Consider the following 54,845-nt stretch of genomic DNA (forward strand, 5'->3'; position numbering starts at 1 on the left):
GAGCTGCTCGCACAGGGCGCGCAGCGCGCTGCCGTCGCGGTCGGCGAACAGGTACAGCCGCCAGGCGCCGTCGGCCCGGGCCGCGTGGCCCAGCTGCACCGGCCGGGCGTCGGCCAGCCGGACGACGGGGGCGGAGTGGAACCGGGTGCCCACCCCGAACCCGGTGGCCAGCTCCTGGTGGGCGTCGGCACTGGTGATCGGCGACGGCCGGTACCGGGTGGCGACCCCGGCGGTGAACCGGCCCTGCTGCACGAAGTAGCGCTCGAACTCCCCGGGGTCGGACTCCTCCGGCGGCCGGCTGAAGAGCGCGGCGAAGCGGCGGTCGAAGTCGATGAGCTCCTGCGCCACGACCTGCCGCTCGGCGGTGTAGGTGTGCAGCAGTTCGGGCGGGGCGACGCCCCGTAGCACGGCGGCCAGCTTCCAGCCCAGGTTCCAGGCGTCGTGCATCGACACGTTCATTCCCTGGCCGGCCTTGGCGCTGTGCGTGTGGCAGGCGTCGCCGGCGATGAACACCCGGGGGGCACGGGAGCCGTCGTCCGGTGCGTCGTCGAACCGGTCGCACAGCCGCTGGCCGATCTTGTACACCGACCACCAGCCGACGTCGCGGACCTCGACGGTGTAGGGGTGCAGGATGCGGTTGGCGATCTCGGTGAGCCGGACCGGGTCCACCTCGCCGGCGTCCCGGACCTGGTCCAGCTCGATGTAGAAGCGGACGAGGTAGCCGCCCTCGCGCGGGATGACGAGGACGTTGCCCTCGGCGTGCGAGTGCACGGTCGCCTTGAGCCGGATGTCCGGGAAGTCGGTCACCGGCAGCACGTCCATCACACCCCACCGCTGGTCGGTGCGGTCACCGCGCAGTTCGCGGCCGATCGCGGTGCGGACGGCGCTGCGGGACCCGTCGCAGCCCACCACGTAGCGCGCGCGCACGCGGGCGGTGCCGGCCGGCCCGGTCAGCTCGACGGTCACCGGGTAGCCGTCCGGGTCGCCGTCGTCGACGGCCAGTCCTGCGACGGTCCAGCCGTGCCGGACAGCGGGCCGGCCGGGCTGCCGGTCCAGGTCCTCGCGCAGCCAGGCCAGCATCCGGGCCTGGTTGACGATGACGTGCGGGAACTCCGACAGGCCCTCCTCGGTGTCGGGGACCCGCCCGGTCCGCACGATCCGCGACGGGTCGGCCGGGTCGGGGCGCCAGAACGCGACCTCGTTGACCCAGTAGGCCTCGGCCAGCAACCGGTCCGCCAGACCCAGGGCCTCGAACACCTCCACGGTGCGGCACGCGACGCCGTCGGCCTGGCCGACGGCGAGGGGACCTCCCCGGCGGTCGACGACCAGCAGGTCGAGCTCGGGGAAGCGGGCGAGCTGGGCGGCCAGCACCATCCCCGCCGGACCGGCCCCGACCACCAGGACGTCGGTGTGGTCGGGCAGCTCCGCGCCGCGGTCGGCCACCCCGGGTGCTGGCGGGGCGACGAGGGGGTCTCCGGGGCGGTAGCCGTCGAGGTAGAACTGCACGCCCCACGGTGCGTCGGGCGGTCCGGGCTGGCACAGTCATTTCTGCCATGCGGAACGAACCGTCCTACCGGGTCAGCTCCGTCGACACCGCGCTGCTCCTGGCGACGGTGCTGCGCGACGAGGGCCCGCTGCGGCTGACCGACGCCGCGGCGCGGCTCGGGACCGCCCCCTCGACGGCGCACCGCCTGCTGGCCGCCCTGGTGCACCGCGACTTCGCCGTCCAGCTGCCCGATCGTCGCTACGCGGCCGGCCCGCAGCTCGGTACACCGGCCGCACCGGCCGCACCGGTATCCCGGCTGCATGCGGTGGCGCTGCCGCACCTGCGGGAGCTGGTGGCGGCGCAGGGGGAGAGCGCGCACCTCGTCGTGCGCGCCGGGGTCGATGTCCGGTTCGTGGCAACGGTCGAGTGCGACGCCGTGCTGAGGGTGGGCGACCGCGCCGGCCGGTCGCTGCCGGCGCACCGCAGCGCGGCGGGGAAGGCGCTGCTGGCCACGCTGGACGCCGATGTGCTGGCCGGGGTGCTGTCCCGGCTCGCCCCGGAGGACGCCGAGCGGGCGCACCGGGGGCTGAGGTCGGTTCGCCGCCGCGGGTTCGCGCTGAACGACCAGGCCACCGAGGCCGGGCTGACGGCGGTCGGCGTGGCCGTGCCCGGTGGTGCCGCGGCCATCTCGCTGGCCATGCCGCGCGTCCGGTTCTCCCGCGAGGGGCTGCCCGGCTGGGTGTCGGCACTGACCTCGACCGCCGACGCCGTCGCCACCGGTCTCACCGATGAGTCCGGCGGGCCCGGCCGGTCCCCGTCGCCATGAGGACCCACGAACTGTTCACCCTCGTCGACGACCAGGTCACCGCGGGCCGCTACCCGGGCGCCGTCGTCGCCGTCCGGCACGCGGGGACGACGGCGGTGCACGCGACCGGCACCCTCGCCGTCGGCGGCGGCGACCCGGTGACCCCGGCGACGCCGTTCCGGCTGGCGTCGGTGACCAAGCCGTTCGGCGGGGTGCTCGCGCTGTCGCTGGTCGCCGACGGCACCGTCGGCCTCGACGACGACGTCGCCCGGTGGCTGCCCGAGCTCGCCGCGCCCCGCGTGCTGCGGCACCCCGGCGCCGAGCTGACCGACACCGTCGCGGCCGAGCAGCCGGTCACCGTGCGGGACCTGCTGCGGATGACCTGCGGCGCCGGCCTGCTGATGGACGAGTCACCGCTGGCGCACGCGATGTGGGAGCGGGGCGTCAGCCCGGGCCCGCTGCCGCCCCGGCACGACCCGGACACCTGGGTCGCGAGGCTGGCAGCGCTGCCGCTGGCCGACCAGCCCGGGCAGGGGTGGCGGTACCACACCGGCAGCGACCTGCTCGGCGTCCTGCTCGCCCGCGCCGCCGGCCGGCCGCTGCCGGAGCTGCTGGCCGAGCGGGTCACCGGGCCGCTCGGGCTCACCGGCACCGGTTTCCGCACCGGCCGCCCGCTGCCGGTGCAGTACGCGCCTACCGACGCCGGTCTCGACGTGCTCGACCCGGCCGACGGCGTGTGGTCCGCAGCCCCGGTCTTCCCCTCCCTCGGCGGCGGGCTGGTCGGCACCGCGGCCGACGTCTGCGCCTTCCTGGGCGCGGTCGCCGACGACGCCCTGCCCGCCGGGGTGCGCGCCGCGGACGTGCTGCACGACGGGCTCACCGGTCCGCAGCGCGCGGCCGCGCAGGCCTTCCTCGGCCCCGGTCGCACCTGGGCCACCGGCAACCTGGAGCTCACCCTCGAGGTCACCGACCCCTGGACGACGCCCGGCCGGTTCGGCTGGACCGGCGGCACCGGCACCACCGCCTACTGCGACCCGTCGCTGGACCTGGTCGCCGTGCTGCTCACCCAGCGGATGATGACCGGCCCGCACGACGGCCCGGAGGAGTTCTGGCAGGCCGCCCACGACGCGGTCAGCTGAGGGCGGCCCGGCGACGGCGGAGGTCGGCCTGCTCGGCGGTGTTCCGGGTGCGGGCCAGCGCTGCGTCGTAGGCCGCCCGCGCGTCCTCGACGCGGTCCAACCGGCGCAGCAGGCCCGCGCGGACGGCGTGCAGCACGGGGGACGCGTCCAGGTCGAGCCGGTCGACCAGCGCCAGCCCGACCGACGGGCCGTCCAGCTCGGCGACCGCGACCGCCCGGTTGAGCAGCACCACCGGGGTCGGCGGCAGCTGGTCGTAGAGGGCCACCACCTGCGACCAGTCGGTAGACGCCCAGGTCGGGGCGTCGGCGTGCACCGCGGCGATGGCGGCCTGCACCTGGTAGGGCCCTGGCCGGCCGGTCCGGAGGCACGCCCGCACCAGGGCCTGGCCCTCGGCGACGAGCGCGCGGTCCCACCGCGAGCGGTCCTGCCGGTCCAGCGGCACCAGCGCCCCGGCGTCGTCGACGCGGGCCGGACGGCGGGACGCGGTGAGCAGCAGCAGGGCCAGCAGGCCCCGGCACTCGGGCTCGCCGGGCACCAGCTCGACCAGCAGCCGGGCCAGCCGGACGGCGTCCGCGGTCAGGTCGTCCCGCACCCCGAGGTCACCGGTGGCGGGGGAGTGCGCCTCGGTGCCGACCAGGTGCACCACCGCCAGCGCCGAGGCCAGCCGCTGCGGCAGGTCGGCCTCCGACGGCACCCGGTACGGGATCCGCGCCCGGGCGATCTTGTGCTTGGCGCGGGTGATCCGGGCGGCCATCGTCGGCTCGGGCACCAGGAACCCGCGGGCGATCTCCGCGGTGGTCAGCCCGCCCACCATCCGCAGGGTCAAAGCCACCCGGGCCTCCGGGGCCAGCGCGGGGTGGCAGCAGGTGAACAGCAGCCGCAGCTGGTCGTCGCGCACCGCACCCACCTCCACCACCTCGGGTTCCGCCGTCAGCCGGGCCAGCTCGGCGAGCTTCGCCGTCCCGACGGCCTCCCGGCGCAGCCGGTCGACCGCGCGGTTGCGGGCCGTCGTGATGACCCAGCCGGCCGGGGACGGCGGCACACCGCGCTCCGGCCAGGTGGCGGCCGCCGTGGCGTAGGCCTCGGCGACCGCCTCCTCGGCGAGGTCGAGGTCCCCGAGCTGCCGGGTGAGGACGGCGACCGCCCGGCCGTGCACCTCACGGAAGACCTCCTCGAGCGGGCTCACCAGCTGAACGGGCGGACCTCGATCGGCAGCCCGATCGCGGCGACGGTCCGCCGTCCCCAGTCCAGCGCGTCGTCGAGGTCGGGGACGTCGACGACGGTGAACCCGCCCAGGTACTCCTTGCCCTCGGCGAACGGGCCGTCGACCAGCAGCACGTCGTCGCCGGAGGGCCGCAGCACCGTCGCGGTGGATGGCGCCTCCAGCCCACCGGCGAACACCCACACCCCGGCCTCCTGCATGTCGGATCGCAGCTGGGCGACCCGGGCCATGATCGGCTCGAGCTCCTCGGGGGGGGGCTGGACGTGCTCGCCGGTGCCGCCGGACGGGGTGACGACGGACAGCAGGTACTGGGTCATGACGGTTCCTCCTGGGGTGTGGACTGCTTCCACTCCCCGTACGAACGGCGCGGGCCGGGATCGACAGGTCAGGGCCGGCCGGCGTGCGGCACCTCGACCTGCGCGGTGAGCAGCACGGCCTCGCGGGCGGCGCGCCGGTTGTGCTCCAGGAAGTCCGGCGCGCAGCACAGCAGGAGGGTGCGGCCGTCCTCACCGCCCAGCGCGCAGGCGTAGACGCCCAGGCCGTCGGGCGCGCGCACCTCGTCGACCACCGCGCCGCCCTCGGCCACCCGCACCGCCCGGCCGCCGACCGCGTCGGCCACCCACAGGTGCCCCTCGGCGTCGCCGGTGCAGCCGTCGGGGGCGACGACCAGCTGGCCGAGCACCTCCTCCAGCGTCACGCCGGTGGGCACCGGGCCGAACTCCGCCCACACCCGGCGGTTCGACAGCGAGCCGTCGGGGGCCAGGTCGAAAGCGGTGTACCGGTTGCCGAAGGTCTCGCCCACCAGCAGGGTGCCGCCGTCGTCGGTGATGACCATGCCGTTGGGGAAGAGCAGGTCCTCGGCGACGACGGTGGTCGTGCCGTCGGGGTCGACCCGCTTGAGCGACGCCGGGCCGGGCGCCCCGCCGCCCATCAGGTCGAAGCCGAAGTCGCCGACGAACACGTGCCCGGCGGCGTCGACCACCAGGTCGTTGAGCAGCCCGCCGCAGTACGGGGCGAGGGTGGCGTAGGTGGCCAGGGTGCTGCCGTCCCAGCGCAGCAGCCGGTGGTCGGTCATCGACACGACGACCAGCGACCCGTCGGGCAGCCGGCCCGAGCCCGAGGGCTGGGTGGCGACCTCCAGGACGACGGTCTCCTCGCCCGACGGCGCCACCCGGCTGACCGTGCCGCGGTAGAAGTCCGACACCCACCAGTGGCCCTGGTGCCAGCGCGGGCCCTCGAAGAACGCTCCACCGGTCAGCAACGTCGTCGTCATGGCCGGACCCTAGGGTCGGGGTGTGACACGCGCCTCGGAGACCTTCGACACCGACGTCGCGGCCGCCATGGCCGCCAGCGCCTTCACCGCCCGCGGCGCGGTCGACATGACCGACCGCGGGTTCATCACCGCCGCCCGCGCCCGTGGGCCGGTGCCCGACTCCGTCGAGGGCGTGGACATCAGCGAGACCACGCTGCCGGCCTCGGACGGCCACCAGGTCACCGTGCGGGTCTACCGCCCGACCACGCCGCACCCGAACCGTCCGGCGTACGTGCTGTTCCACGGCGGTGGCTGGTCGTTCGGGTCGTTGGAGACCGAGCACCCGCGCTGCGTGGAGCTCACCCGCCGCTGCGGCGCGGTGGGGGTCGGCGTCGACTTCCGAATGGCCCCCGACGTCCCGGCCGAGACCATCCTCGACGACTGCTGGTCCGCCGTGCGCTGGACCGCCGCCCGCGAGGACGTCGACCCCACCCGGGTGGTGGTGACCGGCAGCAGCGCAGGGGGAGCGCTGGCCCTGTCGATGGCCCAGATCGGCCGCGACCGGGGCGACGTCGTCCCCGCGCTGGCGCTGGCGCTCTACCCGAACACCGACGACCGCGAGCACCCCTCGCGGATCGCGCCGGCCTTCCCGGTCATCACCGGCGCGCAGGTCGCCCAGGTGGTCGCGAACGTGCGGCAGGGCCGCACCGACGACCCCGCCTACGTCTTCCCGAACCGGACGGCGGACCTCGCCGGTCTCTGCCCGACCTTCCTCGTGGTCGCCGGCAACGACCCGCTGCGGGACGAGGCGCTGGAGTACGCCCGCCGGCTGGTCGACGCCGACGTGCCGGTCGAGCTGCACCTGCTGCCCGGTGTCCCGCACGCCTTCGACGGCATCGCCCCGCAGGGCCGGATGACCCGGACCGCCTACGACCTGATGTGCGCCGCGGTCGACCGGGCGGTCGGCTGAACGGTTGCCGTGTGCACCTGGTGCGGGCGGGGCACTGACCCACCTCATCACCGACACGACCTCAGGAGGCACCCGATGGGAATGCTCAGTGGACTGCTCAAGGGTGCCGCGGCCCAGAAGGTCATCGCCGCGGCCCGCAAGCCGGAGAACCAGGCGAAGGCCAAGAAGTTCGTCGCCGACGCCCGTGCGAAGCGGGCACGCAAGCACTGACCCCGTGCGCTAGCTGAACCGCTCGCGCAGGCGCAGCAGGGTGCCGTCGATGCCCTGCTGCGCCTTCGCGGGGAACCCCAGCGCCCGCACCGGCAGGAAGGTCACCGCGTTGTAGCGGGAGGCGTCCCAGGTCTCGGTGACCCGGGTCCCGCCCTCGACCGGCTCCAGCTCGTAGCGCCAGCGGTGCGGCGCGAAGTGCTTCCAGGCGATCCTCCGGTCGGGCTCGAACTCCACCACCTTGTTCGTCGTCCGGTACTTCGCGCCCATCTGCATGGCGACCGAGAACGTCGAGCCCAGCTCGAGGCGCTCGGGTGCGTCCACGATGCTCTGCACGGTGCCCGACCCGTCGATCTCGGCGTGCCGCCGCGGGTCGGCCAGCAGGGCGAACACCTCGGACGGCGGGGCGGGGACGACGACGGATCCGGACGCGGTGCGGGCAGCCATGCGGGCAGGCTACGAGTGGGAGAAGCTGTCGGCATGACCATCAGCCCCCGGGACCTCGAGGACGAGGTCACCCTGCAGGTCGCCGCCAACCGCATCGACTTCCTCTCCCGGCGCGACGCCGGCGTGGTCGAGGCGACCGCCCCCGACGACGCCGACGACTTCCTCGCCGACCTGCGCAACACCGGCACCTCGCTGGACCGGCACGAGGCCCTCGAGCTGCTCGCGCTCGGCGAGGTCGTCTACCGCAAGGCGCACGACAGCCGGCACCTGGGCATGCACGCCGCCCTGCGCGAGGGCGCCAGCTGGGCCGACATCGCCACCGCGCTCGACGGCGACCCCGGCCTGGCCTGGGACGCCCACCAGCAGTGGATCCGCGACCAGTTCGAGCTGCACCGCCGCGGCGGCCCCGGCGGCCTGGACACCGGCGCGGCCGACACCGCCCGCCAGCTCGCCGGCCCGCGACCGGCCTGAGGTGCGGCACGAGTCCGGTCTCGTCGTCGAGACCCGCGACCACACCCGACTGCTGACCCTCGACCGGCCCGAGCGGCGCAACGCGCTGTCCTCCGCGCTGCAGGCCGACCTGGTCGAGGAGCTGCTCACCGTGGGCAGCGACGGCACCCGGGTGGTCGTGCTCGCCGGCAACGGCCCGGCGTTCTGCGCCGGCTTCGACCTCAAGGAGATCCGCGCGGCCGACGACCGCGGCGAGCCCTTCCGCCCGCCGATGGAGCGGCCCGGCCGGTCGCTGTTCGAGGTGGTCACCGAGTGCCCGGTGCCGGTCGTCGCGGCGATCACCGGCGCCGCGGTCGCCGGCGGGTTCGAGCTGGCGCTGGCCTGCGACCTGCGGGTGGCCGCACCCGGCGTCCCGATGGGCCTGCCCGAGGCGAAGACCGGCATGGGCGCCAACTTCGGCTCGGTCGTGCTGCCCAAGCGCATCCCGATGGGCATCGCGCTGGAGATGCTCTACACCGGTGCCTACGTGGACAGCGACGTCCTGGAGCGGTGGGGCCTGGTCAACCGGCTGGTCCCGCGCGAGGAGGTCCTCGACACCGCGCTCGCGTTGGCCGCGACCGTCGCGGCCAACGCGCCGGTCTCGGTGCGGCGGATGAAGCAGACCGCGGTCAAGGGCCTGGAGCTGCCGCTGTGGCAGGCGCTGCGGCTGGACGTCGGCCCGAACCCCTACACCTCCGAGGACCGCAAGGAGGGCATCGCGGCGCAGCTGGACAAGCGGGCGCCGCGCTGGTCGGGCCGCTGAGGGAACAACGCGGCGGGGTGCTGCGCTGCCCCTGGTGATCCACCCCCGTCGAGAGGTCGCACCATGTCGTTCCCGCTCTCCGTCCTGGACCTCGCCCCCGTCGCCCGCGGGGAGACCGTGGGCCAGTCGATCGCGCACAGCGTCGCGCTGGCGCAGGCCGCGGAGCAGCACGGCTACACCCGCGTCTGGTACGCCGAGCACCACAACATGGAGTCCATCGCCTCCTCGGCGACCAGCGTGCTCATCAGCCACGTCGGGGCGCACACCTCGACGATCCGGCTGGGCTCGGGCGGGGTCATGCTGCCCAACCACTCGCCGCTGGTCATCGCCGAGCAGTTCGGCACCCTCGACGCGATGTACCCCGGCCGGATCGACCTCGGCCTGGGCCGCGCGCCGGGCTCGGACCAGAACACGATGTACGCGATGCGCACCGACCCGCGCTCGTCGGACCGCTTCCCGCAGGACGTGCTCGAGCTGCAGGCCTACCTGGCCGGCGAGACGCGGGTGCCCGGCGTCGACGCCGTCCCGGGCAAGGGCTCGCGGGTCCCGCTGTACATCCTGGGCTCCTCCACCTTCGGCGCGCAGCTCGCCGCCGCGCTCGGCCTGCCCTACGGGCACGCCTCCCACTTCGCGCCGCAGGCGCTGCAGGCCGCCGTCGAGATCTACCGGCGCGACTTCCAGCCCTCGGAGCAGCTCGCGGCCCCGCACGTCATCGCCGGTGTCAACGTGGTCGCCGCCGACGACGAGGACGACGCCCGCGCCCAGTTCGCCGTCATGCGCCGGGACCGGGCCACCCGCCTGTTCGGCCGGGGCAAGGAGTTCACCGAGGCCGAGACCGACCTGCTCATGGAGTCCGGCGCGGGCCGGCAGGTCGACTCGATGCTCACCCACTCCGCCGTCGGCACGCCCGCCCAGGTGCGCGAGCAGCTGGTGGAGTTCCGCCGCTTCGCCGACGCCGACGAGCTGATCGTCGGGCACGCCTCTTCGCAGGTGGAGCAGCGGCTGCGCTCGGTGCAGCTGCTCGCCGAGGCGATGGAGACCGTCAGCGCCTGAGGGTCACCAGTAGGACAGCTCGTCGCAGGTCGGGCACAGCGTCCCGACCTCGGCGGGGTCCGGCGGCCACGGCAGGTCGTCGTCGTGGGTCACCCACGCCCCGCACAGGGCGTTGCGGCGCCCGCCGGCGGCGCTGCCGATGGTGGCGTGCGCCGGCCCGATGAGGGTGGGGCGCGCACCGGCGCCCACCAGCGAGCCGACCATCACCTCGGCCCGCGCGGTGCCGTAGACGAACCCCATGCGCCCAGGGTGCCGCCGGGTGGCGCGCCGTCCGGGGAGGCGACCCGTGTCCGCTGGTCCCGTCGTCCCACCGGCCCCGCTGGTCACACGACGGGGTGACGGAGAACACCGCTAGCTGCGTGCTTGCTATCGCTAGCAGGGGGCATGACCGGGGTGGCCCACCGAGTCCACACCCCAGGGAGACGTCATGGCCGACACCACTGTCCTCACCGCCCAGCTGCGCGCCCTCCTCCTGCTCACGCAGACCGAGGAGCAGGTCGCGCGCACCCGCACCGCGCAGGCCCGCACCGACGCCGTACGCCGCGAGCTGCAGCAGAACGCCGACAACGCCGCCTCGCGCACCGAGGCCATCACCCGCACCCTCCGCGAGCTCGGCGGCGTCCCGGACGTCGTCACCCCGGCCCTCGGCCGGCTGGGTGCCGTCGTCAAGGCCACCGTCGAGCAGGCCGGCCCGCTGGACGAGGCCCTGCTGTCGGACCTCTCGCTGGAGCACCAGCTGCTCGACCGCGCCACCTACCTGAAGGTGCTGGCCGAGACCGCCGAGCTGCCCCGCGTCGTCCGGCTGGCCGAGCGGCTGGTCACCGCGCACACCGCCACCGTCGAGTGGCTGACCGTCGTGCTGGCCGAGACCGCCCTCGGCGGCCCCGCCGCGCTGCGGGCCACCCCGCTGCAGCGCGTCGCCGGCGGCGCCACCCGCCTGGCCTCGATGCCGGCCCGCTACGTGGCCGACTCGGTGAACAAGGTCATCGACACCACCCAGCAGGCCGCCGACGCCGCGCAGTCCAAGATCGACGCCGCGGCGGCCCGGGCCACCACCATCGCCGGCGCGGTCCGGGAATCCCTGTCCGTCGGCCGCAACGCCTCGCTCAAGGAGGCCGAGCAGCAGGCCCGCCAGCAGGGCTCCCGCGACACCGCCGAGGCGCTGCACGAGACCCGTCGGGAGCTCGGCGCCCTCGACGCGGCCGAGCTGCCGATCCCGAAGTACGACGAGCTGACCGTCGGCAAGGCGGTCGAGGCCGTCAAGAAGCTCGACGACGCCGCTGACCTCGAGGCCGTCATCCGGTACGAGGAGGAGCACAAGGACCGCGCGTCGGTCGTCTCGGCAGCGCAGACCCAGCTCGCCGCGCTGGCCAAGGAGGCCGTCGGCGTCAGCTGACCCGGACCCCGCACGACGACGAGGCCCGCACCCTTCCGGGGGTGCGGGCCTCGCCTGTTCTGTGCTGCGCGGTCAGTTGCCCTTGACGTTCACGACCTGGCGCAGCGTGTGCCGGACCTCGACGAGGTCGGCGGCGTCGGCCATCACCTGGTCGATCGGCTTGTACGCGTCGGGGTGCTCGTCGAGGAACGCGTCCGAGTGCCCCCAGGCGACACCGGCCATCCGGGCGTCGAGGTCGGCCCGGTCGAACAGCTTGCGGGCCGCCGTCCGGCTGTGGCTCCGCCCGGCCCCGTGCGGGGCCGAGTGCAGCGAGCGGGGGTCGCCCTTGCCGACCACGACGTAGGAGGCCGCACCCATCGAGCCCGGGATCAACCCCGGCTCACCGGCCCGCGCGGAGATCGCGCCCTTGCGGGACAGCCAGACCTCGCGGCCGAAGTGCCGCTCCCGCGCGGTGTAGTTGTGGTGGCACCGCACGGACTCGGCCCGCTCGACGTCGGCCTGCAGGAACCGGCCGAGCTGGTCGAGGACCCGGTCGACCATCTCCTCCCGGTTCAGGTGGGCGAACCGCTGCGCCCACAGCAGGGCCTCGAGGTAGGCGTCGAACTCCGGCTCGCCCTCCACCAGGTAGGCGAGGTCCCGGTCGGGCAGCTCGACGAACCGCCGGCGGCACTGCTCCCGGGCGACCGCGATGTGCTTCTGGGCGAGCTTGTTGCCCACACCGCGGGAGCCCGAGTGCAGGAACGCCCAGACCCGGTCGGACTCGTCGAGGCTGATCTCGATGAAGTGGTTGCCCGAGCCCAGCGAGCCCAGCTGCTGCGGCCAGTGCTTCGCCACGGCGTCGGCCTGCGCGGCGCCGGGCATGCCGCGGAGCTCCTCGATCCGCGGCTCGGCGGACGCGCGGACCTTCTGGTTCCGGCCGCCGGCGGACAGCGGGACCGACCGGCTGATCTGCGCGTGCAGCGGCGCCAGGTCGCGCCCGTCGAGGTCGGCCCGGGTGAACTGCGTGCGGACGGCGGCCATGCCGCAGCCGATGTCGACCCCGACCGCGGCCGGGATGATCGCGCCGTCGGTGGGGATGACGGAGCCGACCGTCGCGCCGAGCCCGAGGTGGGCGTCGGGCATGAGGGCGACGTGCGGGTGGATGAACGGCATCCGGGCGGTGAGCAGCGCCTGCTCCCGGGTGCTGTCCTCCAGGATGGACGCCCAGCTGAGCAGGCGTCCGTTGATGGTGTGCATGGTCCTTCCCTGGTCGGTGGGGTGGGGGCCGGTGGAGTCAACCTGCTCCTCACGCTGCGCGCGCGTGGTTTTCCCGCCGTCCCCCCGATGGCTGGCCTCCGTCACCCGTGGGGGTCGGTTCGGCTTGAGGAACCGGCGTGTCGGCCGACAACGCAGAGGTGAGCTGGGGAACACGACGCGCGCCGACACGGCTGGTGTCCGCGCTGGCCGACGGCGAGTCCGTGCTGGCCGTCACCGACTGCGTGCCGCTCACCGAGTCGCTCGACGCCCCCGCCGAGGACGTCGCCCGCACCGCGGTCCTGACCGACCGCGCGCTGTACTGCTGCACGGTCGGCGGCGACGTCGTCCCGCTGCCGTTCTCCCGGATGCGCGAGCTCAACCGGCGCGGGTTCGCCCTGCTGTTCTTCCGCTTCGACGACAGCCACGCCACCTGGGAGCTGCGCGACCAGCGGTTCGCCGCCAAGGCCGAGCGCCGCTTCGCCCAGCACGGCCTGGCCGCGCACCGGGCGTGGGTGGGCACCAAGCGGGAGCCCGGCCGCGAGCCCGCCGGGTTCCGGCACCAGGCCCACCTCGACCTGCTCAACCGCCTGGCCGGCGGTACCGACTTCGCCGACGCCGTCGCCGACCAGCGGGCACTGGTGGACCAGCTGGTCTGGACCGAGACCGGCGACCGCGCCTCCTGCCGCGCCGCGCTGCGCCGGCTGGGCACGGTGCACAAGCAGCTGCACGGCGACCTGCAGGTCATCGCCGACGCGGCCCCGAGCCTGGTCACCGCGCAGCACGCGCTGCTGCTGCTCGAGCAGCCCTCGCCGTGGCAGGGCGAGGTCGCCGAGCCCGTCGACGACGGCCCGACGGCGGCCGAGCTGGCCGGCCTCACGCCCGACGCCGCCCCGGTGTGGGTCGCCGCCGAGCGCGAGACCGTCAGCTGATCGCCCTCAGCTGACCTCGACGCCCTTCCAGAACGCGACGCGGTCGGTGATCTCCTTCGCGGCCTCCTTGGGCTCGCGGTAGGTCCACGCGGCGTCGGTGTTGGTCTGCCCGCCGGCCTCGACCGAGAAGTAGCTGGCGTCGCCCTTCCAGGGGCAGTGGCTGGTGGTGTCGGTCGGGGTGAGCACGCCCTCGCGCACGGAGCTGAGCGGGAAGTAGGCGTTGCCCTCGACGGTGACGATGTCGTCGGACTCGGCGATGACGGTGCCGTTCCAGGTAGCGGTGGTCATGCCTCCATCGTCCGCCGGTCGGCCCGTCCGCGCAGCCGGTCACCGCGCCCGGCGCCTTGTCCACAGCTGGCTGGCCAGGTGTCGATCGCTGCAGTAGAATCGAACATGTGTTCGAACGAAGTGATTCGGTGCTCGAGGCGGACCTGCGGTCCCGCCTCGGCATCGCGCCGCCGGGGTTCGTGGTGCGGCGGAGCTGGCCGGTGCCCGTCGTCCTGGTCCCGCCGCCGGGCGGCTGGCGGCCCGTGCGCGTACGAGTCCTTCCCGGTGCGGATGACGGCCTGGCGGCGTTCCGGGCGGGGTTGGATGCCGATGCCGCCCTGCTCGACGTCGCGCGGGCTGCCCAGCGCACCGTCGGGGCGGCGCAGGCGGAGCAGGCGCGCGCCCTCGCCGCGTTCGCCGCCCGCCGACCGGCCGCCCTCGACCTCCCCGACGACGCGGTGGGGTCCCAGGCCCGCGACTCCCGTGCCCGTCGGCCCGACGCGCTGACCACCGTCAGCGAGTTCTGCGTCGACGAGGTGGCTGCCGGGTTGACCCTCACCACGCGGCGGGCCGAGCAGCTGCTCACCGAGTGCGTGCTCCTCGTCGAGCGGCTGCCACTCGTGCTGGCGGCGCTGGACGACGGGCGCATCACCTGGGACCACGTGCGGGTGGCTTGCGACCTGCTCGGCGGGCTGTCGCCCGAGCTCCGCGACCGCGCCCAGGCCGGCCTGGTCGGGCGGGCCGGTGGGCGCACCGCATCCGACTGGCGCCCGGTCGTGCGGCGGTGGGTGATGAAGGCCGACGCCGAGGCGATCACCCGCCGGGTGGCGCAGGCGGTGCGCGACCGTTCCGTGGCCGTGCACCCTGGTGCCGACGGCATGGCCACGCTCGCCGCGACGCTGCCGCTCCCGGTGGCCCGGGCCGTGGAGGACTGCCTGCGGGGCTACGCGAGGGGGGCGCGGACGCCCGACGACGACCGCTCGGCCGGCGAGCGGATGGCCGACTGCCTGGTGGCGCTGGTGCTCGACCCGGGTGCGCACGGTGTGACCGCGGTCCAGGCCGAGGTCACCGTGGTCGTGGCTCTGCAGACGCTGCTGGGTGGCGACGAGCCGGGTGAGGTGTCCGGCGACGTGGTGCCGGCGGCGATGGTCCGGGACCTGCTCCGGTCGCTCGGCCTGCTGCGCGACGGCGCGGCCGTCGATGGCGAGGCCATCGACGCCGGCCTCGCCGAGGCGCGTGGGAAGGGGGCCGACGCTGGTCCGCCCGCGCGGTTGCTCGCGGCACGGAGGACTGGCGGCATCGGCCTGGCCGGTGTCCCGCGGATCGCGGTCGCCGACGAGCAGACCGGGGAGCTCGCCGCGCTGACCGACGTCGCGGGCCTGCGGCGGGCGGCCCGGGACGGCAGCGGTCTGGGGCCACCGCCATCGGCCGAGGCATACCGGCCGTGTGCACTCCTCGACGTCTTCGTCCGGCTGCGCGACCGACGCTGCCGCTTCCCGGGGTGTCGGGTGCGCGCCAGGGTCTGCGACGTCGACCACCAGCAACCCCGGTCGCAGGGCGGGGAGACCGCCGAGTGCAACCTCGCGTGCCTGTGCACCCACCACCACCGCCTGTCGCACCAGGCGCCGGGGTGGACGCTGTCCCGGGAGCGCGACGGCACCGGGCTGACCTGGGTCACCCCGACCGGCCAGACCATCAGCACCCGCCCGCCACCGGTGCTCGGGTGGGTCGACGAGCACGAGCCGGCCCGGCCCGGTGGGGCGGCACCGGCGGCGGCCTCCGCGGCGACGCGGCACCGACGCGATGCCGTGCGTGGGCTGGCCCGGGGCCAGGTCGCCGACGGCCCGCCACCCTTCTGACGCCGGCGCGCTGCCGGGTCGGCTGCTGCTCGGCGCAGCCGCGTTCGCCCTCGCGTAGATCGGGCGGCGCGGTCGGCCACCGGACCCACGACGAGGCCAGCGCCTAACGGGCGACGGCCTGGCCCGCGCCGAACCAGGAGCTGGGCGCCCGGGTCTCGACCACCTGCTTGCCCAGCGGGAACAGCCCGACCGCGGCCAGCTTGAACGACGCGACGCCGAACGGGATGCCGATGACCGTGAGGCAGAACGCGATGCCGGCCAGCACGTGCAGCAACGCCAGCCACCACCCGGCCAGGACGAACCACACCAGGTTGCCCAGGGCCGAGGCGACGCCCGCTCCGGGAGCGGGCACCGTCGTCCGGCCGAAGGGCAGGACGACGAAGAACGCCAGCCGGAACGCCGCGATGCCGAAGGGGATGCCGACGACCGTGAGGCACGCCAGCGCACCGGCGACGAGGTAGGCCACTGCCAGCATCCACCCGTGCAGCACCAGCCAGACCAGGTTGAGCACGAGCCGCAGACCGTCCATGCCCTGGTCCACGAGCCGGGCCGCGGGTCGGTTCCCACCGGTGGGTGACCCTGTGCGCACCCGGTGTGCGGACCAAGCAGTCCGACGGGGATGATCTCCTGGCCCGTCGAACCCCTTGGAGGACATTCCGTGACCACTCCCGGCTCAGGCGACCAGCCGCAGAACCCCGGCCAGCAGGGGTGGGGCCAGCAGCCGCCGTCCGGCCAGCAGGGTCCCGGCGCCCCGCAGCCCGGCGCGCAGGGCAGCCCGCAGTCCGGCACCCCGGGCGAGCAGGGCCAGCAGTGGGCACCCCCCGGCGGTCAGCAGCAGCCCGGCCAGCAGGGCTGGGGCCAGCCCGGTCAGCCTGGCCAGCCGCAGCAGTTCGGCCAGCCGGGTCAGCCCGGTCAGGCGCAGCAGTTCGGTCAGCCGGGCCAGCCGGGGCAGCAGCCCTGGGGCGGTCAGCAGTTCTCCGGCGAGGCGCCGAAGAAGGAGCGCCCGGCGTGGCAGAAGCGGCTGCCCCTGGTGGCCGGCGCCGTGGTGGTCGCGATCGTGATCGCGCTGTTCCGCAACGGCATCTTCGGCGGCGGGCTGCCCGAGGCCGGTGACTGCACCGACAACAGCATCACCAACCTGCAGGTCGTGGACTGCGACTCCGACGAGGCCGCCTACCGGGTGGCCGGCACCGTCGACGACGTGAGCGGCAACGAGCTGCAGAACAACCCGAACCTGTGCCTGGACCAGTGGCCGGACTCCGCGGCCTACGCCGTGTCGGAGACCGACCCGGACGAGAAGGGCACCGGCATCTGCCTGGAGCCCGTCTCCTGAGCTGAGCCACCTCCCCACCACCCCGGCGCCGCGCGGCGCCGGGGTGGTGGCGTCTCCGGGGCCGGACGGGCACGATGCCCCCGGCGGCCACCCGGCACCGAGCAGCACGGCACGACGGAGGACCCATGAGCACCCCCGGCCCCGGCTGGCAGCAGCCCGGCCAGCCCCAGCCCGGGTGGCAGCAGCCCGGGTGGCAGCAGCAGTACCCGCAGCAACCTTGGGGGCAACCGCCGGCCAGGCCCGGCTCCGGCCGGCTGATCGGGCTGGTCGCCGGGGTGGTGGCCCTGGTCGCGGTCGCCGTCCTGGTCCTCGTGTTCACCGGCCGCGGGCCCAGCTCGGGGGAGTGCGTCTCGGTGGACGCCGACAACGCGATCGAGACGGTGGACTGCGACAGCTCGGCGGCCGCCTACCGGCTGCTGGGCACCGACGACGAGCGGGACGACCTGTCCTACCCGGAGTTCCTCTCCGACGACAGCACCTGCTCCCAGTACCGCGGGGTGGTCCGCCAGATCTGGTACGGCGACACCGGGAGCACGTCGAGCTCGGGCACCGTCTACTGCCTGGGCCCGCTCTGACCGGCGGCGTCCCCGGCCGGGCCGGGGACGCCGCGGCAGGTCAGTCGGTGGGGATGGCACCGACCAGGTCGTCGGCGGTGTAGCCGCGCTCGGCGGCGAGCAGCTCGCGGGCGGCGTCGGTGCTGTCCCACACGTTCCACAGCAGCACCCCGCGCAGCCGGTCGCCCTCGAGGTAGTAGACGACACCTTGCGCGGTCTCCCCGGTGCCCGGCGGCACCTTCCAGTCGGTGACCAGGTCCAGGTCGGCCGACAGCGTGCCGACCGCCTCGTACCCGGCGTCGAACAGGTCGGAGTAGAAGCTCGGCGTGTGCGTGTAGGGCTCGGCCTGCGCGCCGGTGGCGTCGGCGGCCATCACCTTGCCGACCGCGGTGCCCATGTCGGTGGCGTTCTCCACGTGCTCCACCCGGGTGCGGCCCAGGATCGGGTCCGGCCAGCTCGCCACGTCGCCGGCGGCGTAGACGTCGGGGTCCTCGGTGCGGCCGTACGCGTCGACCACGACGCCGTCCTCGACCGGCAGGCCGGCGTCCTCGGCGAGCTGCACGGCGGGCTGGATGCCGAGGCCCACGGCGACGCCGTCGACGTCCAGGGTGCTGCCGTCGGACAGCTCCAGGTGGACGCCGTCCGCGTCGGCCGACCCGCCGGTCACCCGGGTCCCCGGGCGCAGCTGGACGCCGTGCGCGGCGTACTCCTCGGACAGCTGCTCGGCGAGCTCCTGCGGGTAGGAGGAACCGCCGACGAACTCCTGCGGGAACACGAAGGTGACCCGGGTGTCGTTCTGCACCAGCGCCGCGGCGAGCTCGGTGCCGATGTAGCCACCGCCCACGACGGCGACGTGCCGGCCCTCGCCGGACAGGCCGCGCAGCCGGCGGTAGTCCTCCATCGTGCGGAAGTGCACGACCCGGTCGTCGGCGGGCAGGTCCAGCTGCTTCGGGTGACCGCCGGTGGCCAGCAGCAGCCGGCGGTAGCCGAAGACGTCGCCGTCCTCGGTGGTGGCGGTGCGGGCGGCGCGGTCGACCGACCGGATGCGGGTGGCGGTGTGCAGCGCTGCGCCCGTCTCGTCGGTGCCGAGCCAGGACTTCTCGAGGGTGAACTCGGGGTCGGTCCAGAGCTTCTTGGACAGCGAGGGCCGGGCGACCGGCGGGTCGACCTCCTCGCCGACGATCCCGATGCTGCCGTCGGGGTCGAGCTCGCGGATGCCGCGGGCTGCGCTGTCGGCCGCCATGCCGGCGCCGATGATCAGGTAGTCGTAGTCGCGTTGCACGGCCCGGTTGTGCCCGTCCGAGGCGCCGGTAACCCCGGGTTGCGCAGGTCAGAACACCTTGCCGGGGTTGAGGATGCCGTGCGGGTCCAAGGCGGCCTTGACCGCGCGGTGCATGTCCAGCACGGCGGGCGAGACCTCGGCGGCCAGGCCGTCGCGCTTGAGCAGCCCGACGCCGTGCTCCCCGGTGACCGTGCCGCCCATCTCCAGCGCCGCGGCGATGATCTCGTGGAAGGCCCGCAGGGCGCGGTCGCGGGCGGCGTCGTCGCCGGGCGGGGTGGACAGCAGCGGGTGCAGGTTGCCGTCCCCGGCGTGCGCGATGTTGGCGATGCGCACGTCGTGCGCGGCGCCGATGGCCTCGATGCGGGCCAGCATCGCGGGGACGGCGGCCTTGGGCACGCAGACGTCCTCGGTCAGCAGGGGGCCCAGCCGCTCCAGGGCGGGGTAGGCCAGCCGGCGGGCGGCGAACAGCGCGTCGGCCTCCTCGGCGTCGGTGCTCACCGCCGCCCAGGACGCGCCGCCGGCCTCGAAGGCGGCCAGCAGCGCCTGCGCCTCGTCGTCCCCGGCGGCTCCGGGGGTGTCCACCCGGCCCAGCAGCACCACCTCGGCGTCGGCGGACAGGCCCATGTTCTTCCAGGCGTCGACGGCGGCCAGGCAGTGCCGGTCGACCAGCTCCAGCGCGGACGGCGTGAGGCCGGCGGCGGCGACGGCGGTGACGGCCTCGCCGGCGGCGACCACGGAGTCGAAGTAGCCGGCGACGGTGCGCTCGGGGTCGCGCAGCGGCCGCAGCCTGACGGTGACCTCGGTGACGATGCCGAGCGTGCCCTCGCTGCCCACCACCAGCCCGGTGAGGTCGTAGCCGGCCACGCCCTTCGCCGTCCGGCGGCCCAGGCGCACCAGCTCGCCGGTGCCGGTGACCACCTGCAGACCCAGGACGTAGTCGCGGGTGACGCCGTACTTCACGCAGCACACGCCGCCGGCGTTCGTGGCTACGTTGCCGCCGATGGTCGACCAGGGGGAGGACGCCGGGTCCGGCGGGTACCAGAGGCCGTGCTCGGCGACCTTCGCGCGCAGGTCGTCGTTGACCACGCCGGGCTGGACGACGGCGAAGCGCTCCAGCTCGTCGACCTCGAGCACGGCGTCCATGGCCTCCAGCGAGACCACGACGGCGCCGGCGGTGGCGTTGGCCCCGCCGGACAGCCCGGTGCCGGCGCCGCGGGCGATGACCGGGACCCGGTGCTCGATGCAGGCCCGGACGACGGCCTGCACCTCCTCCGCGGTGCGCGCCCGGACCACCGCGGCGGGCAGCTCCCACGGCGCCCACTCGGCCTCGTCGTGGGCGTAGGAGGCCAGCACGTCGGGATCGGTGACCAACCGGTCGGCCGGGACCGCGCCCCGCAGGGTGTCGACGACGTCGGTGGTGAGGGTCATCAGGTGTGCTCCTCCAGCGTGATGGCTGCGTTGACCAGCGCGAGGTGGGACAGCGCCTGCGGCAGGTTGCCCAGGAACGCCCCGTCGGCGGGGTCCAGCATCTCCGCCAGCATGCCGACGTCGTTCGCCGTCCCCTCCAGCTCCTCCATCAGCATGCGCGCCTCGCGGCCCCGCCCGCACAGCTGCAGCGCCGAGACCATCCAGTACGAGCACGCGAGGAACACGCCCTCCTCGCGGTCCATCCCGGTGTAGCGGTACAGGTGCGGGCCGGCGCCGAGCTCGCGGCGCAGCGCGTCGAGGGTGGAGCTCATCCGCTCGCCGCGGTCGAAGCCGCTGATGGCGTGCAGCAGGATCGAGCAGTCCAGGCCGTCGCTGCCGGGGTACCAGAGGTAGGCGCCGCGGTCGTCGTCCCAGGCGTTCTCCTCGACCCAGGTGCGGATCCGGGCGGCCTCGGCCCGCCAGCGCGACGGGTCGCCGGGGATCTGGCCGGCCTCGGCGAGCTCGACGGCCTTGGTCAGCGCCTGCCAGCAGCCCAGCTTGGACGTCGTGTAGTGCTGCGGCTCGTGCAGCTCCCACATGCCGGCGTCCTTCTGCCGCCAGCGGTCGCAGGCGGTGTCGGCGATCGAGGCCAGCGAGCGGCCGGTCTCGGCGTCCAGGACGTTGCCGTGCTCGACGTAGAGCGACACGATCGAGAACAGGTCGCCGTACACACCCAGCTGCAGCTGCTGCGCCGCGGCGTTGCCCGACTGCACGGGCCCGATGCCGCGCCAGCCCGGGACGTCGGGCTCGTGCACGCCGTCGGTCAGCTCGCCGTCCAGGGTGTAGCAGACCCGCGGCTCCGGGCCGTGCCGGCGGATGGTGCCCAGCAGCCAGCTCATGGCGCCGTGCGTCTCCTCGCGCAGGCCGAACCGGAACAGCGCGGTCAGGGCGTAGGCGGAGTCGCGCACCCAGGCGAAGCGGTAGTCCCAGTTCTTGCCGCCGGTGAGGTCCTCGGGCAGCGAGGTGGTGCCGGCCGCGACCATGGAGCCGCTCGGGGCGTGGATCATCAGCTTCAGCGCGAGCGCGCTGCGCCGCACCGACCGGTCGAAGTCGCCCTCCCACCGGAACTCCTCGCCCCACGCGGCCCAGTTCTCGACCGTCCGGTCGATGCCGACGTCGACCAGGGCCGGGTCGGGCAGGAACAGCGGCTCCCGCTCGGTAGCCACCAGGCCCAGCAGCGCACGGGAGCCCGGCGTCGCCGTGTACTCCACGTCGATGCGCTGGTCGCCGGTGACCACCCGGTCCTCGCCGAGGGTGCGCACGGCCATGGTCAGGCCGTCGACCCGCAGCACCGCGCCGTGCACGGTCTGCTGCACCCACGGGGAGGCGGTGCCCAGGCACGTGCCGGGCCGGACGGCGGCCCGCAGGCGCACCGTGCCGGACAGCCCCTCGACGCGGCGCGCCAGCTCCGACCAGGGCAGCCGGCCGGCCACCCCGGTGTTGAGCGCGTCGGTGACCCGCACGCTGCCCGACGCCGTCCGGAAAGTCGTGGCCAGCACGTTGGTGCCGGGCACGTACTCGCGCTCGGCGGTGAACTCCTCGACCGGCCGCAGCTCGACGCAGCCGCCGTGCTCGGCGTCCAGCAGGGCACCGAAGACCGGTGGGGCGTCGATGGCGGGCAGCGGCAGCCAGTCGATGCTGCCGTCGCGGGCGACCAGGGCCAGCGCACGGCCGTCGCCGATGGCCGCGTAGGTGCGGAGGTCGGCGTAGCCGTCGTCGTCGCGCTCGTCCACCGGCCCGGGACCGGTGGCGCCCCAGCGCAGGTGCGCCGGGGCGGGGCGGGCGCCTCGCGTCTGGACGCCCGCCTCGTCCGGGGAGGTGCTCACGGGGTGGGCATGCCCCCGTTCACGTTCAGCGTCTCGCCGACGGTGTAGCCCGACTCGGCCGAGGCGAGGTACACGTAGGCGCCGGCCAGCTCGGCGGGCTGACCCGCGCGGCCCAGCGGGGTCTCCTTGCCGAACTCGGGCAGGTTCTGCGGCGGCTGGCCGCCGGAGGCCTGCAGCGGGGTCCAGAACGGGCCGGGGGCGACCACGTTGACCCGGATGCCCTTGGGCGCCAGCTGCTGCGCCAGGGCCTTGGAGATGGTGTTGATCGCGGCCTTGGTGGTGGCGTAGTCGACCAGCCCGGGTGCGGGGGAGTAGGCCTGGATCGAGGACGTCGTGACGATCGTCGAACCCGGCGGCAGGTGCGGCACGGCCTCCTGCACCACCCAGAACACCGAGTACACGTTGGTCTTGAAGGTGGCGTCGAACTGCTCGCTGGTCAGGTCGGCGAGGTCGTCGACCCACACCTGCTTGCCGGCGACGAGCACGAGCGCGTCCAGGCCGCCCAGCTCCTCGACCGCGGTGCGCACGAGCTGGCGGGCCTCGCTCTCCACCGACAGGTCGGCGGGGGCGAGCACGGCCTTGCGGCCGGCGTCCTCCACCAGCTTCGCCACGGCCTCGGCGTCGGACTGCTCCTCGGGCAGGTAGTTCAGCACCACGTCGGCGCCCTCGCGGGCGTAGGCGATCGCGGCGGCGCGGCCGATGCCGGAGTCGGCGCCGGTGACCAGCGCCTTGCGGCCGGTCAGCCGGCCGGTCCCGCGGTAGGTGTCCTCGCCGTGGTCGGCGCGCACCTGCAGCTCGGACTCCAGGCCCGGCTCGTCGATGCCCTGCTCGGGGTAGCCGTCGGTGCGGTACTGGTCGACGGGGTTGGTGAAGGTGTACTGGTCGGTCACGAGGGGGTTGCCTCCAGGGCGGGACGGTCGGGGATCGGGCCGCTGGTGGCTGAACGACCACGCTGGCCTTGCCCGGGCCGACCCGGGCTCAACCGGGTGTCGCACGTCCTACCGTCGGGGTGTGACGGTGCGGACCAGGACCCTGCTCGCCGCGGCCGTGGTCGTGCTGGCCGTCGTCGGGGTGCTGCTGGTGCGCGGCGGCCCGTCCCCCGGGGTGGGCGACTGCGTGGCGGCCGGCCCGGACCAGACGGTCGTGGTGGTCGGCTGCGACGACCCGGCGGCGGCGTTCCGGGTCATCGGCGTGCTGGACGACGTCCCGCCCGTGCAGTCCCAGCCGGCGTGCACGGCGGTCTTCCCGCGCAGCACCGCCAGCTACTCCGCCGGCGGCCTGTCCAGAACCCCCGCCGAGGTGCTCTGCCTCGTCGCCGCGTGAGGAGTGGCAGGGTGGCGTCGTGGACACCGACGTCGTCATCTGCTCGCCCCTGCGCACCCCCGTCGGCCGGTTCGGCGGCGTCTTCGCCGGGCTGACCGCCGCCTCGCTCGCCGCCACCGTGCTGCGCGAGCTGGCCGCACGCCACGGCCTGGGCGAGGGCGACGTGGACGACGTCGTGCTGGGCCAGTGCTACCCCAACGGCGAGGCCCCGGCGATCGGCCGCATCGCGGCGCTGGACGCGGGGCTGGGCACCGGCGTGCCCGGCCTGCAGATCGACCGGCGCTGCGGGTCGGGCCTGCAGGCGGTGCTCTACGCCAGCATGCAGGTGGCCACCGGCGCGGCGACCACCGTCGTGGCCGGCGGCGTGGAGTCGATGAGCCAGGTCGAGCACTACGCGCTGGGCCTGCGCACCGGCGTCCGCGGCGACGGCACCATGCTGCACGACCGGCTGGCCCGGGCCCGGGAGACCGCCGGCGGCATCCACCACCCGGTGCCCGGCGGCATGCTCGAGACCGCGGAGAACGTCCGCCGCGACCACGACGTGGACCGGCTGTCCCAGGACGCCTGGGCGCTGCGCTCCCAGCAGCGGGCCGGTGCGGCCATCGCCGAGGGCCGGTTCGCCGACGAGGTGGTCGGCGTCGAGGTGCCCGGCACCCGCGGGGCCCCGGCCCGCACGGTCACCGAGGACGAGCACCCGCGGCCGCGGACCACGATGGAGGACCTCGCCGCGCTGCGCCCGGTGATGGCCCGGGTGGACCCCGCGGCCACGGTCACCGCCGGCAACGCGTCGGGGCAGAACGACGGCGCCGCGATGTGCCTGGTCACCACCCGCGCCGAGGCCGACCGCCGCGGCTGGGACCCCTTCCTGACCCTCCGCGGCTGGGCCGTGGCCGGGGTGGCGCCGGAGACCATGGGCATCGGCCCGGTGCCCGCCGTCGCCGCCGCGCTGGCCCGCACCGGGCTGACCCTGGCCGACATGGACCTCATCGAGCTCAACGAGGCCTTCGCCAGCCAGGTGCTGGCCTGCCTGGCCACGTGGGAGTCGTCGGGGCAGCTCTCCGACGGCGACCGGGAGCGGGTCAACGTCAACGGGTCGGGCATCTCGCTGGGCCACCCGGTCGGCGCCACCGGCGCCCGGATCCTGGCCACCATGGCCCACGAGCTGCGCCGGCGGGAGGGCCGCTACGCGCTGGAGACGATGTGCATCGGCGGCGGGCAGGGCCTGGCCGCGGTGTTCGAGCGGGTCAGCTGACCGGCGGCGGGGCGGTCGAGCCCCGCACCACCAGCTCCGGGGCCACCTGCTCGGCGGCCGGCTCCGGTGGGCCGGCGTCGTCGTCGAGCTGGGCCAGCAGCAGGTCCGCGGCCCGCTCGGCGAGCACGGCGGCCCGGTTGTCGACCACGGTCAGCGGCGGGGTCCAGAACCCCCAGAACGGCTCGTCCTCGGTGCACACCACCGACAGCTCCGCCGGGACGGCGACCGCGCGGCGGGACAGCTCGGCCAGCACCCCGAAGGAGGCCTCGTGGTTGCTCACCAGCAGCGCCGTCGGCCGGTGCGGGGCGTCCAGCAGCTCGCGGGCGGCGTCGCGGCCGAACCCGGCGCGGAAGGGGCCGCGGCGGACCAGGGCGGGGTCCAGCGGCACCCCGGCGGTGTCCAGCGCGGCGGCGAACCCGGCGTGGTGCAGCCGCCCCGACGTCACCTCCGGCGGGCCCTCGACCGCGCCGATGCGGGTGTGGCCCAGCGCCAGCAGGTGCTCGGCGGCCAGCCGGGCGGCCGTGGCGTAGTCGCTCATCACCGACGGCGCCCGCGCCCCGCCGACCTCGCGGTTCATCGTCACCACCGCGCGGCCCTCGGCGACGAGGGTGTTCACCAGCTCGCCGTTGGCGCCCGACCCGGCCACCACGACGCCGTCCAGGCCCTGGGCGCGCACGGTGTCCAGGAACGCGGCCTCCCGGGCCGGGTCGCCGCCGGTGGTGCAGACCAGCACCTGCAGCCCGTGCGCGGCCGCGCGGGCCTGCAGTGTCTCGGCGATCACGTGGAAGGTGGCGGTGCGCAGGTTGTTCACCACCAGGCCGACCAGCCCGGAGCGACGGGTGCGCAGCGCGGTGGCGATCCGGTTGGGGTGGTAGCGCAGCTCGGCGGCCGCCGCCTCGACCCGTTGCCGGGTGTGCGGCAGCACCGAGGGGTGGCCGGTCAGCGCGCGGCTGGCGGTGCTGGTGCTGACCCCGGCGCGTCGGGCGACGGTGGTGAGGGTGACCGGCACGGTGCCCATCCTCCGTGGTCGACGGGGCGGCGGCCACGCCGGCCGGGGTTGTCGGACCCCCGTCGTAGCGTCCGCGCCGAGCGGTCCGAGGGTGCCGCGCCGAGGAGGCCCAGGTGTACGAGACCGACGGCGGGCTGGTGGTCAGCGCCGGCGACCTGACCGGCTTCCTGGCCTGCGAGCACCTGACCCGGCTCTCCCGCGAGGTGGCCCGCGGCGAGCGCGGCCGGCCCCCGGCGGCCGACCCGATGACCGAGCTGGTCGCCGCGCACGGCATCGCGCACGAGGAGCGGCACGTGCAGCGGCTGCGCGACCGCGGCCTGTCGGTGGTGGAGATCCCCGCGCCCGGCCGCGCGGCGGCCGACCTGGTGCGTGCCCAGGAGCAGACCGTCGAGGCGATGCGCGCGGGCGTGGACGTGGTCTACCAGGCCACCTTCTTCGGCACCCGCGAGGCCGGGGTCACCTGGCGCGGCCACGCCGACTTCCTGCTCAGGCGCAGCGACCGCTCCAGCGACCTCGGCCCGTGGGCCTACGACGTCGCCGACACCAAGCTCGCCCGCCGGGTCAAGGTGCCCGCCGTGCTGCAGATGGCCCTGTACGGCCGGCTGCTCGAGGGCCTGCAGGGCGTGCCACCCGAGCTGCTCACCGTGGTCACCGGCGACCAGCAGGAACTGGTCTTCCCCTACGCCGACGCCGCGGCCTACACCCGCGCGGCGGTGGGCCGCTTCCTGGCCCGGCTCGCCGACGAGCGGTTCGCCCCGGCCTACCCGGTGGCGCACTGCGGCGTCTGCCCCTGGCGGGCCACCTGCACCGAGGCCTGGCGCGCCGCCGACCACCTGTCGCGGGTGGCCTTCCTGCGCCGCGACCACGCCGTCGCGCTCACCGGGGCCGGCATCACCACCACCGCGGCCCTGGCCGCCCGCGCCCCCGGCGAGCTGCCCGACACGATCGGCCGCACCTCGCGGGAGCGGATCACCCGGCAGGCCGCCCTGCAGCGCGCCGAGGTCGAGACGGGGGTGCCGGGCTACGCGTTCCTGCCCCGCGTGCCGGGCTCGGGGTTCGAGCTGCTGCCCCCGGCCAGCCGCGGCGACCTGTTCTTCGACATCGAGGGCGACCCGTTCACCGGCGACCACGGCCTGGAGTACCTGTGGGGCCTGCTCGACCGGGACGAGCGGTACACCGCCTACTGGGGCCGCACCGTCGAGACCGAGCAGGAGGGGTTCGAGCAGCTCGTCGACCACCTCACCGCGGCGCTCGCCGCCGACCCCGACGCGCACGTCTACCACTACGCGCCCTACGAGCCGGCCCGGCTCAAGGCCCTGTCCGCCCGCTACGGCACCCGGCAGGCCGAGGTCGACCGGCTGCTGCGCGGCGGCGCACTGGTCGACCTGTACGCCGTGGTCCGGCAGGGCCTGCAGATCAGCAAGGAGTCCTACTCGATCAAGCAGGTCGAGGACTTCTACCGCGGGCACACCCGCCCGCACGGGGCGGCGGTCTCCGACGCCGGCGCCTCGATCCTGGCGTTCGAGGAGTGGCAGCGCACCGGGGAGCAGCGGCTGCTCGACGAGATCCGCGACTACAACCGCGACGACTGCCTGTCCACGCTGCAGCTGCTGGCCTGGCTCGAGGAGCGCCGCGCCGAGCTCGTCGCCTCCGGGGTGCCGCTGGGCCGCCCGGTCGACGCCGACCCCGACCCCAGCCCCACCGCGGTCGCGGCCGACGCGGCCCGGGCGGCGCTGGAGGCGCGGTTGCTGGCCGGGCTGCCCGACCGGGCCGCCGAGCGCACACCCGACGAGCAGGCGGTGTGGCTGCTGGCCCGGCAGCTGGGCTGGCACGCCCGCGAGGCCCGGTCGGAGTGGTGGGAGCACTTCCGGCTGCGGGCCCTCACCCCCGCCGAGCTGGAGCGCGAGACCGCCGCGCTGGGCCCGCTGGACGCGCCGGTCGTGCTGGGCACGGTCGGTACCCGGGTGCACGTGGCCCACCGCTTCCCGCCGCAGGAGACCAAGCTGGCGCCCGGGGCGACGGTCGACGAGGTCCCGGCCGGCGACCGCGGCCGCGCCGTGCGCGCCGAGGTGGTGTCGGTGGACGGCGCGACCGGGGAGCTGGTGCTGTCCCGCCCGGTCGACCGGGTCGGTGACCACGCGGAGGGCCTGCTGCCCCCGGGCCCGCTGGAGGCCCGCCACCACCGGGCCGCGCTGCTGGAGCTCGGCGGAGCGGTGGCCGACGGGGGGCTCGACGGTCCCGGGGTGCGCACCGCGGCCGCCGACCTGCTCGCCCGCCGGCCCCCGCGGCTGCGGCCCGGCACACCGCTGGCCGTCGCGGGCGAGACCGCGGCCGACCGCACCCGCCGGCTGGTCGCCGCGCTGGACGGCGGCGTGCTGGCCGTGCAGGGCCCGCCGGGCGCGGGCAAGACCCACGCCGGCGCCCGCGCGGTGCTCGACCTGGTCCGGGCCGGGCGGCGGGTGGCGGTCACCGCGAACAGCCACAAGGTGGTCGGCAACCTGCTCGACGGCGTGCTGCGGGCCGCCCGCGAGGCCGGCACGACCGTGCGGGCGGTGCAGAAGGCCCCGGCCGGGCAGCGCTGCTCCGCCCCCGAGGTGATCGGCACCGACGACAACGGCACGGTCGTCGACCTGCTCGACGGCGGCGACGTCGACGTGGTGGCCGGCAGCACCTGGCTGTTCACCCGGCCCGACCTGGCCGGCCGGCTCGACGTGCTGGTCGTCGACGAGGCCGGGCAGCTGTCGCTGGCCGACACCCTCGCCGTCTCCCGGTGCGCCCGGGACCTGGTGCTGCTCGGCGACCCGCAGCAGCTGCGCCAGCCCGGCCGCGGCATCCACCCCGACGGCGCCGACGTCTCGGCGCTGCAGCACGTCATCGGCGAGGACGACGTGCTGCCCGCCGGCCGGGGCGTCTTCCTGGACCGGTCCTGGCGGATGGCGCCGGCGCTGTGCCGGGTGGTGTCCGAGCTGTCCTACCGCGGCCGGCTGCAGCCCTCGCCGACCACCGCGGGCAACCGCATCGACCTGCCCGGGCGCTGGGCCGCGCCGGCCGGCATCGGCTGGGTGCCGGTGGTGCACGAGGGCAACGGGTCGGCATCGGGGGAGGAGGCCGCCGTCGTCGTGCAGCTGGTCGGCGACCTGCTGGGGCGGTCCTGGTCGGGGCCGGAGGGCGAGCGGCGGGTGGGGGTCGCCGACGTGCTGGTGGTGACGCCCTACAACGCCCAGGTCAACCGCATCCGGTCCGCGCTCGCCGAGGCCGGGCTGGCTGGCGTCGAGGTCGGCACGGTGGACAGGTTCCAGGGCCGGGAGGCGGCGGTGTCGGTCTTCTCGCTGGCTGCCTCCAGCGGTGCCCACGTGCCCCGCCGGCTGGACTTCCTGCTCGACCGGCACCGGCTGAACGTGGCGCTGTCGCGGGCGCGCACGGTGGCCTACGTGGTGGGCAGCCCGGCCCTGCTGACCTCGCCGGTGCACACCCCCGAGCAGCTGCGGCTGGTCAACGGGTTGTGCCGGCTGGTCGAGCACGCCACCGCGTCCGGCGGAGGCGCGCACGAACCCCTGGTGCCCGCACGCTCCGTACCGATACGGTGACGTCGCGGTTCGGCGACACCGGGGGACGCGCCGCACCGGGCAGGAGGACCAGGATGAACGCGCACGAGCCGGCCTCGGTGGTCGCCGCCCGCCAGCTGGCGGCCGAGGCCCACGAGACGAGGTCGACCGGGGTGCCCCGCGGCCTGGCCGAGCGGCTGGCCCACCGGCGGGCGCAGCAGCAGCGGCACGAGGCCGTCGCCGGGTCCGCCGCGCAGGCCTGACCCCGCACGCGGAGCCGGCGGCCGGGGCAGGGGCCGCCGCGCTCCCCGGCGGGACGGCCGGTGGCCGGGGGAGAGACCTCCCGGCCACCGGCCGTCGGACCTCCCACAGAGGTCCAGCCGCCGTGCCCGGCCGGGTGGCGGCTCGTCCGGGGTTCGGGTCGGGCGACCCGACCGGTTCAGGCGACCCGCTCGCTGTCGGACAGCCAGCCGGCCAGCCGCTCCATGTAGGCGGCCTGGGCCGGGTAGTCCATGCCGATGTACTCCCACGGGTACACCTGGCCGGCCTGGGCGGCGGGCAGCAGGCCGTAGGTGGGCTGGGTGGCCATCTCCTCGGGGGTCATGGCGCCGCGCAGGGAGTAGAGGATCACGTCGCTGCGGTAGTCGGTCACCGACTCCCAGCCGGCGGTCTGCCAGTAGTAGTCCTCGCCGCCCGGGTCGAGGAACTGCACGCCGAGGTCTGCGTACAGGCGCAGCGACGGGTCGTCGGGGGCCTTGGCCATGTAGAAGCCCTCGCCGGCGTACGCGGCGACCGGCAGCACGGTGACCCCGGACGACGCCGCCTCGGTCAGCTGCGCCGCGGCGGTGTCGAAGTCGGCCCGCTCGGCGGCGATGGCGTCCTCGTCGGCGCCCACCGCGACGGCGAGCTCGGCGGTGCGCTCGATGACGTCGGCGGCCGACCCGGTCCAGCCGATGACGACGACCGGTGCGATCTGCTCGACCTGCTCCAGCTGCGCCAGGTCCTGGAAGCCGTAGGGGACGCCCTCGGGGTCGATCTCCCCGCCGCTGGTGGTCGGGTAGACGGTGGTCACCACCAGGTCGGGGTCGGCGGCGGCCAGCGCCTCCAGGTCGATCTCGCCGTAGGTGGTGCCGACGAGGGCGACGTCGGAGAGGTCCTTGCCCTCGAACGCCACGTCGTCGGCGGCGGAGGTCTGGCCGAACGTGGCCACCGGCGCGACGCCGTAGTTCCACAGCGAGGAGACGACGTCGTTGAGGCCGGCGACCCGGTCGGGCGCCTCGTCGAGGGTCACGGTGACCCCGCGGTCGTCGGTGAACTCCCAGCCCTCGGTGGGGGCGGCGGCGTCCTCGGTGGTCCCGGTGCCGCAGCCGGCGACGGCGGCGGCCGTCCCGAGGGCCATCAGGCCGCCGACGAGGCGACGGTGGGTGCGGAGCACGGGTCCTCCTGCTGGTGGGCGGGGGTGGTTCCCCCGGATGGCCGGTTAGGCTAGCCTCACCTCTGCACCGCACCAACCGCCGACCCGGGAGCGCGCATGAGCACCGCCACCGAGACCCTCCAGCCGACCTGGCGGTGCTTCGCGACCACCGTGGCGCGCACCGAGCGGCTGTCCCCGGGCTTCCTCCGGCTCACCTTCACCGGCCCCGACCTGCACCTGTTCGGCGCGGGCGGTGACGACCAGCGGTTCAAGCTGCTCATCCCGGCCGACGGTGCCACCGACGTCGACCTGACCTCGGTCACCGGGGCCGACTGGTACGAGGCCTGGTCCGCACTGCCCGACGAGGTCCGGCCGGCGATGCGCACCTACACCGTCCGCGCGGCGCGGCCCGAGGTGGCCGAGCTCGACGTCGACGTGGTGCTGCACGGCATCCGGCCCGACGGCACCGCCGCGCCCGACGCCGGCCCGGCCGCGCTGTGGGCCTCCCGCGCCGTGCCCGGTGATCCGATGGTGCTGCTCGGCCCCGACCGCCCCGGCTCCGGCCGGATGTGGGGCGTGGAGTGGGCCCCGCCCGCCGACGCCGGCACGCTGTTCCTGGCCGGCGACGAGACCGCCGTCCCCGCGATCGCGGCGATCCTGGAGTCGCTGACCCCGGGCCCGCGGGTGGTCGCGGTGCTCGAGGTGCCCGAGGCAGCCGACTTCCTCTCCCTGCGGCTGCCGGCCGGCGTCGACGTCCGCTGGCTGGCCCGCGGGTCCCGCGCCCGCGGCGAGCTGCTCGAGCCGGCGGTGCACACCGCACTGTGCGAGCTCGGCATCGCCCGCGGCGTCCCCGGCACCGACCCGGGCGAGCCGCTCGGGGACGGCATCCTCTGGGAGGTGCCCGAGGCCGGCGCGCACACCGGTTGCTACGCCTGGCTGGCCGGCGAGGCCGGGATGGTCAAGGGCCTGCGCCGCCGGCTGGTGCGCGACCTCGGCGTGCCCCGCGACGCGGTGGCGTTCATGGGCTACTGGAAGGTCGGGTCCCGCGGCTGAGCCGACGGTCGGCGGCCCGGTCCTCGTCGACGTCGCCAACGTCGTCGGGTCCCGGCCCGACGGCTGGTGGCGGGACCGGGCCGGGGCGACCACCCGGCTGCTGACCCGCCTCGCCGGCCTGGACCGCGACGTGGTCGCGGTGGTCGAGGGCCGGGCGCGCGACGTGCCCGAGGTGCCCGGCGTCCGGCTGCTCCGCGCACCCGGCAGCGGCGACGACACCCTGGCCGACGAGGCCGCACGGCTGGGCACCCCGCTGGTGGTGGTGACGGCCGACCGCGGGCTGCGCGCCCGGCTGCCGGCGGGCACGACGGTGCACGGGCCGGGCTGGCTGCACGACCTGCTGGACCGGGGCTGACCCCGGCCCAGCAGGCGCGGGGTCAGGCCGGGACGAGCACGGCCCGGCGGCGGCGCCGGCCCGGGAGCGACGCGGCCAGCGCCAGGGCCAGGGCGACGCCGTCCTCGAGCACGGCGGCCTGCCAGTCGGGCAGGCCGGCCCGCTCGGCCCAGCGGCGCCAGCCCAGCCCGCCCCAGGAGCCGGCGGCGGCCCCGACGAGCCCGGCCAGGACGGGGACGGCGGCGTTCGCGTCCTCGCGTGCGGCCAGCGCCCCGGCGCCACCCGCGGCGGAGGCGAAGCGCACCGGCAGGCCCTGCGGGTCGGTCCGCGGCGGGGTGGCCTCGAGCTTGTCGGCGTAGAGCTCCCCGCCGACGGCGGCCACCGAGGCGACCTTGCGCAGCGCACCGCCGTCGGGGTTGGTCAGCGCGGGCGCGGCCAGGCCGAGCGAGCTGCGGCAGCCGGTGGCCACGCCCAGCAGCAGCGAACGGACGGTCAGCCCGCCCGACGCCTTGCGCCTGGGCTTCTCGCCGGAGGCGGGGACGGCCTCGACGACGGCCTGCACGGCGGCGCCGTAGGCCAGGTGCGGGACGGCGTCGGACACCCAGTCCCGGCGGGACCACGAGCGGGGGTCGCTGACGCCGAGCGCGGCGATGGTGCCGTCGGTGAGCGCCATCGCGGCGGCGCCGGTGGTGACCGCGCCGACGGGGGAGGGCAGCCGGACGCCGGCGGAGCGGACCAGGCTGGCCAGCACGCCCACGGCCACGCCGTTGCCGATGCCCGACAGCGCGCCGAGGGCGGTGCGGCGGTTGGCCCGCTCGCTCCGCCCCCCGGGCACCTTGGTGCCGGCGACGCCGGCGAGGGCGTCGACGGTCTGCTCGGGGACGTTGCTGGCGTCGCGGCCGCGCACCGCCATGTCGAGGTAGGTGACGGCGTTGAGGACGGTGGTGCCGGCCGCGCCCGCGGCCAGCCCCCGTGCGAAGGACCCGGTCATGGGCCGACCCTGCGGCCTCACCCGGTGGGCGGCAACCCGGTGGGCCCCGTCACGTAAGGGCAATCACGGCTCTGAGCAGGGCGTTTCGCAGGCATCGGACAGCTTCGGCTGGCACGGTGGAACCAGCGCCCGAGGTCGTGTGCCCACTCCCGCCACCCGCGCCCCCACTCTTCCCTCTGCGAGGTCCCGTCGTGTCCGCACCCTTCTCCCTGCGCGCCCGCGTACCGGTCGGCCGGTTCGTCCGCGGCGCCGCCGGCCGCGCCCCCGCGCCGTCCCTGCCCCGGCTGCGCGCCGCGGTCGCCGCCCTGTTCGCGCTGGACGGGTTCGTCTTCGGCACCTGGGCCGCCCGGGTCCCCGACGTCGCCACCCGGGTCGGCGCCGACCACAGCACCCTCGGCCTGGCGCTGCTGTGCCTGTCGCTGGGCGCGCTGGCCTGCATGCAGCTCACCGGCGCGCTGGCCGCCCGGCTGGGCCCCGGCCTGGTCGCCGCGCTGGCCGCGGTCGCCGTCTGCGCGACCGCCGTGCTGCCCGGGCTCGCGGCGTCGGTGCCCGCGCTGTGCGCCGCGCTGCTGGCCTTCGGCGCGGCCACCGGCGCGGTGAACGTGGCCGCCAACAGCGTCGGCGTGCAGGTCGAGGCCCGCGCCGGCCGGCCGGTGCTCAGCGGGCTGCACGCCGCGTTCAGCTTCGGCGGGCTGGGCGGCGCCCTGCTCGGCGGGGTGGCCGCGACCGTGCTCGCCGTCCCGGCGCACCTGGTGGTGGTCGGCGGCGCCGGGCTGCTGCTCACCGCGCTGCTCGTGCCGGTGCTGGTCGGTGCCGACGCCGCGCCGGTCGTCGAGCTGCCGGTGCGCGAGGAGGCCCCGCGGCGCCGGCCGACCGCCGTCCTGGTGGTGCTGGGCTGCATCGCCGGCGCGACCGCCTACGGCGAGGGCGCGCTCACCGACTGGGGCGCCCTGCACCTGCGCGAGGACCTCGGCGCCACCTCCGGGCTGGCCGCCGCCGGGTACGCCGGGTTCGCCCTGGCGATGGCGTGCGGCCGGCTGGCCGGCGGGTCGCTGGTGGCCCGGCTGGGGGAGCAGCGGCTGCTGGTCGGCGGCACCCTGCTGGCCGCGGCCGGGGCTCTGCTCGCGGTGACCACGTCGTCGGTGGCGGTGGCGCTGGCCGGGTTCGGCGTGGTCGGGCTCGGCCTGGCGAACGTCTTCCCGCTCGCCGTCGCCCGGGCCGGGGCACTGGGCGGGTCGAGGGGGATCGCGCTGTCCACGACGGTCGGCTACACCGGCCTGCTCGGCGGCCCGCCGGCCATCGGGTTCCTCGCCGCGCACGCCGGGCTGCCGGTCGCGCTCGGTACGGTCGCGCTGCTCGCCGGCGCCGCCGCCGTCCTCGTGGCCGTGGTCGACGGCGACCGGGTGCGGGTGCCCGACGTCGTCCTGGCCCCGGTGCACCGTGCCGCCGGTGACCTGCGGCTGCTCGCGGTCGCCTGACGCGCCTGGACCCCATGTCGGGGCCCTTCCCGGCCGGGCCCCGGTGTCGGGGGATCCGGGGCCCGGGGAGGGTGTCGGAGCCCGATGTCCCCGACACCGGCGTCGCGGCCCGGGCGGATCAGGCCTGGACGACCTTGTCCCGGTAGCTCTCGATGATGTCCATGAACTCGCGCAGCTCGGGCTCGGGGACGCCGACGAAGTCCAGCGTCGCCTCGATCTCCTTGGCGACGGCGTCGAACCCGGCCGTGTCGATGGACAGGTGCTCGTGGGCGGTGTCCATGTCGTGGCCGATGTAGCACTTCGGACCTCCGGCGGCCTCGATCGACCAGGACGTCACCAGCCACTTGTAGCCGGGGGCGTTGGCCGGGTTGCCGTGGTGCTCGTGCACCTTCTCGTTGGCGTTGACCTTGACGTTCTGGAACAGCCGGTCGACCAGGATGTCCACGGCGCCGGCGATCCCGTAGCACCCGCCCAGCCGCTCGTAGAGGGTCGCGGTCCCCGGCTGGACGGCGGGCGCGGTGGCCGGGTCGGCCTCGGGGGCGAGGCGACGGGTGTCGGGGACGTGGGCGACCTCGGGCGTCGCGGTCATGGTGGGCTCCCTGCGTGGTCGGCGTTGATCACGGGGAATGGACCCTCCCCCTGGGTGTGACGCAGGTTACTTGCGCGCAAGCCGGTTGGGCAATGCCTTCCCCGTGCCGCCCGGGGCCAGGATGCGGGCATGGAACGGGTCCTGGGCATCGGTGGCTTCTTCGTGCGGTCGGCGGACCCGGGCGCGCTCAACGCCTGGTACCGCGACCACCTCGGGATCGGGGTCGACCCGGACCAACCGTGGGAGCAGGAGGCCGGGCCGACGGTGTTCTCCGGCTTCGACGCCGACACCGACTACTTCGGGTCGCCCCGCCAGCAGGCGATGTTGAACTTCCGGGTGCGCGACCTCGACGCGATGCTGGCCCAGCTCCGGACCGCCGGCGCCGACGTCTCCGACGACGTCGAGGACATGGACGGCGTCGGCCGGTTCGGCTGGGTGACCGACCCCGAGGGCAACCGTGTGGAGCTGTGGCAGGTCGCTTGACCTGGCGGCTAATGCGTGTAGCTTTGAGCTAACGCTATTAGCCCCAGGAGGACGACATGACCGAGCACCTCACCGTCGACGGCGGCACGCTGGCCTACGAGGTCACCGGCGCCGGACCGCTCGTCGTCCTGGCGCACGGCATGGGCGACGACCGGCAGGCCTACCGCCACCTCGTGCCGCTGCTGGTCGAGGCCGGGTACCGCGTCGCCGCGGCCGACCTGCGCGGATGCGGGGGGTCCAGCGCGCAGTGGCCCTCCTACAGCCGCACCGACATCGCCGGGGACCTGCTGGCGCTCGTCCGGCACCTCGGCGGGCCGGCCGTGCTGGTCGGGCACTCGATCTCCGGCGGCGCGGTCACCGTGGCCGCGGCGCAGGCCCCGGAGCTGGTCACCGCTCTGGTCGAGCTGACCCCGTTCACCCGCAAGCAGGCCATGTCCCTGCGCGACCTGCGCTCGCCCCGCTTCCGCCGCGGCATGCGCCACCTGCTCGGCGCCGGCCTGCTGGGCAGCGTCGCCTCGTGGCGGAGGTACCTCGACGTCGCCTACCCCGGCGCGAAGCCGGCCGACTGGCAGCAGCGGCTGGACCACGTGACGGCGATGCTGGGCGAGCCCGGCCGGATGGGGGCGCTGAAGAAGATGGGCACGATGCCGGCCACCGACGCCGGCGCCGCACTGCCCGCCGTCCACTGCCCCGTCCTGGTCGTGCAGGGCGAGCTGGACCCCGACTGGGCCGACCCCCGCGCCGAGGGCGAGGCCGTGCTGGCCGAGCTGCCGGCCGGGCTCGGTCGGCTCGTCGTGCTCGCAGGCACCGGCCACTACCCGCACCACCAGGTGCCCGAAGCGGTCGCCGCCGCCGTCCTGCCGTTCCTGGCGGGTGTCCGTGCCTAGGGCGGGCCTGGACCCCACGTCCGTCGTGGCCGCCGGTGCCGAGCTGGCCGACGAGGTCGGACTCGCCGCGCTGACCATGGGCGGGCTGGCCGAGCGGGTCGGGGTGCGCACCCCGTCGCTGTACAAGCACGTCGCCGGTCAGGACGACCTCGTCCGCCGGATCGCCGCCCTGGCGCTGGAGGAGTCGGCGGTCGCGGTGGGCACGGCGATCCAGGGCCGGTCCGGCCGGGATGCCCTCGCCGCGGCGGCCCAGGCCTTCCGCGCCTACGTGCTCGCCCACCCCGGCCGGTACGCCACGACCGTCGGGCTGGAGCCCGCCGGCCCGGACGACCCGCTGGTGGCGGCCGGGGTCCGCGCGTTGGCCGCCTTCCGTGCCGTGCTGCGCGGCTACGACCTGCCCGCCGCCGACGAGGACCACGCGCTGCGGACGCTGCGGAGCGCCCTGCACGGCTTCGCCACCCTGCAGGCCGCGCACGGGTTCCAGTGGTCGGCCGACGTCGACGAGAGCTTCACCTGGCTGGTCGACCTGCTCGACCGCGGCCTGCGCGGCAGCTAGCGGGCCCCGGGACGCGCCTACCCTCGGGGCATGCCGTCCGCCCGCCGACCGCTCGACGAGCTGCGCGAGACCGTCGGCCGCCTGGGTGAGCAGCTGCCGCGCCCCGGCGGGCGCGGGGTGGACGACCTGGTGGCCGACCTGTTCGGCGGGCGCACCGCGCCGGGCCGGCCGCTGGCCGAGATCCAGGCGAACCTCGCCGGCCTCATCGGCCTGACCGCGGTCAAGGAGCAGGTGGCGGCCCTGGTCGCGTTCCTGCAGGTGCAGGCCCGCCGCAAGGAGCACGGCCTGCCCGAGGCGGCCACCAGCCAGCACCTGGTCTTCCTGGGCAACCCCGGCACCGGCAAGACCACCGTGGCCCGCCTGCTGGCCGAGATGTACCGGGCGGTGGGCCTGCTGCAGAAGGGCCACCTGGTGGAGGTCGACCGGGCCGCGCTGGTCGGGCAGCACGTCGGGGCGACGGCCATCAAGACCGACCGGGTCGTGCGGCAGGCGCTGGACGGCGTCCTGTTCATCGACGAGGCGTACTCGCTGGCCCCCGACGGCGACGGCCGGCAGGACTTCGGACCGGAGGCGATCGAGGTCCTGCTCAAACGCATGGAGGACCACCGGCACCGGATGGTGGTGATCGTGGCCGGCTACCCGCGGCTGATGGAGTCCTTCCTGGCCTCCAACCCCGGGCTGCGCTCCCGGTTCGGCCGGGAGATCCGCTTCCCCGACTACTCCACCGCCGAGCTCGAGGCGATCTTCGTCAGCATCGTGGCCCAGCACGAGTACGAGCTCGAGCCCGGTGCGGAGACCACGCTGCGGGCCACCCTGGCCGGCATCCGGCCCGGCGAGGACACCGGCAACGCCCGCTTCGCCCGCACGCTGTTCGAGCAGTCCCTCAACCGGCAGGCGCTGCGGCTGACCCGGGACGGCAGCGCGGCGTCGCTGAGCCGCGCCGACGTCTCGACGCTCACCGCCGGGGACGTCGCCGAGGCGGCCCGCACGCTCGAGTCCTAGTCGTCCAGCAGCCAGACGGCCGTGTCCGGGGGCAGCACGCCCGGCCTCACCGCCGTCGAGGACGCCAGCAGGAGGGTCCCGCCCGGGACCAGCGCGGTGCCGGGGCCCATGTTCAGCACGCAGCGCACGGTCTCGCCGTCCCCGGTGCAGGTCACGGTGAGGACGTCGCCGTCGACCCGCACGGTCGCCGTCCCGGAGCCCAGCGCCGGGTGGGCGGCGCGCAGGGCCAGGGCGCGGCGGTGCAGGGTGAGGGCGGAGCCGCCGTCCCGGGACTGCCGGGAGACCGCGTGCTCGGCCCAGCCGTCGGGCACGGGCAGCCACGGGTCGGCCGCGCCGTCGGGGGAGAAGCCGACACCGGGGGACTCGTTCCACGGCATCGGCACCCGGCAGCCGTCGCGGCCGGCGCGGGCGCCGCCGCTGCGGTGGAAGATCGGGTCCCGCTTGGCCTCGTCGGGGACGACGGCCTGCGGCAGCGCGAGCTCGTCGCCGGCGTAGAGGTAGGGCGAGCCGGGCAGCGCCATGAGCAGCAGGGCCGCGGCCCGGGCGCGCGCGGTGCCGACCGCGCCGCCGCCGAACCGGGTGACCTGCCGGTCCTTGTCGTGGTTGCCCAGCACCCAGGAGACCGGGGCGCCGACGGCGGCGAAGGCGTCCAGCGCGGTGGACACGGCCTCGCCGAAGGCGCCGGCGTCCCACCCGGACTTCAGCAGCCGGAAGGAGAAGGACTGGTGCATCTCGTCGGGGCGGGAGTACAGCGCCACCTGGTCCAGGTCGGCCAGGCAGACCTCGCCGACGAGCATGGTGCCGGGGTACTCGTCGCAGACCGCGCGCCAGCGGCGCCACACGTCGTGCACCTCGGGCTGGTTCCAGGTCATCGCCTGCTCGGGGCCGTGGCCGAACAGGGTGGGGGAGTAGGCGCCGGGGTTGTCGCGGAGGCCGGCGTCCTTGAACAGGCCGTAGGCGACGTCCACGCGGAAGCCGGAGACGCCGCGGTCGAGCCAGAAGCGCAGGGTGGCCTCGAAGTCGTCGCCCACGGCGGGGTCGCGCCAGTCGAGGTCGGGCTGCTCGGGGGCGAACAGGTGCAGGTACCAGCGGCCGTCGGGGGTGCGCGACCAGGCCGGGCCGCCGAACAGTGACCGCCAATTGTTCGGCGGCTCCTCGGACGGGGGCGCGAAGTGGTAGCGCTTCGCCTCCGGGCCGTCGGGGTTCTCCAAGGCGGCCCGGAACCACGGGTGCTGGTCCGAAGTGTGGTTGGGGACGACGTCGAGGATGACCTTCAGGCCGAGGTGCCTCGCGTCGGCGACCAGTGCCTCGAGGTCGGATACGTCGCCGTAGTCGGGGTCGACCGCGCGGTAGTCCACGACGTCGTAGCCGCCGTCGGCACCGCCGGAGGGGTAGTGCGGGTTGATCCACAGCGCGTCGACGCCGAGCCACACCAGGTACGGCAGCCGGGAGCGCAGGCCGGCCAGGTCACCGATGCCGTCGCCGTTCGAGTCGGCGAAGGAGCGGAGGTAGACCTGGTAGACCACCGCGGTCCGCCACCAGTCCTGCTCGGTCGCGGGCGCAGCAGGGGTCGGCAGCGCTGCCAGCCGGGGTGCCATGACTCCGTCATCGGCAGTCGCCTGACAGTGACGGTATGAGCTAGGCCACAAGCTCCGGAGGATTCGTTGTCAGGTTTCGTAGCAGCCGGTCGGTCATCTGATCGTCTATTCAGCCCAGCATTAACGGCGCACCCCACACGTCGGCAAGTGCAGCGACGGCGGGTTCGAGATCCGTTCCCCGGAACGCGCGAGCGACGGTGACCGGTCTATTTTCAATCATCTCAAGCAAGATGAGAGACTCGGGTTGCGTGAAGAGAACGTAGTTGAACTCCTGAGCGTAGGACGACTCCTCTCCGTATTCGAGTAGTACGTCTCGCAACTTCGCGTTCTGCTCTGTCACGAATGACCTCAGGTCGCCTGCGTAATTCGACCAATCTGAAATGCCCCAGTTTTCGAGCAGTCGGCTGAGCACTTCAAGGGAGAGCTCGGGCTCGCCAGACTGTGTGACCATGGTAAGGAACAGACGCTCAGCCTCGCGCAGCAAGAGCGCAGGCTCGTACCGTGCGTCCTGGCTCAGTTGACCCATCGCAGCGTCCACCTCCTCGTCGAACATCTCAACGAGTACTGACAATCTGGCGATCTTCCGCTGGATGGCAAGGCTTGGGGCGACGACGGGCTTGTAGACGAGTCCATGTTCGAGGTTCGCCCAGATGTCCTGAGCTTGAGTCCGAAGCTGTACCTCAGCCTCGATGGGCTCGCCTCCGCTCATCAGGTCTTCTAAGCGGACTTGGACGTGAACACCCGCGTACGTGAGAGCCTGGGGATTTGAAAGTACGGGCGACTTCTCGTCAGAATGCAGATGCTCTAAGCCGTCCGTACCCGCTTCAAGCGCAGTTCTGATCTGGCGCACGTCCGCTAATGTTCCGACGACCACTTGGGCGCCGACCTTATCTGTCGTCTTGTCCCAGCAATCGTCGCCGTATTTGCGCAACTTCTTCACGAAGCTACTTACCTCTTTAGCCCTGACTTTAACGCGGGCGCCGGTGATGCGCTCTTGATCAACCAGTCGTTCGAGTTGAATTTTGAGCGAGCCCGCCGCCTGTTGAAAGTTTGGATACTCTGCGATATAGCGCTGCCTCGCTTCATTTGCACTCGTCAAGACTGCTGCGCCTTCTCGGAGGAAGAACGCTTGCCGCTCGCTCCGCTCATCTTGGTGACTGCGTCATTGATGACGATCTGAGACTTTGAGTCGTCGACCTTCTCAACTCTCAGAGATCCGTCTTCGAACATCTCGGGCGGGGCAAGGACATCGGCGCCCCGCTCGGTTTGTATACGCATCCGCCGAATTTTTGACGCAATAAGACTGGTGTCCTTTGGGAATGATTTGGAAGAGAGGCCCGCGTCGCGAATTCGTTGCACGAACAGCTCCTGATCTTCTTCGTTCAGATTCTGGGCCGCGAAGACCTCGGGTTGAACGACTGTAGACTGCTTCTGCATTTCGGCAAGCAGGGCAATCTCGTATCGCGCGTTTGCCTCTGGCTTCTTCGCGGTGCGCTGCGAGATGAATGTCTGCGCCACCCGAAAAAACTGCTCGGTTTGAACGTCGGACTGTTGACGAAACTGGCAGCCGAGAAATTGGATGAAGTAGTTCGCGATACCTCCCTGCAGTTGCTGATCGTCAACCACGTGGCCCTCGAGATGATCGTCGGGCGCATCGGTGAAAAGGCCGATCTTGAAAACCCTGGTCCCATCGCCGAGGATCAGATCGCGAAGATGCTCGGCGCGGTAGGTACGCTGCCCGCTGCTGTTGGTCGTCTGTTCCACCCGCATACCTTCTTGGTGCTCCATCTTGGCCAGCATGACGCACCGCTTACCGTCCACTTCGCCGATGATGGTCATGACAAGGCCACCAGAGCTCATCCACTTCTGCTCGAGATGAAGCTGACGGGCGATGGAGCAGCTATGGGACACCAGCTTGTCTGACGAGATAAGGAGGTCTTTCAGCATGGTGGGGACCTGTGAACCAAGGTCGGCGTCTTCCCGGACCGGGCGGGCGTAACCCCCGAGGCTGTGGCGAAGCCGCCTTTGAATGAACGCCTTATCGTCGGCGCCCAGCGTTATCGCGGCCTCGCTGTACTGGATCGGATCGCTGCCGTCGTCGGGCGCCCGTCCGCGCGGCACTGGATGCATCATCACTTCAACAGGCTTCAGCGTTCCGGCATCAAACGGCGTCATCAGCGATCCCCCCGAGCTCTGATCAGTAAAACACTGGGGCCACCATATCGGCGGTCTGAGGACCTGAGCCCCCATCGAATCGCGAAAAGCATGGATAACTTGGATGCACACTAACCTTGGCGGCGCAGTGACCGAAGTGACGTACACAGTCCAGCGCCAAGGCTGCTGTTTCAGCCGTGCTGCAGGCAGGTGGTGAACGCGGCGACCATGTGCGGCACGTCGAGGGCGCTGCACAGCTCGCGGGCCGAGTGCATGGCCAGCTGCGGTGCGCCGACGTCCACCGTCGACAGGCCCAGCCGGGTGGCGGTCAGCGGGCCGATGGTCGAGCCGCACGGCAGGTCGGCGCGGGAGACGAAGTGCTGCACCGGCACCCCGGCGTCCTGGCAACGCTCGGTGAACCAGCCCCCGCTCACCGCGTCGGTCGCGTAGGCCTGGTTGGCGTTGAGCTTGAGCACCGGGCCACCACCGAGCACCGGTTGGTGCGAGGGCTCGTGCCGCTCGGGCCGGGTCGGGTGCACCGCGTGCGCCATGTCCGCGCTGATCAGCTTCGACGCCGCGATCGTGCGGGCGAACCCCTGCGGACCGTCGGCCAGCCGGGACACGACGTCCTCCAGGAACGACCCCCGCGCCCCCGACGCCGAGCCCGACCCGACCTCCTCGTGGTCGTTGCAGACCAGCACCTGGGTGTGCCGAGGCGTTTCCGCGGAAACGCGCAGCATTGCGGTGAGCCCCGAGTGGCAGCAGGCCAGGTCGTCCAGCCGGGGCGCAGCGACCCAGGACCCGTCGGCCCCGGCGCGCGCGGCGGGCTGGGTGTCGGCCAGCACCAGGTCGTGGCCCACCACGTCGGCCGCCGACACCCCGGCGGCCGAGGCCAGCGCCTCCAGCAGGCCGGGCTCGGTGGACAGCTCCGACCCCCACACCGGCTGCAGGTGCCGCTGCGGGTCCAGGGTCAGGCCCTCGCGCACCGACCGGTCCAGGTGGATCGCCAGCGACGGCAGCCGGAGCGGCGCCCCCGGGAGCTTGGCCAGCACCGTCGAACCGCCGCGCAGGGCGAGGCGGCCGGCGACGGTGAGCTCTCGGTCGAGCCAGGTGTGCCACAGCCCGCCGCCGTAGGGCTCGACACCCACCAGCTTGTAGCCGGCCTGCCGCAGGTCGTGCCGCGGCCGCACCCGGAAGGTGGGGGAGTCGGTGTGCGCGCCGATGATCCGCAGCCCCGCCTCGGCGACCGGGTCCGAACCCACCCGGACGGCGACCACGCTGGCTCCGCGCACGGTGAACACCGCGTCCCCTGGCGTGAGCTCCCAGACGTCGCGCTCGGCCAGCTCCCGGAACCCGCCCGCGGTCAGCCGGCGCGCGATCTCCGCGGCCGCGTGCCCCGGGGAGGGCGAGGCGTCGACGAAGGAACGGAGGTCGTCACCGAGGGAGAGGTCCACGTCCTGGAGTCTCCCGTACCGTTCGGCGCCGCACCCCGAACCCCTGGAGACCCCGCATGACCGGCACGACCATCGGTGTCGAGGAGGAGTTCCACCTCGTCGACCCGGCCACCGGGGCCCTCGCCGCCAGCTCGCAGGTGGCCGACGCCGCCGTCCTCGGGCAGGCCGGCACCCACGTGCAGCCCGAGATCTCCACCACCCAGCTCGAGACCGCCACCGGCATCTGCCGCACCCTCGCCGACGTCCGCGCCGCGCTGGTGGAGACCCGCGCCGAGGCCGTCGCCGCCGCGCAGACCGACGGGCTGACCGTCCTGGCCGCCTCCACCCACCCGTTCTCGGCTCCCGAGGACCTCCGGCTCACCGACGCCCCGCGCTACCGGGTGATGGTGCAGCGCTGGGCCGCGCTCGCGCAGAGCCAGGACATCTGCGGCACCCACGTGCACGTCGGCGTCGACGACCTGGACACCGCCGTCCGCGTCATGGACCGCGCCCGGCCCTGGCTGCCCGTCCTGCTCGCGATGACCGGCAGCTCCCCGTTCCACGACCGCGCCGACACCGGCTACGAGTCGTGGCGGACCGTGTGGTGGTCGCGCTGGCCGGTGTCCGGCCCGCCCGAGCCGCTCGGCGACGCCGCCGGGTACACCGACGTCGTCGGGCGGCTCGTCGGCGCCGGCCTGGTCCCCGACGGCTCCCAGCTCTACTGGGACCTGCGGCCCTCCACCCACGTGCCGACGCTGGAGTTCCGGATGGGTGACGTCTGCACCGACCTGGACGACGTCGTGCTGCACGCCGCGCTGTGCCGCTCGCTGGTCTCGGTGCTCGCGGCCCAGGACGGGGAGGCCCCCGTCATCAGGCCCGAGCTGCTCCGCGCCGCGCGCTGGAAGGCGGCCCGCGCGGGGCTCACCGGCGAGCTGCTGGACCCGGCGACCGGCGAGCTGGTCCCCGCGTCGACCGCCGTCCGGGCGCTGCTGCAGCTGCTCGGGCCGGACCTCGAGTCGCGCGGAGAGCTCGCCGAGGTGACCGGCCTGGCCGAGCAGCTGCTCGCGCGGGGGACGTCGTCGGCCCGGCAGCGGCAGGTGCTGACCCGGACCGGCGACCCGGGTGCCGTCGTCCGCGACCTGCTGGCCGTGGGCGGCACCGCTCCGTAACAGCGGGGCATTGCCGCCGACACCCAGCAGGGCCACAGTGAGCGCCACCCGACGACCGGAGGCCCCGCTGTGACCGCTGAACCCATCGCACCGACCGGGACGAGCGAGTACCTCGCCAAGCGGCAGCTGCGCACCGGCACCGCCGGCTGGCCGCTGCTCGCCGGCCTCGGCGTCGCCGCCGTCATCTCCGGCGACTACGCCGGCTGGAACTTCGGCCTCGCCGAGGGCGGCTTCGGCGGGCTGCTCATCGCCACGGTCCTCATGGGGATCATGTACACCGCCATGGTGTTCGGCCTCGCCGAGCTCGGCGCCGCGCTGCCGACCGCGGGCGGCGGCTACACCTTCGCCCGGCGCGCGCTCGGACCCTGGGGCGGCTACGCCACCGGCGTCGCCGTCCTCATCGAGTACGCCATCGCCCCGGCCGCCATCGCCACCTTCATCGGCGGCTACGTGGAGTCCCTCGGCCTGTTCGGCATCACCGACGGCTGGTGGGTCTACCTGGCCGTCTACGCGCTGTTCATCGGCATCCACCTGATGGGCGTCGGCGAGGCGCTCAAGGTCATGATGGCCATCGCCGCGGTCGCCGTCGTCGGCCTCGTGCTGTTCCTGCTCGGTGCGATCCCCGCCTTCGACGCCGCCAACCTCACGGACATGGCCCCCACCGACGCCGTCGGTGCGTCGGAGTGGCTGCCCTTCGGCGTGCTCGGCATCTGGGCCGCGTTCCCCTTCGGCATCTGGTTTTTCCTCGCCGTGGAGTGCGTGCCCCTGGCCGCCGAGGAGGCCAAGGACCCGGCCCGGTCCATGCCGCGCGGCATCGTCGCGGCCATGGGCGTGCTGGCCGTGCTCGCCGTCCTCATGCTGGTGTTCACCACCGGCGCCGGGGGCGCGCAGCTGATCAGCGAGTCGGCCAACCCGCCCGTCGACGGCCTGCAGCCGGGCACCCTGCAGACGGTCGTGAACTACATGGGGCTGGTCGGGCTGGTCGCCAGCTTCTTCTCCATCGTCTACGCCTACAGCCGGCAGACCTTCGCGCTCTCCCGCGCCGGCTACCTGCCGCGGTCGCTGTCGGTCACCGACAGCCGCAAGGCCCCGGTGCTGGCCCTCGTCGTCCCCGGCGTCGTCGGGTTCCTGCTCACCCTGACCGGCCAGGGCGCGGTGCTGCTGAACATGGCGGTGTTCGGGGCGGCGCTGTCCTACGTGCTGATGATGACCAGCCACATCGTGCTGCGCCGCCGCGAGCCCGACCTGGAGCGCCCGTACCGGACGCCGGGCGGGACGGCGACGACGACGGTGGCGCTGGTGCTCGCCGTCCTCGCGGTGCTGGCCACCTTCCTGGTCGACCCGCTCGCCGCCGGCCTCACGCTGGTCGCCTTCGCGCTGTTCATGGCCTACTTCGCGTTCTACTCCCGGCACCACCTGGTGGCCGCGGCGCCGGAGGAGGAGTTCGCGGCGCTGGCCGCGGCGGAGGACGACGTCCGATGACAGCTCGCCGGGCAACGGTGGCCGGCCACACCTACGAGTTCCCGACCCTGGTCGAGGTGATGGCCAAGGCCACCCCGGCCCGGTCGGGCGACGTGCTGGCCGGCTGCGCCGCGACGTCGGAGGCCGAGCGGGTCGCGGCGCAGACGGTGCTCGCGGACCTGCCGCTGACCACGTTCCTCGACGAGCAGGTCGTCGGCTACGACGAGGACGACGTCACCCGCCTCGTGCTCGACACCCTGGACGCCGCCGCCCTCGAGCCGGTGCGCGCCCTCACCGTCGGGGGGTTCCGCGAGTGGCTGCTCGCCCGCGCCGCCGCCGGTGACGAGCCGGCCATCTCCGGGCTGGCGCGCGGCCTGACGCCGGAGATGGCCGCGGCGGTGTCCAAGCTCATGCGCAACGCCGACCTGGTCGCGGTCGGCCGCCGGGCCCGGGTGATCACGGGGCTCCGGTCGACCATCGGGCTGCCCGGCCGGCTGGCGTCGCGGCTGCAACCCAACCACCCCACCGACGACGCGCTCGGCGTCACCGCCTCGCTGCTGGACGGCCTGCTGCACGGGTCCGGTGACGCGGTCATCGGGATCAACCCGGCGACGGACTCCCCGGCGCAGACGATCGCGCTGCTGGAGCTCATCGACGCGGTGATCAGCCGGTACGAGATCCCCACCCAGTCCTGCGTGCTGGCCCACGTGACGACGACGCTGCGCGCGCTGGAGAAGGGCGCGCCGGTGGACCTGGTGTTCCAGTCGGTGGCCGGGACGCAGGGCGGCAACGAGGGCTTCGGGGTGACGCTGGACCTGCTCTCCGAGGCGCACGCCGCCGCCCTCGAGCTGGGCCGGGGCACCGTGGGGTCGAACGTGACGTACTTCGAGACCGGGCAGGGGTCGGCGCTGTCGGCCGGCGCGCACCTGGGCGTCGGTGGCCGGCCGGTGGACCAGCAGACCCTGGAGTGCCGCGCCTACGGCGTGGCCCGGCACTTCGACCCGCTGCTGGTGAACACCGTCGTCGGGTTCATCGGGCCGGAGTACCTCTACGACGCCAAGCAGGTCATCCGTGCGGGCCTGGAGGACCACTTCTGCGGCAAGCTGCTCGGCCTGCCCATGGGCGTCGACGTCTGCTACACCAACCACACCGACGTCGACCCCGACGACACCGACACCCTCACCCTGCTGCTCGGCGCGGCCGGTTGCTCGTTCGTCATCGCCGTCCCGGGGTCGGACGACGTGATGCTGCACTACCAGTCGCTCTCGTTCCAGGACGTGCTCACCGCCCGGCAGGTGCTGGGTCTGCGCCCGGCGCCGGAGTTCGAGGCGTGGCTGCAGCGGATGGACCTGGTCGACGACACCGGCCGGGTGCGGGAGCTGACCGCCGACGCGCCCCAGGCCCGCGCGCTGCTGGCGGCGGCCCGGTGAGCGACGCCTTCGACGTGCTGCGCTCGGCCACCCGGGCGCGCGTGGCACTGGGCCGGGCCGGGGACGGCCTGCCCACCGACCGGCTGCTGGAGTTCCGCGCCGCGCACGCCGCCGCCCGGGACGCCGTGCACACCCCGCTGGACGTCGACACCCTCGTCTCCTCGTTGGGCGAGACCGGTCTCGACGTGCTGACCGTGACCTCCGCGGCGCCGGACCGGGCGACCTACCTGCAGCGACCCGACCTCGGGCGGCAGCTCGCCGAGGGCACGTCGCTGCCGGGGGGCTCCTACGACCTGGCCGTGGTGGTGGCCGACGGGTTGTCGCCGCGGGCCGTCGCCGACCACGCCCCCGGGACGGTGGCCGCCGTGCTGGAGCGGCTGGCCGGCTGGTCGGTGGCCCCGCTGGTGGTGGCCACGCAGGCGCGGGTGGCGCTCGGCGACCCGGTGGGGGAGGCCCTCGGCGCCCGCATCGTCGTGGTGGTCATCGGGGAGCGGCCGGGCCTGTCGTCGGCGGACTCGCTCGGGCTCTACCTGACCTGGGGTCCGCGACCGGGCCGGGCCGACAGCGAGCGCAACTGCATCTCCAACGTCCGCCCGCCGCACGGGCTGTCCTACGCGCAGGCCGCCGAGACGCTGGCCGGTCTGCTGCTCGCCTCGCGGGAGCTGGGCGCGTCGGGCGTGGTGCTCAAGGACGAGGGACCGGCCCTGGAGCGATGACCTCCGCGCCGCCCGGCCGTCTGGAGGGCATGCGCAGAGTCATCGCCTACGAGCTGCTGTCCCTGGACGGCGTCGCCGAGTCGCCGGACCAGTTCATCGACACCTGGGACGACGTCCTGGACGCGAACCTCGCGGAGGTGATCAGCACGCAGACCGACGTCCTGCTCGGCCGCCGCAGCCACGACGAGTGGGCGCACTACTGGCCCACCAGCGACGTCGAGCCGTTCGCCACCTTCATCAACGCGCTGCCCAAGCACGTGGCGACGTCCAGCCCGCTGCCCGGCGGGTGGCGGGCGACCGCGGTCGAGGGCGACCCGGTCCCGTACGTGCGGGCGCTGCGCGCGGGGGACGGCGGGGACATCGGGGTGCACGCCAGCATCTCGCTGGTGCAGACGCTGCTGGCGGCGGACCTGGTGGACGAGCTGCGGCTGGTGGTCGCGCCCGCCGTCGCCGGGTCGGGCCGGCGGCTGCTCGACGGGGTCCCGGCCACCCGGCTGGAGCTGGCCCGGTCGGTGACCACGCCGACCGGCCACCTGCTGCTGACCTACCGCCCCCGCCGGCCCGTCGACTGACAGCCGAGGGTTCCCGGCGCGGCCCCGGGCCGACCGTGGGCTGTCAGTCGGTGTCGCCGCGGCCCGGCTGTGCCCAGTGCGGGAGGTGGCGCAGCTGCCGGCGCACGCGCTGGGCCACCCGCCCGCGGCGGGTGGTGGGCCGGGGGAGGAAGGACAGCCCGTCGCGGGTCTCGACCATGGGGGAGCCGGGCTCGTCCTGCGCCACGGCCCGGTCGTCGGCCGCGGCGGCCTCGGCGCGCGCGTGCAGGCGGGCCCGGACGTCGTCGGGCGTGTAGGCCCGGCGCTGCCGCTCGTCGCGGGCCAGCACCACGCCGGTGGCCGCGACCCCGGCCAGCCCCGCGAGCCCGAGCACCTTCCCGATCGTCCCCGCACGCATGCCCGGCACCGTAACCGCTGCGCCCGGCCGGGTGGAGCCGCGCCGGCGCCCCCTGGCCCGTGCCACGACGCGGGTCAGGGGGCCCCGAGGTGGCTCGACCCGGGCGGGCGCCGGGGTCAGCGGCGGCTGGGGAGGGTGAGCACCTCGACGCCGTCCTCGGTGATGGCCACGGTGTGCTCGCTGTGCGCGGTGCGGCAGCCGGTGGCGCTGCGCAGCGTCCAGCCGTCGTCGTCGGTGACCAGCTCGTCGGTGTCGGCCATGACCCACGGCTCCAGCGCGAGCAGCTGACCCGGGCGCATCTTCATCCCGCGGCCCGCCCGGCCGTCGTTGGGCACGTGCGGGTCCTGGTGCATGGTCGTGCCGATGCCGTGCCCGCCGAACTCGGTGTTCACCGAGTAGCCGGCGCCGCGCAGCACCTCGCCGATCGCGGCCGACACGTCGCCGAGCTTCACGCCCGGGCCGGCGGTCTCGATCGCGGTGGCCAGCGCCCGCTGGGTGGTCTCGATCAGCCGCAGGCTCTCGGCCGGGCGGGAGTCGCCGACCACGAAGCTGATCGCCGAGTCCGCGGCCACCCCGCCCAGCACCACGGCCAGGTCGAGGCTGAGCAGGTCGCCGTCGCGCAGGTCGTAGTCGTGGGGGAGGCCGTGCAGCACGCCGTCGTTGACCGAGGTGCAGATGTAGTGGCCGAACGGGCCGCGGCCGAAGGAGGGGGAGTAGTCGACGTAGCAGGAGGTCGCCCCGGCGCCGAGGATCATCTCCTTGGCCCAGGTGTCGATCTGGAGCAGGTTGGTGCCCACGGTCGCCCGGTCGCGCAAGGAATACAGGACGTCGGCGACCAGCGCGCCGGTCTCCCGGGCGCGGGCGACCTGGGACGGGGACAGGATCTCGATCACGCCGGCCATGTTATCCCGGTACTAGTATCCCGCCCATGGTCCGGTTGCCCCTCACCCCCGACGACGTCGAGCGCGGCCGGCGGCTGGGCGCCCTGCTGCGCCGGGCCCGCGGCGGGCGCACCCTGCTCGACACCGCGCTGGCCGCCGGGATCTCCCCGGAGACGCTGCGCAAGATCGAGTCCGGCCGGGTGGCCACGCCGGCCTTCAGCACCGTGGCCGCGGTCGCCGCCGAGCTCGACCTGTCGCTGGACGAGGTCTGGGCCCAGGTCGCGCACCCCGCCGGCGCGTCGCTGGCGTCCTGACCGTGCTGACCCTCGACGCCGCGGTCGACCTGACCCGCACCGGTGACGTCTGGCTGTTCCGCGGCGCCTCGGTGGCCGACCGCGCCATCCAGACGCTGACCAACTCGCCGGTCAACCACGTCGGCATGGCCGTGGTGCTCGACGACCTGCCGCCGCTGCTCTGGCACGCCGAGCTCGGCAAGTCGCTGCCCGACGCCTGGACCGGCACCCACCAGCGCGGCGTCCAGCTGCACGACCTGCGCGACGCCGTCCAGGTGTGGCGGCAGAAGTACGGCCAGCGGGCGTGGCTGCGCCAGCTGGTCGGCCCGGCCGACGACGGCGGGGTCACCCCGGGCATGGAGGACGCCGTGCTGCGCGCGGTCGCCCGGCACGACGGCCGGCCGTTCCCGACGACGGCGCGGCTGGCCCGTGGCTGGGCCAGCGGGCTGGTGAACCGGCGCACGGACGCCGAGACGATCTTCTGCGCCGAGCTGGTGGCTGCCACCTACACCGCCATGGGCCTGCTGCCCGGGGACCGGCCCCTGAACTCCTACGACCCGGGCAGCTTCTGGTCCGGTGACCGGCTCGAGCTCGTCGACGCCCGGCTGGGCCCCGAGGTCGCCGTCGACGTGCCGGCCACCGGACCGTTCAGCCCCGCAGGCGGCCCAGCAGCTCGGTGAGCGTCGGCTCGGTGGGGGACCAGCCGAGCTCGCGGCGGGCCTTGTCGCCGGTGGCCTGCTGGTCCAGCAGGAGCGCGTCGCCGAAGGCGCCCATGCGCTCCCGGGTGGCCTCCTCGGAGGTGCCGACCGCCCGGACGCCAGCCGCGTCGGCGATCTCGGCGACCGTCGGGTTGTGACCGTTCACGCCCAGGTAGGTGCTGCCGGCCGGGGCGTGGGTGAGGGCGAGGACGTAGAGGCGGCCGAGGTCGGCGGCGTGCACCGTCGTCCAGTGCTGCCGGCCGCTGCCGGGGAGCTGGACGGCGCCGTCGTCGTCGGTGGGGCCGCCGAGCACGGCGGCGGTGATGCCGGCGACCTGACCCCCCTGCTCGGCGTAGACGATGCCGGGCTCGACGAGCACCGACCGGACGCCGTCGCGGGCCTCGGTGACCCGGGCGTCGAGCGGCGCGCGCCAGGCGGTGAGGTCGGGGGCGTCGCGCGGGGTGTCCTCGTCGACGGTGCCCGGGCCGTGCACCCACACGCCGCCGGTGTGCACGTAGGGCTTGCCGCTGCCGGCGATCGCGCCCAGGACGGCGTCGAGGAAGGCGGCGTCGACGTCGGCGCTGGTGGCGTCGCCGGGGGAGGCGGTGTGGATGACCCCCTCGGCCGCGGTGGCCTCGCGGGCCAGCAGGTCGGCGTCGGTGAGGTCGCCGCGCACCGCGGTCGCGCCGGCGGCCTCGACCGCCGCGGCGGAGGAGTCGCTGCGGGCCAGCGCGCGCACGGTGTGCCCCTGGGCCACCAGGGCCGCGAGCACGGAGGAGCCGACGAGTCCGGTGCCACCGGTGAGGAAGACGTCCATGCCGCCGTCAAGCCGTGGTGCCGCGGGAGGATTCCCGGACCCGGTAGGTGGTCTGCACCATCCCGCCGCCGAGCACCTCGGTGGACACGTGCTCGAGGTCGACGTCGGCCGGGAGCGGGCCGAACAGGCTGAACCCCTCGCCGACCAGCACCGGGACGCGGGACAGGCACAGCGTCTGCACCCGGCCGCGGGCCAGCAGCTGCCGCACCGTCGACCCGCCGTCGAGGTAGACCCGGCGGTACCCGGCGGCGTCGAGCGCGCCGACCGCGTCGTCGAGCGAGCGGTGCACGGTGATGCGCGGGTCGGCGCCGGGGTCGAGGGTGCTGCTCACCACGTGCACCGGCTTGCCCTGGTAGGGCCACTCCTCGACGCCGGCGATGACCCGGTAGGTCCCGCGGCCCATGAGCAGCGCGTCGACCGACGTGACGAAGTCGGTGAACCCCGCGTCACCGGGCTCGCCCGAGCCGTCGGTGCGGTCGAGGAAGTCGAGGGCGTCGTCGGGGCGGGAGATGAAGCCGTCGACGCTCATGCCGAGGAACACGTGACCGGTGAATGCCATGGCGCAGGCTTGCACGCACCTCCGACAGAACCGTTCCCCCACTTCGGGGGATCCTGTTCCGATTGCGCACAACCCGGCCGCCCGCGAGGCCGACGATGCACGCATGACCACCACGCTCACCGCGCCGGCCCCGGTCGCGTCCCTCGACGCGGCGCTGCTGCCCGGCCCCACCGCCCTGCACCACCGCATCGAGGACCGCCTGGCCACCGTGGCCGAGGCACCCGCCTCGCTGGTGGTCATCGGGCTGCTGCGCAAGGACACCGGCTGGCCGCTGTCCACCGGCGCGCTCACCACCGTCACCTCGCTGCTCGCCGGCGCCCTCCGGGGCGAGGACTGGCTGGCCCGCGAGGACCACACCGAGTTCGGCGTGCTCGTCGAGGGCACCCCGGCCGCCGCCGACGTCGTCGCCGCGCGGATGGCCGGCGTCGTCACCGGCGCGGTCACCGGCCTCATCGCCTGCGCCGGCGTCGCCACCCTCGAGCCCGGCCTGACCGCGCACGAGGTCGAGCGCCGCGCGGTCCTGTGCCTGGACGCCGCCCGGCACCGCGGCGCCAACGCCGTCGTGCACTACTCCGGGACCCGCTGACCCGCTCCGCGCCCCGGCCCTGACCCCGCCGGGCGCCCGAGACCCCACCGGCACCGGGGTGCCCCCACCCCCGGTGCCGGTGGTTCAGCCCGCCGCGACCCTCACCCTCGTCTCGAGGGTGAGGGTCGCGTCGTCGGGGCCGGCGACCCGGTCGTCGTGCGTCACGCAGACCACCACCCGCCCGGCCAGGGCGGTGCGCAGGTCGGCGACCAGCCGCTGCGCGGTGGGCCGGTCCAGGTGCGCGGTCGGCTCGTCGAGAAGGACGACGTCCCGGTCGGCCAGCAGTGCCCGGGCCGCCGCCAGCCGGCGGCGCTCGCCACCGGACAGCGCCGTCCCCCCGGCCCCGACCGGGGTGTCCAGGCCGTCGGGCAGCCCGGCCACGAGCGGGCCGAGCCCGCAGGCGGCCAGCGCGGCGAGCATCGCGTCCTCGCCGACCTCCCCGCGCGGCCCGGCCAGCGCCAGGTTCGCCCGGATCGAGGACGCGAAGACGTGCGCCTCCTGCGGCAGCCACGCCATGGTCGACCGGACGTCGTCCCCGGTCAGCTCGTCGGCCGGCACCCCGGCCAGGTCGTAGCGGCCGGCGCGGGGCCGCAGCGACGCCATGAGCACGGCCAGCAGGGTGGACTTGCCCGCCCCCGACGGCCCGCGCACCACCAGCCAGCCGCCCCGGTCGGCGGTCAGGTCGACGTCCTGCAGCACGTCCGGGCCGCCGGGCCAGCCGGCGACCAGGCCGGCGGTGGTCAGCCGGTCCACCGGGGAGGGGACAGTGGCGGGTGTGGCCGGGTCCTCGGCCACCGGGGCCTCGACCGCGGCGTCCAGGCGCGCCCGGACGGCGTCCCACGCGCCGCGTCGTTGCAGTGACCCGACCCAGCCGGTCAGCGGCTCGGCGAAGGCCAGCGGGGCGAGGGCCAGCACGGCCAGGACCGGCCCGGACACCCCGGACGCCCAGCCCAGCGCGGCGGCCGCGACGGCGGCCAGACCGGTCCCCGCGACCACCGCGCCCTCGGCGGCGGCGGAGGCCCGGACCGCCCCGGCGGCCGCGGTGCGCTGCGCTGCCGCCAGTGCCTGCACCCGCGTGCCGGCACGGGTCGCCAGACCGTGCGCACGCAGGTCCACCGCGCCCTCGAGGACGTCGGTCGCCTCCTGCAGCGCCCGCACCCGCAGGTCGGCCTCGGTGCGGGCGGCCTCGGCGTCCACCCGGCGGTGCAGCAGCGCCACGACCGCCGCGGTGAGCAGCAGCACCGCCAGGACACCGGCCGCGGCGACCGGCGACAGCAGGGCGAGCAGGCCGCAGCCGAGCAGCGCGGTCGCGGCGGCCACCGCCGGTGGCGTGACGACGCGCACCGACAGGTCCTGCACCAGCCCGACGTCGCCGACCGCGCGGGCGAGTGCGGCGCCGGGTGTGCGGTCGGCGGCCAGGCCCTGGCGGGCCAGCGCCCGCCAGACCCGCACCCGGGTGCCCGCGGCCAGCCGGAGCGCCGCGTCGTGGGCGGCCAACCGCTCGGCCCAGCGGGCGATCGCGCGCAGCAGGCCGAAGCCGCGCACGCCGACGATGGCGACGAGCAGCGTCAGCACCGGCGGCATCTCGGCCGCCCGCAGCACCAGCCAGCCCGACAGCCCGGTGAGGGCGACCCCGGCCAGCGCGGTGACCGTGCCGCCGCCGATGGCCCGGGCGAAGGCCGCCCGGGGCCAGCCGGTGTCCATCTCGGCCGCCGGCCCGGGAGCTGCACCCCCCGCGCCGGGGCGGTCGACGGGGGTGGAGCTCCCGACCGCGGGGGTGGGCGGGGCGGCGAGGGTCACCGACCGGTCGGCCAGCGCGGCCAGCACCGGGTCGTGCGTGACCAGGACGACGGCGACCGTGCCCCGCAGGTCGGCCAGGACGGCGGCGACCCGCGCGGTGGCGGCGTCGTCGAGGTGGGCGGTGGGCTCGTCGAGCAGCAGCAGCGCCGCACCCCGGCGCACCCGGACCAGCGCGCGGGCCAGCGCCACCCGCTGCAGCTCACCCGGCGACAGCGTGATGCACCGGCGTCCGGCCAGCGCGGTGGCGCCCACCCGGTCGAGCGCGTCGACGACCAGGCCCTCGGCGACCACGGCGTCCAGCGGGTCGGCGTCGTCGATGCCGGCGTGCAGCCGCAGCTCGTCGGCGACGGTCTCGGCCGTGGTGCGCGGGTGCTGCGGGGCGACGGCGACGCGGTCGGGCAGCC

Annotated in this window: 57 protein-coding genes (2 of these 57 running past the window's edge); 31 read left to right on the top strand and 26 right to left on the bottom strand. The window is 75.0% G+C overall.

The features are described 5' to 3' along the window. A protein-coding gene (locus BM158_RS12635) for an FAD-dependent monooxygenase (RefSeq protein ID WP_091559236.1) crosses the window boundary here: on the bottom strand, nt 1-1,506 show its 5' portion. The gene continues 339 nt to the left of window position 1, outside the view; the window shows 1,506 of its 1,845 coding nt (coding positions 1-1,506); the start codon lies at nt 1,504-1,506; its stop codon lies off the left edge, out of view. Nucleotides 1,507-1,553: 47 nt separating this feature from the next. On the opposite strand from BM158_RS12635, the gene BM158_RS12640 reads away from it, so the two are divergent. Both BM158_RS12640 and BM158_RS12645 read left to right on the top strand, forming a co-directional pair. Then, a complete protein-coding gene (locus tag BM158_RS12640; RefSeq protein WP_091559240.1) occupies nt 1,554-2,312 on the top strand; it encodes an IclR family transcriptional regulator in 759 nt (252 codons plus the stop codon). Continuing rightward, nucleotides 2,309-3,430 carry a serine hydrolase domain-containing protein gene (locus BM158_RS12645; protein ID WP_091559243.1) on the top strand — a complete coding sequence of 374 codons (1,122 nt, stop codon included), beginning with the start codon at nt 2,309-2,311 and terminating at the stop codon, nt 3,428-3,430. Before BM158_RS12640 ends, BM158_RS12645 begins: the two co-directional genes overlap by 4 nt. Here BM158_RS12645 and BM158_RS12650 read toward each other — a convergent pair. The 3 genes from BM158_RS12650 to BM158_RS12660 form a co-directional block, all read right to left on the bottom strand. After that, a complete protein-coding gene (locus tag BM158_RS12650) occupies nt 3,423-4,616 on the bottom strand; it encodes an RNA polymerase sigma factor (protein ID WP_229827434.1) in 1,194 nt (397 codons plus the stop codon). The genes BM158_RS12645 and BM158_RS12650 overlap by 8 nt on opposite strands. Beyond that, a complete protein-coding gene (locus BM158_RS12655; RefSeq protein ID WP_091559247.1) occupies nt 4,613-4,969 on the bottom strand; it encodes a YciI family protein in 357 nt (118 codons plus the stop codon). The genes BM158_RS12650 and BM158_RS12655 overlap by 4 nt, the downstream gene beginning before the upstream one ends. 68 nt (nt 4,970-5,037) lie before the next feature. Continuing rightward, nucleotides 5,038-5,925, bottom strand: a complete 888-nt coding sequence (locus BM158_RS12660; RefSeq protein ID WP_091559251.1) for an SMP-30/gluconolactonase/LRE family protein — start codon at nt 5,923-5,925, stop codon at nt 5,038-5,040. Between the two features lie 22 nt (nt 5,926-5,947). On the opposite strand from BM158_RS12660, the gene BM158_RS12665 reads away from it, so the two are divergent. Both BM158_RS12665 and BM158_RS22715 read left to right on the top strand, forming a co-directional pair. Further along, a complete protein-coding gene (locus BM158_RS12665) occupies nt 5,948-6,874 on the top strand; it encodes an alpha/beta hydrolase (protein ID WP_091559254.1) in 927 nt (308 codons plus the stop codon). Between the two features lie 75 nt (nt 6,875-6,949). Next, the gene (locus BM158_RS22715) at nt 6,950-7,084 is read left to right on the top strand and encodes a hypothetical protein (RefSeq protein ID WP_268247895.1); all 135 of its coding nucleotides are present in this window, start codon (nt 6,950-6,952) and stop codon (nt 7,082-7,084) included. Between the two features lie 9 nt (nt 7,085-7,093). Here the strand turns inward: BM158_RS22715 and BM158_RS12670 are convergent, their stop codons facing one another. Beyond that, the gene (locus BM158_RS12670; protein WP_091559258.1) at nt 7,094-7,528 is read right to left on the bottom strand and encodes an SRPBCC family protein; all 435 of its coding nucleotides are present in this window, start codon (nt 7,526-7,528) and stop codon (nt 7,094-7,096) included. A gap of 33 nt (nt 7,529-7,561) precedes the next feature. On the opposite strand from BM158_RS12670, the gene BM158_RS12675 reads away from it, so the two are divergent. From BM158_RS12675 to BM158_RS12685, 3 genes are all read left to right on the top strand, one after another. Further along, a complete protein-coding gene (locus BM158_RS12675) occupies nt 7,562-7,999 on the top strand; it encodes a hypothetical protein (protein WP_091559260.1) in 438 nt (145 codons plus the stop codon). A 1-nt stretch (nt 8,000) separates the two neighbouring features. Then, nucleotides 8,001-8,780 (top strand): enoyl-CoA hydratase/isomerase family protein, encoded by a 780-nt coding sequence (locus BM158_RS12680; RefSeq protein WP_091559263.1) that lies wholly within the window; start codon nt 8,001-8,003, stop codon nt 8,778-8,780. A gap of 63 nt (nt 8,781-8,843) precedes the next feature. After that, nucleotides 8,844-9,833, top strand: coding sequence for an LLM class flavin-dependent oxidoreductase (locus BM158_RS12685; protein WP_091559267.1), 990 nt, complete (start codon nt 8,844-8,846; stop codon nt 9,831-9,833). A 3-nt stretch (nt 9,834-9,836) separates the two neighbouring features. Here BM158_RS12685 and BM158_RS12690 read toward each other — a convergent pair whose 3' ends face one another. Continuing rightward, nucleotides 9,837-10,073 (bottom strand): hypothetical protein, encoded by a 237-nt coding sequence (locus tag BM158_RS12690; protein ID WP_091559271.1) that lies wholly within the window; start codon nt 10,071-10,073, stop codon nt 9,837-9,839. 187 nt (nt 10,074-10,260) lie between these two features. Here BM158_RS12690 and BM158_RS12695 point away from each other — a divergent pair, with 187 nt between their 5' ends. Then, nucleotides 10,261-11,229 carry a hypothetical protein gene (locus BM158_RS12695; protein ID WP_091559275.1) on the top strand — a complete coding sequence of 323 codons (969 nt, stop codon included), beginning with the start codon at nt 10,261-10,263 and terminating at the stop codon, nt 11,227-11,229. Between the two features lie 72 nt (nt 11,230-11,301). Here the strand turns inward: BM158_RS12695 and BM158_RS12700 are convergent, their stop codons facing one another. Further along, nucleotides 11,302-12,465 (bottom strand): RtcB family protein, encoded by a 1,164-nt coding sequence (locus tag BM158_RS12700; RefSeq protein ID WP_091559279.1) that lies wholly within the window; start codon nt 12,463-12,465, stop codon nt 11,302-11,304. Nucleotides 12,466-12,659: 194 nt separating this feature from the next. On the opposite strand from BM158_RS12700, the gene BM158_RS12705 reads away from it, so the two are divergent. Next, the gene (locus tag BM158_RS12705; RefSeq protein ID WP_091559281.1) at nt 12,660-13,394 is read left to right on the top strand and encodes a hypothetical protein; all 735 of its coding nucleotides are present in this window, start codon (nt 12,660-12,662) and stop codon (nt 13,392-13,394) included. Nucleotides 13,395-13,400: 6 nt separating this feature from the next. Here the strand turns inward: BM158_RS12705 and BM158_RS12710 are convergent, their stop codons facing one another. Further along, a complete protein-coding gene (locus BM158_RS12710; protein WP_091559285.1) occupies nt 13,401-13,682 on the bottom strand; it encodes a DUF427 domain-containing protein in 282 nt (93 codons plus the stop codon). Between the two features lie 128 nt (nt 13,683-13,810). Here BM158_RS12710 and BM158_RS12715 point away from each other — a divergent pair, with 128 nt between their 5' ends. Beyond that, complete coding sequence (locus tag BM158_RS12715) at nt 13,811-15,520, top strand: HNH endonuclease signature motif containing protein (protein WP_165628921.1); 1,710 nt, start codon at nt 13,811-13,813, stop codon at nt 15,518-15,520. 103 nt (nt 15,521-15,623) lie between these two features. Here BM158_RS12715 and BM158_RS12720 read toward each other — a convergent pair whose 3' ends face one another. Beyond that, nucleotides 15,624-16,049, bottom strand: coding sequence for a YccF domain-containing protein (locus BM158_RS12720; RefSeq protein WP_091559293.1), 426 nt, complete (start codon nt 16,047-16,049; stop codon nt 15,624-15,626). Between the two features lie 129 nt (nt 16,050-16,178). On the opposite strand from BM158_RS12720, the gene BM158_RS12725 reads away from it, so the two are divergent. Together BM158_RS12725 and BM158_RS12730 are read left to right on the top strand one after the other, a co-directional pair. After that, the gene (locus tag BM158_RS12725) at nt 16,179-16,853 is read left to right on the top strand and encodes an LppU/SCO3897 family protein (protein ID WP_091559296.1); all 675 of its coding nucleotides are present in this window, start codon (nt 16,179-16,181) and stop codon (nt 16,851-16,853) included. Nucleotides 16,854-16,978: 125 nt separating this feature from the next. Further along, nucleotides 16,979-17,428 (top strand): LppU/SCO3897 family protein, encoded by a 450-nt coding sequence (locus BM158_RS12730; RefSeq protein ID WP_091559299.1) that lies wholly within the window; start codon nt 16,979-16,981, stop codon nt 17,426-17,428. A gap of 40 nt (nt 17,429-17,468) precedes the next feature. Here the strand turns inward: BM158_RS12730 and BM158_RS12735 are convergent, their stop codons facing one another. The 4 genes from BM158_RS12735 to BM158_RS12750 are packed head-to-tail and all read right to left on the bottom strand — an operon-like array spanning nt 17,469 to nt 22,872. Continuing rightward, the gene (locus BM158_RS12735; protein ID WP_091559303.1) at nt 17,469-18,689 is read right to left on the bottom strand and encodes an NAD(P)/FAD-dependent oxidoreductase; all 1,221 of its coding nucleotides are present in this window, start codon (nt 18,687-18,689) and stop codon (nt 17,469-17,471) included. A 48-nt stretch (nt 18,690-18,737) separates the two neighbouring features. Continuing rightward, nucleotides 18,738-20,117: an FAD-binding oxidoreductase gene (locus tag BM158_RS12740; RefSeq protein WP_091559307.1), complete on the bottom strand. Its 1,380-nt coding sequence runs from the start codon at nt 20,115-20,117 to the stop codon at nt 18,738-18,740. After that, complete coding sequence (locus BM158_RS12745) at nt 20,117-21,982, bottom strand: glycoside hydrolase family 15 protein (RefSeq protein ID WP_207506538.1); 1,866 nt, start codon at nt 21,980-21,982, stop codon at nt 20,117-20,119. Before BM158_RS12745 ends, BM158_RS12740 begins: the two co-directional genes overlap by 1 nt. Beyond that, nucleotides 21,979-22,872 (bottom strand): SDR family oxidoreductase, encoded by an 894-nt coding sequence (locus BM158_RS12750; RefSeq protein WP_091559310.1) that lies wholly within the window; start codon nt 22,870-22,872, stop codon nt 21,979-21,981. Before BM158_RS12750 ends, BM158_RS12745 begins: the two co-directional genes overlap by 4 nt. Nucleotides 22,873-22,993: 121 nt before the next feature. On the opposite strand from BM158_RS12750, the gene BM158_RS12755 reads away from it, so the two are divergent. Together BM158_RS12755 and BM158_RS12760 are read left to right on the top strand one after the other, a co-directional pair. After that, nucleotides 22,994-23,305 (top strand): LppU/SCO3897 family protein, encoded by a 312-nt coding sequence (locus BM158_RS12755; RefSeq protein ID WP_091559313.1) that lies wholly within the window; start codon nt 22,994-22,996, stop codon nt 23,303-23,305. 19 nt (nt 23,306-23,324) lie between these two features. Further along, nucleotides 23,325-24,557 carry an acetyl-CoA C-acetyltransferase gene (locus BM158_RS12760; RefSeq protein WP_091559317.1) on the top strand — a complete coding sequence of 411 codons (1,233 nt, stop codon included), beginning with the start codon at nt 23,325-23,327 and terminating at the stop codon, nt 24,555-24,557. On the opposite strand, the gene BM158_RS12765 is transcribed toward BM158_RS12760, so the two are convergent. After that, nucleotides 24,550-25,566 carry a LacI family DNA-binding transcriptional regulator gene (locus BM158_RS12765; protein ID WP_165628922.1) on the bottom strand — a complete coding sequence of 339 codons (1,017 nt, stop codon included), beginning with the start codon at nt 25,564-25,566 and terminating at the stop codon, nt 24,550-24,552. The two genes, BM158_RS12760 and BM158_RS12765, sit on opposite strands and share 8 nt — an antisense overlap. 113 nt (nt 25,567-25,679) lie before the next feature. Between BM158_RS12765 and BM158_RS12770 the strand changes: the two genes are divergently transcribed. Together BM158_RS12770 and BM158_RS21800 are read left to right on the top strand one after the other, a co-directional pair. Beyond that, nucleotides 25,680-29,153, top strand: coding sequence for a TM0106 family RecB-like putative nuclease (locus tag BM158_RS12770; protein WP_091559325.1), 3,474 nt, complete (start codon nt 25,680-25,682; stop codon nt 29,151-29,153). A 53-nt stretch (nt 29,154-29,206) separates the two neighbouring features. Continuing rightward, nucleotides 29,207-29,374, top strand: a complete 168-nt coding sequence (locus tag BM158_RS21800; RefSeq protein WP_165628923.1) for a hypothetical protein — start codon at nt 29,207-29,209, stop codon at nt 29,372-29,374. Between the two features lie 176 nt (nt 29,375-29,550). On the opposite strand, the gene BM158_RS12775 is transcribed toward BM158_RS21800, so the two are convergent. Continuing rightward, on the bottom strand, nt 29,551-30,546 hold the full coding sequence (locus BM158_RS12775; RefSeq protein ID WP_207506540.1) for an ABC transporter substrate-binding protein: 996 nt from the start codon (nt 30,544-30,546) through the stop codon (nt 29,551-29,553). A 96-nt stretch (nt 30,547-30,642) separates the two neighbouring features. On the opposite strand from BM158_RS12775, the gene BM158_RS12780 reads away from it, so the two are divergent. Beyond that, nucleotides 30,643-31,578, top strand: coding sequence for a siderophore-interacting protein (locus BM158_RS12780; RefSeq protein ID WP_091559330.1), 936 nt, complete (start codon nt 30,643-30,645; stop codon nt 31,576-31,578). A gap of 130 nt (nt 31,579-31,708) precedes the next feature. Next, a complete protein-coding gene (locus tag BM158_RS12785) occupies nt 31,709-31,933 on the top strand; it encodes a hypothetical protein (protein WP_207506541.1) in 225 nt (74 codons plus the stop codon). A 22-nt stretch (nt 31,934-31,955) separates the two neighbouring features. Here the strand turns inward: BM158_RS12785 and BM158_RS12790 are convergent, their stop codons facing one another. After that, complete coding sequence (locus BM158_RS12790) at nt 31,956-32,903, bottom strand: hypothetical protein (protein WP_091559333.1); 948 nt, start codon at nt 32,901-32,903, stop codon at nt 31,956-31,958. A 191-nt stretch (nt 32,904-33,094) separates the two neighbouring features. Between BM158_RS12790 and BM158_RS12795 the strand changes: the two genes are divergently transcribed. Next, on the top strand, nt 33,095-34,381 hold the full coding sequence (locus tag BM158_RS12795; protein ID WP_191328531.1) for an MFS transporter: 1,287 nt from the start codon (nt 33,095-33,097) through the stop codon (nt 34,379-34,381). A gap of 118 nt (nt 34,382-34,499) precedes the next feature. On the opposite strand, the gene BM158_RS12800 is transcribed toward BM158_RS12795, so the two are convergent. Continuing rightward, nucleotides 34,500-34,970, bottom strand: a complete 471-nt coding sequence (locus BM158_RS12800; RefSeq protein WP_091559337.1) for a group I truncated hemoglobin — start codon at nt 34,968-34,970, stop codon at nt 34,500-34,502. A gap of 129 nt (nt 34,971-35,099) precedes the next feature. Between BM158_RS12800 and BM158_RS12805 the strand changes: the two genes are divergently transcribed. From BM158_RS12805 to BM158_RS22720, 4 genes are read left to right on the top strand one after another with little or no spacing between them, the layout of a single operon-like run. Continuing rightward, the gene (locus BM158_RS12805) at nt 35,100-35,453 is read left to right on the top strand and encodes a VOC family protein (protein WP_091559341.1); all 354 of its coding nucleotides are present in this window, start codon (nt 35,100-35,102) and stop codon (nt 35,451-35,453) included. A 56-nt stretch (nt 35,454-35,509) separates the two neighbouring features. Then, complete coding sequence (locus BM158_RS12810) at nt 35,510-36,340, top strand: alpha/beta fold hydrolase (protein WP_091559345.1); 831 nt, start codon at nt 35,510-35,512, stop codon at nt 36,338-36,340. Nucleotides 36,341-36,365: 25 nt separating this feature from the next. Continuing rightward, nucleotides 36,366-36,896, top strand: coding sequence for a TetR/AcrR family transcriptional regulator (locus BM158_RS12815; RefSeq protein ID WP_229827433.1), 531 nt, complete (start codon nt 36,366-36,368; stop codon nt 36,894-36,896). A gap of 30 nt (nt 36,897-36,926) precedes the next feature. Next, nucleotides 36,927-37,898 (top strand): AAA family ATPase, encoded by a 972-nt coding sequence (locus BM158_RS22720; protein ID WP_091559350.1) that lies wholly within the window; start codon nt 36,927-36,929, stop codon nt 37,896-37,898. Here the strand turns inward: BM158_RS22720 and BM158_RS12825 are convergent. The 4 genes from BM158_RS12825 to BM158_RS12840 all read right to left on the bottom strand — a co-directional run bounded on the left by BM158_RS12825 (nt 37,895) and on the right by BM158_RS12840 (nt 43,104). Continuing rightward, a complete protein-coding gene (locus BM158_RS12825; protein WP_091559352.1) occupies nt 37,895-39,496 on the bottom strand; it encodes a glycoside hydrolase family 13 protein in 1,602 nt (533 codons plus the stop codon). The two genes, BM158_RS22720 and BM158_RS12825, sit on opposite strands and share 4 nt — an antisense overlap. A gap of 109 nt (nt 39,497-39,605) precedes the next feature. After that, entirely contained in the window at nt 39,606-40,595 is a 990-nt protein-coding gene (locus BM158_RS12830) for a GTP pyrophosphokinase (protein WP_091559356.1), read from the bottom strand. After that, nucleotides 40,592-41,671, bottom strand: coding sequence for a nucleoid-associated protein (locus BM158_RS12835; protein ID WP_165628924.1), 1,080 nt, complete (start codon nt 41,669-41,671; stop codon nt 40,592-40,594). The genes BM158_RS12830 and BM158_RS12835 overlap by 4 nt, the downstream gene beginning before the upstream one ends. A 170-nt stretch (nt 41,672-41,841) precedes the next feature. Next, nucleotides 41,842-43,104: a M18 family aminopeptidase gene (locus tag BM158_RS12840; protein ID WP_091559364.1), complete on the bottom strand. Its 1,263-nt coding sequence runs from the start codon at nt 43,102-43,104 to the stop codon at nt 41,842-41,844. A 56-nt stretch (nt 43,105-43,160) separates the two neighbouring features. Here BM158_RS12840 and BM158_RS12845 point away from each other — a divergent pair, with 56 nt between their 5' ends. The 5 genes from BM158_RS12845 to BM158_RS12865 all read left to right on the top strand — a co-directional run bounded on the left by BM158_RS12845 (nt 43,161) and on the right by BM158_RS12865 (nt 48,431). Then, nucleotides 43,161-44,252, top strand: coding sequence for a carboxylate-amine ligase (locus BM158_RS12845; protein WP_091559368.1), 1,092 nt, complete (start codon nt 43,161-43,163; stop codon nt 44,250-44,252). A 69-nt stretch (nt 44,253-44,321) separates the two neighbouring features. Then, on the top strand, nt 44,322-45,734 hold the full coding sequence (gene eat, locus BM158_RS12850; protein ID WP_207506549.1) for an ethanolamine permease: 1,413 nt from the start codon (nt 44,322-44,324) through the stop codon (nt 45,732-45,734). Continuing rightward, the gene (locus BM158_RS12855; protein WP_091559371.1) at nt 45,731-47,143 is read left to right on the top strand and encodes an ethanolamine ammonia-lyase subunit EutB; all 1,413 of its coding nucleotides are present in this window, start codon (nt 45,731-45,733) and stop codon (nt 47,141-47,143) included. Before eat ends, BM158_RS12855 begins: the two co-directional genes overlap by 4 nt. Further along, the gene (gene eutC, locus BM158_RS12860; protein ID WP_091559374.1) at nt 47,140-47,859 is read left to right on the top strand and encodes an ethanolamine ammonia-lyase subunit EutC; all 720 of its coding nucleotides are present in this window, start codon (nt 47,140-47,142) and stop codon (nt 47,857-47,859) included. The genes BM158_RS12855 and eutC overlap by 4 nt, the downstream gene beginning before the upstream one ends. A gap of 29 nt (nt 47,860-47,888) precedes the next feature. Next, nucleotides 47,889-48,431, top strand: coding sequence for a dihydrofolate reductase family protein (locus BM158_RS12865; protein WP_091561119.1), 543 nt, complete (start codon nt 47,889-47,891; stop codon nt 48,429-48,431). Between the two features lie 43 nt (nt 48,432-48,474). On the opposite strand, the gene BM158_RS12870 is transcribed toward BM158_RS12865, so the two are convergent. Together BM158_RS12870 and map are read right to left on the bottom strand one after the other, a co-directional pair. Then, entirely contained in the window at nt 48,475-48,807 is a 333-nt protein-coding gene (locus tag BM158_RS12870; protein ID WP_091559378.1) for a hypothetical protein, read from the bottom strand. Between the two features lie 116 nt (nt 48,808-48,923). Continuing rightward, on the bottom strand, nt 48,924-49,700 hold the full coding sequence (gene map, locus BM158_RS12875) for a type I methionyl aminopeptidase (RefSeq protein ID WP_091561121.1): 777 nt from the start codon (nt 49,698-49,700) through the stop codon (nt 48,924-48,926). Nucleotides 49,701-49,735: 35 nt separating this feature from the next. Between map and BM158_RS12880 the strand changes: the two genes are divergently transcribed. Next, a complete protein-coding gene (locus tag BM158_RS12880) occupies nt 49,736-50,002 on the top strand; it encodes a helix-turn-helix domain-containing protein (protein ID WP_091559383.1) in 267 nt (88 codons plus the stop codon). 2 nt (nt 50,003-50,004) lie between these two features. Beyond that, nucleotides 50,005-50,661, top strand: coding sequence for a hypothetical protein (locus BM158_RS12885; protein ID WP_229827432.1), 657 nt, complete (start codon nt 50,005-50,007; stop codon nt 50,659-50,661). On the opposite strand, the gene BM158_RS12890 is transcribed toward BM158_RS12885, so the two are convergent. After that, the gene (locus BM158_RS12890; RefSeq protein WP_091559389.1) at nt 50,630-51,496 is read right to left on the bottom strand and encodes an NAD-dependent epimerase/dehydratase family protein; all 867 of its coding nucleotides are present in this window, start codon (nt 51,494-51,496) and stop codon (nt 50,630-50,632) included. The genes BM158_RS12885 and BM158_RS12890 overlap by 32 nt on opposite strands. Nucleotides 51,497-51,503: 7 nt before the next feature. After that, entirely contained in the window at nt 51,504-52,055 is a 552-nt protein-coding gene (locus BM158_RS12895) for a dihydrofolate reductase family protein (protein ID WP_091559393.1), read from the bottom strand. A gap of 103 nt (nt 52,056-52,158) precedes the next feature. Between BM158_RS12895 and BM158_RS12900 the strand changes: the two genes are divergently transcribed. Further along, the gene (locus BM158_RS12900) at nt 52,159-52,641 is read left to right on the top strand and encodes a nucleotidyl cyclase domain-containing protein (RefSeq protein WP_091559396.1); all 483 of its coding nucleotides are present in this window, start codon (nt 52,159-52,161) and stop codon (nt 52,639-52,641) included. A gap of 84 nt (nt 52,642-52,725) precedes the next feature. Here BM158_RS12900 and cydC read toward each other — a convergent pair whose 3' ends face one another. Further along, a protein-coding gene (gene cydC / locus BM158_RS12905; RefSeq protein ID WP_091559400.1) for a thiol reductant ABC exporter subunit CydC crosses the window boundary here: on the bottom strand, nt 52,726-54,845 show its 3' portion. It continues 1,195 nt past the right edge of the window; 2,120 of the gene's 3,315 nt are visible here — the last part of the coding sequence; the start codon falls outside the window, past its right edge — the gene reads right to left on this strand; the stop codon is at nt 52,726-52,728.

Source organism: Klenkia taihuensis (assembly GCF_900112525.1).
GTDB lineage: Bacteria > Actinomycetota > Actinomycetes > Mycobacteriales > Geodermatophilaceae > Klenkia > Klenkia taihuensis.

What these genes read in the sequence shown, in the direction of transcription:
- BM158_RS12640 (WP_091559240.1), top strand. Translation starts at nt 1,554, where the DNA reads ATGCGGAACGAACCGTCCTACCGGGTCAGCTCCGTCGACACCGCGCTG.
- BM158_RS12645 (WP_091559243.1), top strand. Translation starts at nt 2,309, where the DNA reads ATGAGGACCCACGAACTGTTCACCCTCGTCGACGACCAGGTCACCGCG.
- BM158_RS12655 (WP_091559247.1), bottom strand. Translation starts at nt 4,969, where the DNA reads ATGACCCAGTACCTGCTGTCCGTCGTCACCCCGTCCGGCGGCACCGGC.
- BM158_RS12660 (WP_091559251.1), bottom strand. Translation starts at nt 5,925, where the DNA reads ATGACGACGACGTTGCTGACCGGTGGAGCGTTCTTCGAGGGCCCGCGC.
- BM158_RS22715 (WP_268247895.1), top strand. Translation starts at nt 6,950, where the DNA reads ATGGGAATGCTCAGTGGACTGCTCAAGGGTGCCGCGGCCCAGAAGGTC.
- BM158_RS12670 (WP_091559258.1), bottom strand. Translation starts at nt 7,528, where the DNA reads ATGGCTGCCCGCACCGCGTCCGGATCCGTCGTCGTCCCCGCCCCGCCG.
- BM158_RS12675 (WP_091559260.1), top strand. Translation starts at nt 7,562, where the DNA reads ATGACCATCAGCCCCCGGGACCTCGAGGACGAGGTCACCCTGCAGGTC.
- BM158_RS12685 (WP_091559267.1), top strand. Translation starts at nt 8,844, where the DNA reads ATGTCGTTCCCGCTCTCCGTCCTGGACCTCGCCCCCGTCGCCCGCGGG.
- BM158_RS12690 (WP_091559271.1), bottom strand. Translation starts at nt 10,073, where the DNA reads ATGGGGTTCGTCTACGGCACCGCGCGGGCCGAGGTGATGGTCGGCTCG.
- BM158_RS12695 (WP_091559275.1), top strand. Translation starts at nt 10,261, where the DNA reads ATGGCCGACACCACTGTCCTCACCGCCCAGCTGCGCGCCCTCCTCCTG.
- BM158_RS12700 (WP_091559279.1), bottom strand. Translation starts at nt 12,465, where the DNA reads ATGCACACCATCAACGGACGCCTGCTCAGCTGGGCGTCCATCCTGGAG.
- BM158_RS12710 (WP_091559285.1), bottom strand. Translation starts at nt 13,682, where the DNA reads ATGACCACCGCTACCTGGAACGGCACCGTCATCGCCGAGTCCGACGAC.
- BM158_RS12720 (WP_091559293.1), bottom strand. Translation starts at nt 16,049, where the DNA reads ATGGACGGTCTGCGGCTCGTGCTCAACCTGGTCTGGCTGGTGCTGCAC.
- BM158_RS12730 (WP_091559299.1), top strand. Translation starts at nt 16,979, where the DNA reads ATGAGCACCCCCGGCCCCGGCTGGCAGCAGCCCGGCCAGCCCCAGCCC.
- BM158_RS12740 (WP_091559307.1), bottom strand. Translation starts at nt 20,117, where the DNA reads ATGACCCTCACCACCGACGTCGTCGACACCCTGCGGGGCGCGGTCCCG.
- BM158_RS21800 (WP_165628923.1), top strand. Translation starts at nt 29,207, where the DNA reads ATGAACGCGCACGAGCCGGCCTCGGTGGTCGCCGCCCGCCAGCTGGCG.
- BM158_RS12780 (WP_091559330.1), top strand. Translation starts at nt 30,643, where the DNA reads ATGAGCACCGCCACCGAGACCCTCCAGCCGACCTGGCGGTGCTTCGCG.
- BM158_RS12790 (WP_091559333.1), bottom strand. Translation starts at nt 32,903, where the DNA reads ATGACCGGGTCCTTCGCACGGGGGCTGGCCGCGGGCGCGGCCGGCACC.
- BM158_RS12800 (WP_091559337.1), bottom strand. Translation starts at nt 34,970, where the DNA reads ATGACCGCGACGCCCGAGGTCGCCCACGTCCCCGACACCCGTCGCCTC.
- BM158_RS12805 (WP_091559341.1), top strand. Translation starts at nt 35,100, where the DNA reads ATGGAACGGGTCCTGGGCATCGGTGGCTTCTTCGTGCGGTCGGCGGAC.
- BM158_RS12810 (WP_091559345.1), top strand. Translation starts at nt 35,510, where the DNA reads ATGACCGAGCACCTCACCGTCGACGGCGGCACGCTGGCCTACGAGGTC.
- BM158_RS22720 (WP_091559350.1), top strand. Translation starts at nt 36,927, where the DNA reads ATGCCGTCCGCCCGCCGACCGCTCGACGAGCTGCGCGAGACCGTCGGC.
- BM158_RS12825 (WP_091559352.1), bottom strand. Translation starts at nt 39,496, where the DNA reads ATGGCACCCCGGCTGGCAGCGCTGCCGACCCCTGCTGCGCCCGCGACC.
- BM158_RS12835 (WP_165628924.1), bottom strand. Translation starts at nt 41,671, where the DNA reads ATGACGCCGTTTGATGCCGGAACGCTGAAGCCTGTTGAAGTGATGATG.
- BM158_RS12845 (WP_091559368.1), top strand. Translation starts at nt 43,161, where the DNA reads ATGACCGGCACGACCATCGGTGTCGAGGAGGAGTTCCACCTCGTCGAC.
- BM158_RS12855 (WP_091559371.1), top strand. Translation starts at nt 45,731, where the DNA reads ATGACAGCTCGCCGGGCAACGGTGGCCGGCCACACCTACGAGTTCCCG.
- BM158_RS12865 (WP_091561119.1), top strand. Translation starts at nt 47,889, where the DNA reads ATGCGCAGAGTCATCGCCTACGAGCTGCTGTCCCTGGACGGCGTCGCC.
- BM158_RS12870 (WP_091559378.1), bottom strand. Translation starts at nt 48,807, where the DNA reads ATGCGTGCGGGGACGATCGGGAAGGTGCTCGGGCTCGCGGGGCTGGCC.
- BM158_RS12880 (WP_091559383.1), top strand. Translation starts at nt 49,736, where the DNA reads ATGGTCCGGTTGCCCCTCACCCCCGACGACGTCGAGCGCGGCCGGCGG.
- BM158_RS12890 (WP_091559389.1), bottom strand. Translation starts at nt 51,496, where the DNA reads ATGGACGTCTTCCTCACCGGTGGCACCGGACTCGTCGGCTCCTCCGTG.
- BM158_RS12895 (WP_091559393.1), bottom strand. Translation starts at nt 52,055, where the DNA reads ATGGCATTCACCGGTCACGTGTTCCTCGGCATGAGCGTCGACGGCTTC.
- BM158_RS12900 (WP_091559396.1), top strand. Translation starts at nt 52,159, where the DNA reads ATGACCACCACGCTCACCGCGCCGGCCCCGGTCGCGTCCCTCGACGCG.